Here is a 57671-nt window from a genome sequence, read left to right on the forward strand (position 1 = left end):
CCATTCGGACCGGGCACCGGGGCCGTCCCCGGCGCAGGCCGGGCAAGCTTCACGCCGACAAGGCCTACGACCATCGCCGCTGCCGTCGTGAGTGCCGTGCCCGCGGCATCACCCCGCGCATCGCAAGGCGAGGCATCGAGAGCAGCACCCACCTCGGACGACACCGCTGGGTTGTCGAGCGCACCTTCGCCTGGCTCGCCCGCTACCGCCGCCTGACCATCCGCTATGAGCGCCGCGCCGACATCCACCTGGCGTTCACGACGCTCGCCTGCGCCCTGGTCTGCCTCGGCCAAATCAAGCGGTTCTGTTAGGTGTTCTAAGACTAACTTGACCGACCTGCCGGCGGTAGCGGGAAGGCGGCTAAAGCCTCTCCCCGCCGGCGATCGCCGTGGGGAGCAAGCCCCACGGCGATCCTGCGGGCAGACCGCGTTCAGTGCCAGTCGCGGCGGTACCAGGGCTTCGGCTCCGGCGCCGTGACGCGGCCAACGAGGAAAGCCAGCAGGGCGACAAGCCCGACGGTCACCATAGGATAGCCGCGCACAACGCTCGAAGCGCCCTCGGCACCGGCGACGACCGCATCGCGCGCCTCGCGCCCGTACTCGGAGGCCTTGCGGCCAACCTGGTCCAGCAGGGGGCCCGCCTGCTCGTTCACGGCGCGGCTGGCGCGCTGGCCCAGATCCGCAACCTTTTCCGACACATCGTCAGCGGCGTCGCGAGCCGCGTCCTTCGCGCCGCCGACCGCGTTACGAACCGTCCCCGCGATCTTGTCGGCCGTGCCCTCCGCCTGGAGCTTGGTGTCGCCGGTGACGTCCCCGACCACCGACTTTACACTTCCGGTCGCCTTGTCGGCGATGCCGCCCACCCGATCCTCGTCCATGGTCCACTTCTCCTCTCATTTGCGCGAAAGTGGCGCGACGCGGTGTGCCGCTGCCCATTCGGTAACCCGTAACGAACCTCTCTAACAAAAGTTATAGATGGGCGTGCCTCTGGGATAACGCATCTGCATCAACTCTCTGAAGGAGCAGCCATTCAGGGGGTATGGGTACCCACGCTCATCAGCGCCGCGGAAGGACATGGGGCGCTGCAGGCACATGAAAGTCGTCTCGCCAGCCCAACTCCCCTACCTGCGTTCGAGGGATGCCGGCTGAGCGCTCTCTCGGGCAGCGAGCCCACTGTCACGAATGCACCAGCGTTGGCCCATCCTTTCCCTATCCCCTCAGCGGGGGGCCGTCTCACACCGCCGGACGCAAGGCAGCTTCGCCCCTCACCTTCACCACTACCCACAATTGCCGAAAGGTCAGTCTATTGACTTATCGGCGAGTGATGGACAGCCTGTCCCAGTGGGCCGGCCAGTAGTCGGACGACCGCGAACGGGGAACGCCAGAGGCAAATGACCATGTCGACCAACATCGCGCCCGACGCCCCTCTCGCCCTCCCGCAGACGTCCGTGCCCTTCCTCGCGGCCCGCTGAACATGAGCGCCGACCTGCCGCTGGATGAGCTCGCCGCGCTCGACGAGGAGGCGTTCCGGCTGCATGTGCGGGAATGGATCGAGGGAAACTATCCCCTGCCCGTCCGCCATCCCACTCGCCGGCTGCACTGGCACGAGAACAAGCCCTGGTACATGGCTCTTTCCCGCAAGGGCTGGCTGGCGCCCGGCTGGCCGCGGGACCATGGCGGCATGGGGCTGGATGCCACGCGCCAGCTCATCATGCTCGAGGAGATGGAGCGCTTCGGCGCCGCGCGCGTGAACGACATGGGGCTGGTCATGCTGGGACCCATGCTGATCCGCTACGCGAGCGAGGAGCAGAAGCGCCGCTTCCTGCCGCGGATCCTCTCGGGCGAGGACATCTGGTGCCAGGGCTACTCCGAGCCGAACGCCGGTTCGGATCTCGCAGCCCTGCGCCTGGACGCGGCGGATCATGGTGACCACTGGATCCTCAACGGGCAGAAGACCTGGATCACCCTGGCCAACGACGCCAACTGGATCTTCGTGCTCGCCCGCACGAACAAGACGGGCAAGAAGCAGGAGGGAATTTCCTTCCTGCTGCTGCCGATGGACAGCCCGGGCGTATCCGTGCGGCCCATCGTGAACCTCGACCTGCACGACGAGTTCTGCGAGGTCTTCTTCGACAATGTCCGCGTGCCCAAGGACATGGTGGTGGGCGATGTGGACAAGGGCTGGGGTTACGCCAAGGCGCTTCTCGGCTTCGAGCGCATCGCGATCGGCTCGCCGAAGCTCTCCTCGAACGGGCTCGCCCGGCTGAAGCAACTGGCGGTGTCCGTCGGCAAGGACCAAGACCCTGCCTTCCTCGACAGCTATGCCCGTTTCAGCATGGAGCTCGCGGACCTCAAGGCGCTCTACGAAGCCTACGTCGAGCGCCTGAAGCGCGGCGAGGCGATCGGCCCGGACGTCTCCATCCTCAAGATCGTGCAGACCGAGCTCTTCCAGCGCATCACGGACGCCATGCTGGAAATTGCGGGCGGCCATGCCGGGCTGCTCGAGCCGATGGAGGATGGGCTGCACCCCGCCGGCTCCTTCCTGCTGGCGCGCCCCTCCACGATCTTCGGCGGGTCTTCCGAGATCCTCCGCAACATCCTCGCGCGCAACGTGCTGGATCTGCCTGCGTGAGCGGCGCCCTGCCCCGCATCCGCGTGCTCGACATGACGCGCGTCTTCGCGGGCCCCTGGGCCGCGCAGATCCTCGCGGATTTCGGGGCGGAGGTGGTGAAGGTCGAGCATCCCCGCGGCGGCGACGACGTGCGCCGCATGGGCTTCTCGCAGAAGGATGCTGAGGGGAAGGAAACGGGCGAGACCTCCTCCTTCCTGGCCATGAACCGCGGCAAGCGCTCGATCGCGCTCGATATCGCGACACCCGAGGGGCAGGAGACGCTCCGGGCCCTCGCCGCGAAGGCCGATGTCTTCATCGAAAACTTCAAGGCCGGCGGTCTCGCGCGCTACGGGCTGGACCATGCCTCGCTCGCCGCGGTGAACCCGCGCCTCGTCTACTGCTCCATCACCGGCTACGGCCAGGCCGGACCCTATGCGGCGCTTCCGGGCTACGACCCGATCTTCCAGGCGATGAGCGGGCTGATGAGCGTCACCGGAGTGCCGGACGGGCAGCCCGGCGCCGGGCCCAACCTCGTCGGCTACAGCGTCTCCGACATCAACGCGGGCTTCTATGCCTGCATCGCGGTCCTTGCAGCCCTGCATCACCGCGACACGGTGTCTGGGCGCGGGCAGCACATCGACTTGGCGCTGCTGGATGCGCAGCTCGCCGCACATTCCCACATCGCGATGAACTATCTTGTTTCGGGGAAGATGCCGGTGCGCGCGGGCACCGCCTCCCAGATCAACACGCCCTGGCAGAGCTTCGACACGGCCGACCGGCCGCTCATGGTCGCCGTCGGGAACGACCGCCAGTTCGCGCAGTTCTGCGAGGCACTGGGCCTGCCCGATCTGCCCGCCGATCCGCGCTTCACCACCAACCGCCAGCGCATGGCGCACAAGCCGGAGCTGCTGCCGCTGCTGGGGGCGGCGCTGATGAAACGGCGCGCGGAGGAATGGGTGGAAATCCTGAATGCCGCCGGCATCTCCTCCGGCCCGCTGAACGATTTTGGCGCGGCGAAGGATGATCCGCAGCTGAACCACCGCGGCATGTGGCAGGAGATGCCACATCCCCGCGCCGGCACCATGCCCTTCGTCGCCAATCCCGTGCGCTTCTCGGAGACGCCGGTCGCCTACTCCCGCGTGCCGCCGCAACTGGGCGAGCACACGCGCGAGGTGCTGGCCGAATGGCTGGGTGCCGAAGCTCCAGCCGCCCCATGACGCGGCCCCTCCTGCCCTACCCGGCGCTGCGGCGCTTCCTTCACCCGATGAGCATCGCGGTGGTGGGTGCCAGCGAGAGGCCTGGCGCTTTCGGCGCGCGCGTGCTGGAGAACCTGGCGGATCATGCGGGCGCCGTCTGGCCGGTCAACCCGCGCTACGCGAGCCTTGCCGGGCGCCCCTGCTTCCCCTCGCTCGACGCGCTGCCGGGGGTGCCGGACTGCGTCGCCATCGCCACCCCGCGCGAGGCAGCCGCGGCGGTGCTGCAGCAGGCCGCCGGTCTTGGCGCGGGCGGTGCGGTGGTCTTCGCGGCGGGCTTCGCCGAGACGGGCCTGCACGAGCGTGCGGCCGAGCAGGCTGCGCTGGTTCGGGCGGCGGGCGCCATGCCGCTGCTTGGGCCGAACTGCCTTGGCTTCACGAACTTCACCCTGCGCGCGGGCGTCACCTTCTCCGCGGGGCCGGGGGCGCTTTCCCCGGAAGGGCCAGGGATCGGCATCGTCAGCCAGTCCGGCGCCCTCGGCTACGCCCTGGCGCAGGCGGTGGAGCGGGGCGTCGCGGTCAGTCATGTGCTCACCGCCGGCAATGCGGGAGGGTTGGATGTGGCGGACCTCGTGGCGTTCCTCTCGGAGGAACCGGACTGCGCGGCCATCGCCTGCGTAGTGGAGGGCTTGGCCGAGCCGCGCCGCCTCCTCGCCGCCGCCGCCGTCGCGGAGAGGGCAGGCAAGCCGCTGCTGCTGCACAAGATGGCCACGGGGACGCAGGGCGCCGCCGCCGCCCTCTCGCACACGGGCGCCGTGGCGGGCGGGCATGCGGTCTGGCAAGCCGCGCTGCGGGAAGCGGGCGCGATCCTCGTGGAGGATTTCGGCGCGCTCATCGAGATGGCCGCCTTCTTCGCCAAGGCTCCGCTCGCGCCGCGCGCAGCAGGGGTGGCGGTGGTTTCCACCTCCGGCGGTGCGGGGATCCTGGCGGCGGATGCTGCCGAGCGGCACGGCGTCGCCCTGCCTCAACCCGGCGAAACAGCGGCCGCGGTGCTCGCCGCGCGGATCCCGGAATACGGTTCGGCGAGGAACCCCTGCGACCTGACGGCCCAGGTGCTGAACGACGCGGAGGCGCTGGTGGCCTGCACCGGCGCGCTGGCCGCCGATCCCGCCTTCGGGGCGCTGCTCTATCCCAACACTCACTCCTACTCCTTCTCGGCCGACCGCATCCCGGTGATGGCAGGAATCGTCGCGCGCCATGGCGGCTTTCTCTGCGTGCCCTGGCTGGCCGAATGGCGGGAGAATCCGGCCGCCCGAGGCGCGCAGTCCGTGCCGGGGGCCGCCCTCTTCTCCTCGATGGACCGCTGCTTCGCGGCGCTCGTGGCCTGGCGGGAACGCGCGAACCGCGCCGCCCTGGCGCCCGATCGCCCGGTCGTGCTGGACGATGCCGTGCGCGCCAACGTCGCCGCGCTGATCGACGCGGCGCCGGGCCCGGTACTGACTGAATCGCGCGCAAAGGCGCTGCTTGCCGCGATCGGCGTGCCGGTGGTGCCGGAACGCCTCGTGCCTGACCGCCAGGGCGCGCTCCGCGCCGCTGGGGACCTGGGCTATCCCGTGGTGCTGAAGGCCGAGAGCGCGGACCTGCCGCACAAGACCGAAGCCGGCGCCGTCCGCCTGGACCTGCGCGATGCCGAGGCGCTCGGCGCCGCCTGCGACGCGATGCTCGCCCATCTAGCACGCCAATCTCCCCTGCCGCGCCTGGATGGGCTTCTCGTCCAGCCAATGCTGCCGCGCGGGGTGGAGGTGATCATCGGCGGCCAGCGGGATCCTCTTTTCGGCCCGGTGATCGCCGTCGGGATGGGTGGTGCCATGGTGGAGCTGCTGAGCGACATGGCGGTGGCCCCCGCGCCGATCGGGCTGGCCCAGGGCCTGCGCATGCTGCGCAGCCTGCGCGGCTCCCCCCTGCTGGATGGGTTCCGCGGCGCGGCGCGGGTCGATCTGACGGCGCTGGCGGCGATCCTCTGCCGTGTCTCGGCTCTGATGGCCGCAGAGCCGCGCATCGCGGAACTCGACATCAACCCACTCATCTGCAGTGCTCAGGGGATGGTCGCGGTGGATGGCCTGATCACCATGATCATGGACGGCCGCGACACCCGCGCCTAAAAGGTCATTCAACTGGCTTATTAGCCGTAATGCCCGGACTGTCCGACGGGCCAAAGGAGGGAACTCGGTGCTCACCCGTCGCCAAGGCCTTGCCCTGCTCGCCGCCGCGCCCACCATCGCGGGGCGCCCAGCCCTCGCCCAATCGGGGTTTCCCGATCAGCCCGTGCGCATGATCGTGCCCTTCGCCGCAGGCGGCCCCGCCGACATCATCGCGCGCATCATGGGCCAGGTGATGGGCCGCGAGTTGCGCCAGCCCATCGTGGTGGATAGCCGCTCCGGCGCGGGCGGCATGGTCGGGGTGGAGGCCGCGGCGCGCAGCCGTCCGGACGGGCTCACCACCGTCCTTGCTTCCACCGGCGCTCTGGTGGTGCTCCCACAGCTCATGCCCCGCATGGCCTATGACGTGGGCAGGGATCTGGCACCGATCACCCAAGTCCTCTCCGTGCCGCAGATCCTCGTCGTCAGCCCGAAGCTCGGCGTTAAGTCGGTGGCGGAGCTCGTGGCGCTGGCCAGGCGCCAGCCGGGCAAGCTCACCTATGGCTCGGCCGGCAATGGCAGCTCCCTTCACCTGGCGGGTGAGCTCTTCCGGCTGCGCACGGGCATCGACATCGTCCACGTGCCCTATCGCGGCGCGGCGCCGGCCGTGACGGACCTGCTGGGCGGCACGATCGACCTGATCCTGGCCGATGTGCCCGTGGTGATCTCCCATATCCGCGGCGGCGCCCTGCCGGCGCTGGCCGTCACCGCCGACCAGCGCCTCTCCTCCCTTCCCGACATCCCCACCATGGCGGAGGCGGGCGCGCGGGACGTGATCTCCGAGACCTGGTACGCCCTCTTCGCGCCCGCCGGCACGCCGCCCGAGCGCATCGCGGTGCTGCACCGCGCCGCCGTCACCGCGCTGGCGGATGCTGACACGCGCCGCAGCCTGGCGGACCAGGGCGGCATCATCGCCGGCGGAACGCCCGAGCAGCTCGCTGCCTTCGTGCGCTCCGAGACCGCGAAGTGGGGCGAGATCATTCGTCTCGCCGACATCAAGATCGACTGAGGCCGGCATGTCAGAGACCGCCTTCGAGGATCGCGTCCAGTCCCTCCGCATGATCCGTGACAGCGCGGCCGCGGTGATGCCCGCGGATGGCGGGCTGGGGCGGGTTCGCGCGTTGCGCTTCACCCTGCCGGGCATCGATCCCGCCGTCTGGGGGTCCATGGGCTCCATGGGCTGGATCGGGCTGCGCCTGCCGGAGGAGGCAGGCGGCATCGGCCTGGGCATGGCGGAGGCCTGCGCGCTGCAGGAGGAACTCGGCCGTGCCCTGGTTCCGGAGCCCCTGGTGCCTGGTGCGCTTTCCGCCCGGCTTCTTGCCGCTGCCGGGGATACGGCGCTGCTGCCCTCCCTGCTCGCTGGAGAAAACCTGGTGCTCACCGCCTGGCAGCAATCAGCGGATAGCCTGGAGGCGCCGGGCGATCCCGAAGCCCCCCGGCTGTTCATCCCGATGGCGGCCGCCGCGGGAACCGTCCTCCTCCCCGTGCGGGAAGGTAACGGGCTCGCCCTTTACGCCGTGGAAGGCACGCGGGCGACGATCCTGAAGACGCAGGATGGCGGCCATGTCGGCAGCCTCGCCCCGAGCCTCGCCGGTGCGCGTCGCGTCGCCGCGGATGTGTCGGCGGCGATGGATCTCGCCCTGGACGAGGCGGCGCTCGGCACGGCCGCCTACCTGCTGGGCCTGATGGAGCGCTGCTTCGAGATGACGCTCGACTACCTCCGGGCGCGCCAGCAGTTCGGCAAGGCGCTCGGCAGCTTCCAGGCCTTGCAGCACCGCGCGGCCGACTTGAAGATTCAGATTGTGCTCACTCGCGCGAGCGTGGAGGGCGCGGCGGCCGACCTGAATGCGGGCGCCGCAGGCGACGCGCGCCGGGCCCTCGTCTCACGCGCCAAGGCCCGTGCGGCGGAGGCGGCGCTCCGCGTCACGCGTGAGGCCGTGCAGTTGCACGGCGCCATCGGCTATACGGACGAGTACGATATCGGCCTTTTCCTGCGGAAGGCGATGGTGACGGCCAATGCCTTCGGCTCCGCCGCGCTGCACCGTGCGCGCTACATGCGCTGCGCGCCGGGCGGGCAGTCCGTATAGGCGGCACCCTTTGCGCAAGGGAGGGTAGCGGCGAGACCTTCTGCGTGGCCTTCTCAATTCAGGCATCGGCGCAGCGAGGATCTCGGCCGCATGGGCAGGACTGAAGCGGGACACGGAACGACGACGGAGGAGGACGGCTCCGCCCATTGGCGGCGCAACCTCATCGTCTGCGTCTTCGGATCCTTCACCACCATCGTGGCCATGACGCTGCTGCTGCCCTTCCTCCCGCTCTATGTCGAGCAGCTCGGGGTTTCCGGGCCGGCGGCCATCGCCACCTGGTCGGGCGCGGCCTTTGGCGCCACCTTCCTCTCGGCCGCGCTCGTCGCGCCGCTCTGGGGCCAGCTTGCCGACCGCTACGGGCGCAAGCTGATGCTCATCCGGGCGAGCCTCGGGATGGCCGTCGCGATGTCGCTGACCGGCATGGTGCAGGATGTCTACCAACTAGTGGGGTTGCGCCTGCTTGCTGGCTTGCTCGGAGGCTATGCCTCCGGCTCCTTCGTGCTCGTCGCGACGCAGTCGCCGAAGGCGCGCTCGGCCTGGGCGCTGGGCATGCTCAGCTCCGGCATCATGGCCGGCAACCTGGCGGGACCTCTGCTCGGCGGCGTTCTGCCGCAGCACATCGGCATCCGTGCCACCTTCCTGGCGGCCGGGGCGGTAATCTTCGTAGCCTTCCTCGCGACCACGCTTCTGATCCACGAGGAGAAGCGGCCGCGCGGTACCGCGGCGGCAAGGGAACGCGGCGGCTTCGCGGCGGTGCCGGACAAGGGGCCGCTGCTGGCCATGCTGGCCACGGGCATGCTGCTGATGTTCGCCAACATGTCGGTCGAGCCGATTATCACCCTCTATGTCGCGGAGCTGGTGCCGGACCCGGCGCAGGTGACGATCGTGGCGGGCTTCGCCATGTCGGCGGCGGCGCTGGGTAGCATCCTCTCGGCCGCGCGCCTGGGCAGGCTGGCGGACCGGGTCGGGCATTGGAACGTCATTGTCGGCTGCTTGCTCGTCTCCGCGCTGCTGCTGGTGCCGCAGGCCTTCGTCTCCACCAGCTGGCAACTCGTGGCCCTGCGCTTCCTGATGGGGCTGTCGCTGGGCGGGCTGCTGCCCTGCGTCGCCAGCGTCATCCGGCACAACGTGCCGGATCGCGTCGCCGGCACGATGCTGGGCTACTCGACCTCCTCGCAATACGCCGGGCAGGTGGCTGGGCCGCTGCTCGGCGGCTTCGTCGGCGGGCATCTCGGGATGGGCGCGGTGTTCCTCGGGACGGCGGTGCTGATGGCGGTGGGCGCGGCGTTCAACTGGATGGTCAAGCCGCGCCGCTAGCCTCGGCGGACAGGCGCGGGCGAGCAGGGTCACAGGCGCCGTTGACCCCTCCTGCGGGGCATGGCAGGCCAAGCCCATGCCCCAGATCCAGGCCGCCCAGATCCCGGTCACGCCCTTCCAGCAGAACTGCGCCCTCATCTGGGACGCGGAGAGCGGACGTGGCACGGTGATCGACCCCGGCGGGGACGTGCCGCGCGTCCTGGCGGCACTGGACAAGGCCGGATTCAAGGTCGACCGCATCCTCCTGACCCATGGTCACCTCGACCATGCCGGCGGGGCGGCCGCGCTGAAGCGGGAACTGGAGGCCCGGCAGGGCGGGACGGTGCCGATCGAGGGACCGGACCGCCGCGACAGCTTCCTCCTCGAGGGTCTTGCTGACCAGGGCGCGCGCTTCGGCATCGAAGGGCTGGAGAACGTGACCCCCGACCGCTGGCTGGAGGAGGGCGAGACGGTCAGCATCGCCGGGGAGGACTTCGCCGTGCTGCACTGCCCAGGCCATACGCCAGGCCATGTCGTCTTCATCTCCACGGCGCTGGAGGTGGCGGTCGTAGGCGACGTGATCTTCCGCGGCTCGGTCGGGCGGACCGACTTCCCCTATGGCGACCACGCCGCGCTGATCGCCTCGATCAAAGGCAAGCTGCTGCCGCTGGGCGACAGCATCCGCTTCCTCTGCGGCCACGGCCCGGGCTCGACCTTCGGGGAGGAACGCCGGTCCAACCCCTTCATCAACGGCCAGGACTGAGGCGCGGCGACTGTGGCTCGGGCATGGGCCTCCTCACCATGAGGCGTTCGCCGCGCCGAGTTCCGAGGCGGGGCGATCCCAATGGGGAGTCAGGGTGCCAATCAGAACGGGAGACCTCAGCCGCCGCGCCGGCCCCCAGGGCGTGCGCTCGATGCCGGGCGCGTAATCCGTGTCGCGCAGTTCAACAGGGGCGGCCGGCGCAGCATCGCCGCGGCCTCCCAGCAGGGCGGCGGTCCGCGCGAGCGAGAGCTTGGCGCTGACGGCGCCTCCTTTGTCCATGCGATGGGCCAGGCCGCGGATCGCGGCGGCGGCCATGAGGTAGCCTGTGGCGTGGTCGAGCGCCTGCACGGGCAGCGGCACCGGGCGGTCAGCCGCCTTCCAGCGCATTCCCGCCTCGGCGATGCCGCATGACATCTGCACGAGGCTGTCGAAGCCGCGCCGCCCGGCCCAGGGTCCGCTCCAGCCATAGGCGCAGAGCGACACGTCGATCAGCCCGGCGTTGAGCGCGCGTCGGCGCGCCGCGTCGTAGCCGAGCCGCTCCAGCGCGCCCGGCCGGTAGCCATGAACCATCATGTCGGCCCCGGCGAGCAGCGCCTCGAAGACGCGCCGGTCGCCGGGCTCGCGAAGGTCCAGCCGCGCGCAACGCTTGCCGAGGGTCACGTCCGGCACCACCGCCGGCTCGGACCAGCCGGGCGGATCGATGCGCAGCACATCCGCGCCCAGCCCGGCGAGGAAGCGCGTCGCGACAGGGCCAGCCAGCACGCGCGTCAGGTCGAGCACCTTGATACCTGTCAGCGGCCGCAAAGGCTCAGGCTGCCATTGCCGCCCAGCCCCCTTTCCGCGCCTCTCCCAAGCAATGAGCGGCTCGGCCATGATCGCCCGGCCCTGCTCATGGCCCTGCCAGTCCGCCATCGAATGCATGGCGGCCGCGCAGCCGCCGCCTTGCAGGATGGCTGCCTCCAGTTCGTCCCTGGCACGGTGCGCGACGGCACCCGCGACCGCGTCCCGGTCACCCGCGCATCCGAGGACGGAAAGCGCCACCGCCCGGTGGTGCGGCGCATTTGTATGAAGGCGGATCCAGCCATCGGCCGCGCGGTAGTCCCCGGCAATCGGGTCCCAGGGGTCGCGCAGGGTCCAGCCCACTGGCGCCAGCGAGCGGAGGAACCAGGCCGAGGCGAGATGCCGGTCCACCGTAACAGGCGGCGAGCGGCCGTCGAGCCGGAGCAGTTCCGCTGTTGCCAGGCCCGCCGCCCCGACGGACGCCACCGCCAGTTCGGTCACCGGGAAGCAGGATGGCAGGGCCTCCTCCCCGGTGACCCGCAGCCGGCCCGCGGCTTCCGGCGCGAGTTCCAGGGATTGCAGGATCTCCACGAGCATCCTGTCGAGCGCCGAGGCGACCTGGAGCGCTGTTGTCATGTCCGGTGCTCCCACGATCCCGTGGAGGCTGCTGCCCCTCGACCCGTTGATCAATCTTGATAAGATTGATCAACATGAAGGATTGGATCGGCCGCGCAGAGGCGCTCGGCTTGCTTGGGGTGAAGCCGCAGACGCTCTACGCCTATGTCAGTCGCGGGCTGATCGAGGCGCGGCGAGAGGCGAACTCCCGCAGCAGCCAGTACCGGGCGGCGGACGTGGCCGCCCTGGCAGGTCGGCGCGGCCGCAGCCGCAGTCCCTCGGCCGTCGCCGCGGGCTCGATGGCCTGGGGCGAGCCCTCGGTGGTCACGGCCATCTCCACCATCCATCGCGGGCGCCTCATCTACCGCGGGCTCGATGCCGTGGACTTCTCGCAGCACGCGACACTCGAAGCGGCCGCTCGCCTGCTGTGGAACAGCACAGGCGAGGTCGGCTTCGCCATCCCCGTGACCGGAATCGGCACCCCTTTCGAGGCGCTGGCCGCGCTTGTCCCGGAGAGCCATGCCTCAATCGGCCGCAGCACCGAGCGGCTGGCCCGCGATGCGCAGGCGGCGATCGCCCGCGTCGCTGCCTCCTGCGGCCTGAGTCCGGGCCAGGCGCCGCTCCACGCTGCGCTCGGCACCCTGTGGTCGCTCACGCCTGCGGAGGCCGATCTGGTCCGCCAGGCGCTGGTCCTGCTCGCGGATCACGAACTGAATGCCTCCGCCTTCGCGGCGCGCGTGGCCGCCTCAACCGGTGCGCCGGTCACTGCCTGCCTTCTCGCGGGCCTTAGCACCCTTTCCGGGCCGAAGCATGGCGGCGCCAGCGCCGCGCTGCTGCGTCTGCTCGACGAGGCCGCGGCGGTTGGGCCGCAGCGCGCGGTGCAGGGCTGGCTTGACCGTCACGGCTTCCTTCCGGGCTTTGGCCACCCGCTCTACCCGCAGGGCGATGTCCGCGCGGCCGCACTGGCGCCGCGGATCGCCGTCGAGCCCCTGATGCGAGATCTGCAGGACCTCGTCCTCGAGCTGACCGGCACCCTGCCGAACATCGACTTCGCCCTCGCGGCATTGGCCAAGGCGACGCGCCTGCCGCCCAGCGCGCCCTTCACGATCTTCCTGCTGGGGAGAAGCGTGGGCTGGGCTGCCCACGCTATGGAGCAGGCGCGCGACGGGGCCCTCATCCGCCCGCGCGCCCGTTACAAGGGACCCGTTCCGGCCACCCGTTCCGGAACCTGAGCCCCGACCGGCCTCTCCCCAGTAAAAAAGCCTTTTAAATCTCTCGGCAAGCCTGCGCGTCCTCAAGGTGCGGCGTGCCGGCAGCTGCACCTTTGGGCAGAGCGAGGCCAGTTGCCTGACTACGGCATGCCGTAGGCGGCAATGCAGGCCGGCGCCGTCGAGGTGGAGTTGCCGATCGAGCGACCGGCCAAGGAAATCGTCGCCATACGCCAGCCGGAAACGGCCTGAGAAGAGTCCCCTCCCCTCCTCGAACCATCGGCTTGCAACGCCATCTGCCAGCCCTTCAGCGCGCGGCCTTTCGCGCTTCAAGCACATGGTCCACCATGTCGGGCGCCAGCCCGAGATAGTTGGCCGGGTCGCATCGCTGCCGGACCGCTTCCGCACCGCCGAGCGCTTCCACCACTTCCGGTACGTCCATCAGCGCCGCGGCCAGCGTACGGCCAGACGTGATCGCAGCGCGGCAAGCGTCGTAGACCATGTCATGGGCGTGCTGCCGCCCCAGCTTAGGTGCCGCCGCCATCATCACGGCTTCCGCGACAATCAAACCGCCGGACATATCGAGGTTCGCGCGCATCCGTTCGGTATCCACCGTCAGGCCCGAGAGTGCGAAACGCGCCTGGTGCAGGCAGGAGGCGGCCAGGAGGAAGCTTTCCGGCAGTGCCATCCATTCGAGGTGCCAGGGGCCCGTTGCGCGCTCGAAGTCCTGCACCATCGCGTCCAGCACCAGTGCAACCTGCTGCCGCACTGCCTTGGCCGTGGCCAGCATGATCTCCGAAGAGATAGGATTGCGCTTCTGCGGCATGGTGGAGGAGGCGCCACGGCCCTTCACGAAGGGTTCCATCACCTCGCCGCCGAACTCGGTGGACATCATCAGCATGATGTCCGTGGCCACCTTGGCCAGAGTGCCGGTGACGAGGCCAAGGAACGCCACGGCCTCCGCCAACCCGTCCCGCGCCACATGCCAGGTGATGACCGGCTGTCCCAGCCCGAGTTCGCGGCAGAGCTCCTCCTGTACGCGGAAGCCATCCTCCCCGAGGGAGGCGAGCGTGCCGGCGGCGCCCGCGAACTGGCCGAGGAGCACGCGCGGGCGCAGCTGCGCCAGCCGCTCGGCATGCCTGTCCATGGCCGCGAGCCAGATCGCCACCTTGTAGCCGAAGGTGACCGGCAGGGCCTGCTGGAGATGGGTGCGGCCTGCCATTGGCGTGTCGCGGTGGCGCGCCGCGAGCTCGGCGAGGATCCCGCGCAGGGCGTCGATATCCGCGCCGACAAGGTCCAGCGCGGCGCGGACCTGCAGCACGCTCGCCGTGTCCATGATATCCTGCGTGGTGGCGCCCCAGTGGACGTACCGCCCCGCCTCACCGGCCGCCTCGGCAAGCTGATGGACGAGGGGCAGGATCGGGTAGCCCACATTCTCGGTTTCGCGCTTTAGCCGCTCCCAATCGGGGCGGAAGTCGGCGCCCGCAGCCGCGATGCGCTCCGCGGCCTCGGCGGGGATGACCCCGCAACGGGCCTCGGCGCGGGCGAGGGCGACCTCCACTTCAAGGTAGCGGCCGACGAGCGCCTCGTCGGAGAAGACCGCGCGCATTCCGGGCGTGCCGAACATGTCGCGGAAGAGGACGGAGTCGAGGGGCGTGCTGGGCATTGAAAAAGTCCGACTATTCGGGGCGAACGCCCGCCTGGTTCATTACGTCGCGCCAGCGCTCCATCTCTGAGACGAGGAAGGCACGGGTTCCCGCGAGGTCCGCCTCGGGCATTGGCACGTTGCCGAGTTCTGCCAGCTTCGCGACGAAGGCATCGTCGCGCATCGCGGCCCGCACTTCGCGGTGCAGGCGATCCACGATCGGCTGCGGCGTTCCAGCGGGGGCGAGGAGCATGTTCCAAGTGGACATCTGGAAGTCCGCCAGTTCCGGGATGCCGCTCTCGCGCACCGTCGGCAGGTCCGGCAGGAAGGGCACGCGGGCGGGCGAGGTGACGGCGAGCGGGCGCACCATGCCGCCGCGGATGCTGCCGAGCGCCGTGGTCGAGGTGTCGTTCACCGAAACAATGGCGCCCGAGAGAAGGTCCGTCATTGCATTGGCCACGCCGCGATAGACGATGTGGTTCATCCGCGCGCCAGTCTTAGCCAGGATCTGCACCATGGAGACATGGGCGGCCGAGCCGTTGCCGGCCGATCCGTAGTCGTAGCCGTCGGGCTTCGCACGGGCGGCGTCGATCAGCTCCTTCAGCGTGCGAAAGGGCGAGTTGGCACCGACGAGCACGACGACGGGCCCCTCCATCAGCACGCTGACGGGCACGAAGTCGGCCACCGTGTCGTATGGCATCCGCCGGTAGAGGCTCGGGTTTATCGAGTGAGGAAGATTGTTGAAGAGCAACGTATAGCCGTCCGGCGGTGCCTTGGCGACGACGTCGGCGCCGATGGTGGACCCCGCGCCGGTGCGGTTCTCCACCACCACGCGCGCGTTCATCCCCTTCGAAAGTTGTTCCGCGAAGACGCGTCCGAGCGTGTCCGTCGGCCCGCCTGCGGAGAAGGGAAGGATCAGGCGGATCGGCCGGTCGGGATAGCCGCTGAGCGCCTGCGCCTGAAGTGCCGCCGAGGCAAGCGGATTGGCAGCAGCAGCAGCAACCGACGCCATCAGGACCGTGCGACGCCTCATTGGGCAATCCTCCCGAGTTAAGGTACGATCTATTCCATTGGTACGGTCCTATTTGACGCAGTGCGCCTTGTCAACGACGTTTCAGGCTTTAGGAATTGGCCATGCCGTCCACCTCATCCGAGCCGCGCTACGCCGCCCTCGCGCGCGAGCTCGCCAAGGAGATCGCGGGCGGTCTTCACCCACTTGGTTCGCAGATGCCGCCCGAGGTCGAAATGGCCGCCGAGCGAGGCGTCAGCCGGGCGACGATGCGGGCGGCGCTCGACCGGCTCGAGGAACTTGGGCTCGTCTCGCGTCGGCGGCGCGCGGGCACGAGGGTCACGGCTCTCGGCCCGAGCGGCCGCGGCACCTACCTCCAGTCGCTCGCCGGCATGGGGGATCTGCTGCAATACGCGGCCGAGACGAGGCGTGAGATCCTCGGTGTCCATCCCATTGTGGCTGACTATGCGCTGGATCGGGAGCACGGGCTCCGGGCGGGCCATCGCTGGCTACGGATCCTGAGCCGGCGCGTGCCGTCCGACGGCGGTCCCCCGCTCTGCTGGACCGAGACCCATGCCGATGCGGAAGCGGCCCCGCCTGACCTTGAGGAACGCCTGCGTGGCCAAGACGCCGCGGAGCTGATCGCTGCGGTGTTGGCCGCCTGGTCGGGACGGCCAATTTCGGAAGTGGTGCAGGAGATCACAGCCTCCGGCATTCCGGCGGGCGAGGTGGCTCGGGCGCTGGAGACGCCGCCGGGCGGGCATGGGCTGCGCATCACCCGCCGCTACCTCGACCCCGGGGGCAAGCCGCTCGCTGTGAGCGTCAGCCTGCACCCGGGGGAACGCTTTTCCTACGTCACGCGCCTCCGGCGCCAAGCGGGGTAGGCGGGGTAGACCCCGCCCCTACCCCGCCGCGGCGGGGTCAGATCGGGCACACGCCCGAGGCGCATTGCAGGTGCGCGAGGTCGATCGCCTCGTGCAGGGCAGGGTCGCGCACCGCCTCGACCAACGCGGTGAAGCGGTCGAGGGGCAGCTCCTCCTCCGGCAGGTACTCATAGCCGAGCGCGTGGTCGGGCCGGCTGGGCAGGATCGCGCAGCAGCGGATGCGCGGCTGGTGCTCCAGCAGCATGGCGCGGAAGGCGTCGAGGTCGTGCCGGTCGGTATAGACCTTCAGCGTGTAGGAGACCTGGTTTCCGCGCTCCTCCCCGATCCAGTGGCGCTCCAGCAGCGCGAGCCAGCGGTACTGGCTTTCCGGCGACGCGTCGGGCGCCGTCACCAGGCGGTCGCCAATGCCGAGGCGCTGGATGAGCGGCAGGGTCGGGAAGCCCGCGACCGACATGCCGGGGAAGCTCCGGAGCACCCGCACCGGGTAGCCCCGCGCCTCGTATTCCGGGAGCAGCGGATCGGCATCGGCGGCCCAGGCCTCCGTGCCGTCCTTCGTACCCTTGAACTGCACCCAGCGCAGGTACTGCCGCCGCGCGGGCAGGTGCGCGCCCTCGGTCAGGCCGAAGAGCTTGCTGGTGGTGCCCGCCGGCTTGACGGTGGTGACGGTGACGGGGGCCTCGAGGCCGAGTTCCGCGGCATAGGTGAGCCCTTCGCGCTTCGCCGCGTCCGAGAGCCGACGGAGCATCGCCCAGAAGGGGGCGGAGCGGGCCTCGTCGAGCAGATCGTCGAAAGCGAAGCCCCAGCGCATCCAGGCCCATTCATGCAGGCCGGTGGGGCCGATGCCCATGCGGTTGGTGCGCCGCACCTCCTCGGCGTAGAGCGCGTCCATGGTGTTGGCGCGCATGAGGAAGCGCACGCCGAGCCGCACGCTGTCCTCCACGCGCGCGTCCCAGCTCTCCGCGAGGTCGTCGGGCACGAGGCCGGGGGTGAGGGTGGCGAGGTCCGCGGGGCAGGCGAAGAGCGGGGCGAAATCCGCGATGACGCAGTAGCCGCCCGTGACGTGCAGCGTGATCTCGCCGCAGGGATTGGTCGTGGCCGGGAAGCGCGCCCCGCGAGCCCGCTCCGACAGCGCCGCCAGCAGCGGCACGGCGAGGTCAGCCCGGTAGCGCGCCGAGCGCAGGTCGCGCCCGTCCGCGTGGACGGGCTTCTCCCAGGCATGGCCCGTACGCACGTCCTCGAGCTTGTCGCCGTTGATGAAGCCGGGCTCACCGTTGATGTAGGCGCAGCGCGTCGCCTCGTCGAAGACGGCCAGGGCGTGGCGGTGGGCGGGCGCCTCGCTGCCGGCGCGCGCGGCGCGCACGCCCTCCCAGAATTCGGCGTCCACCATGACGGAGTTGTTGGCGGTCCAGAGCCCGCCCTCGGACTTCGCGCGGATGAAGCGGAGGATGCCGGGGTCGCGCCAGGACTTGGTGGCCATGCGGGCAGCGCGGCGGGCGCCGCCAACCTGGACCTCGACGGAGAGGTGGTGGTCCACCAGCAGCGCCTGCTCCCAGGGCTGTAGGGCCTCGTCGCCCATGGCGCGGCGGCGCGCGGGCTCGATCACGTGGTGGCGCAGGTTGACGAAGGCGCGGATGAGCGAGAGCGGGCCCGAGGCGGGGCGCCCCTGCATTCCGCCGATCGGGGCACCGCGCGGGCGGATCGCGGAAAAGTCGAGCAGCAGCGCGCGCTCCGCCTCGCCCGCGAAGGCCATGCTCTCGAGCCGCTCGACCGCCTTTGCCCAGCCCTCGCGGCTGTCGGCGATCTCGTGCCGCAGGGTGCCCGCCGGCAGGGCCGCGGTGTCGTCGATGAACTCGCGGGCGATCCAGGCGCGGACCTCCGCCTCCTGCGCTTCCGAGAAGCCCTCCAGCGTCGTGTCCCAGGGCAGAAGGCCGAACTCGGTGCCGAAGCGGTGCAGCCCGGCGCGCGTGCGCGGCCAGTCGGCATGGGCAGGGTCGAGGCGGAGCAGCAGCCGGGGCGCGCGGCCCCAGTCCACCACCACCAGCTCGTCGTCATAGGCCCGGCCGACGCCGCTGCCGTTCAGCAGGAGGTAGAAGAGGCTAAAGGAGGCGTTGGCGGTCGAGCAGTTGGTGAAGACCTCCATGTTCCGGCCGGGCTGGCCCGGGTCCCCGTGCTGGAGGTGGCGGCCGGAGGTGATGAGGGCGCCGGTGGCGATGGCGTTGCGCAGGCGGGCCGCTTCCACCGGGTCTGCTGCGGTGCCGAGCAGGGCCATGTTGCCGGCGGAGACGCGGTCGGCGACGCGGCCGAAATCCTCCCCGTCCTCCGGGCGGAAGACCGTGCGGCGGGCGACGGCCAGGCCCATGCCGGGGTCGAGCGGGCGGGCCGGGAGCGGGGCCGTGCCGAAGCTAGCGCCGGGAAGCCTGGCCTGCGTCGCCGCAGCCGGGGGGAGGTAACCATCCATAAGGGAGCTGCTTTCCTTGCCGCAGTTCGATCTCAGCGAGTCGCGAACACATGATATGGGGGCACAAACCGGTCGTCACCCACCACATTTAGTTGATATCGGGGTTCTCGGTAGGGATGGGGCGCGTTGTCCCGCGCGGTGCCGGGGTCCTCGGGGCGTAGGTTCGAGGCGATGGACCCCAGGGATAGGAGCGCCAGTCATAGAGGGGCAAAGTGAAGCCGACCCCTTTCCCGCCGACCGCAGGGGCCGTTCTTCCGTTGCGCGATACCGAGCCTCTGCCGGCAGGGCACCGCCACGACCGTCATGTCTCTTCGACCAGGGCGAGGAGACGGTCTCGCCTCACCTTCTGCTGCAGGGGCGGCTGAGGGTCGTGCCGGCGACGGCCGACGGCCAGCAGATCATCCTTCGCTCCATGGGGCCGAAGGAGCCGGCGGGCGTGCTCGCCCTTCTCGGCCGGGGGCCGACCCTTCCCGCGACGATCTTCGGCCGTGCAGGGCGGCATCGGCGTGGCGGGCCCGCTTCGCTCTACCTGCACATCCCCTTCTGCAAGACGCTCCGCTGGTATTGCGGCTGCCACTCGACGAAGCGGCACGGCGCGTGTTGCTCGGAGCCCGGCTACGCGGCCATCGGCCTCAATCACTACGCCCCACCCAACGACCCGATGGCGCAGGCAGCGGCGGAGGGCACGCTCCGCCGGAACTTCCAGGGCTACGCCACGGACGGCGCCCCGGCACTGATCGGCCTCGGCGCTTCCTCGCCGAGCCAGGGCTATGCCAGCAACCCCGTGCGCGAGGAGGACGCACGATGTGTGCGGGCGCCATGCCGGCCGAGGAAATGTCAGCCGACAGCAGGGCTGAGACAGGCCCGCGCCTCCGTGAGCTTGTTGTGGATAGGCCGACGGAAGTCGTGGATGACGCGCTACGCCTCACCCAGATCGACCCTTCCGGCGCCGTCCCATGGCCCTCTTCGATAACGCCCTGCGAAGCGGGGTTCATGCACCCGCGGTCCGACACTGCCGGCAGGCCGGAAAAGCGGACTCCGGCAGGCTCTCCGGGAAGGGCGTGCCGGTTTGAGTGAGCGGGGGCTGCAACCAGCCCCGCGATACTAGTCAGAGCGGATGTTGTGCTCACGGATGATGCCGCCCCAGCGCTGCCGATCCGCTGCGATCTGCCGTAGGAAGTCCTCGCGCGTGCCGCCTAGGCGCTGCAGCCCGTTCTCCGTGAAGCGGCGCTGGACGTCGGGCGCCTGCATGGCCCGGTTCAGCTCGGCGTTCCAGCGGGCCACCATGGCGTCCGGCGTGCGGCCGGGCACGACCACCCCGAACCAGCTCGGAATGATGAAGGCGGGTAGGCCGTCACGCGAGATGACCGGAAGCTCCGGGATGAGCGGTGAGGCCTCGCTTGCACCGTAAGCCACGGCCCGCAGCCCGCCGTCGCGAATCTGGCCGAGAAACTCCGGCATGTTGCCGAACATGACGTCCACGCGGCCGGTCGAAATGTCGAGGATGGCCGGCGCCCCGCCGCGGTAGGGAACCTGCGTGATCTGCCCGCCCGTCATGGACGCGAAGAGAATGCAGGATAGCTGCTGGCTGGATCCGGCGCCTACGGTGGCGCAGGTGACCGTGCGCGAACGGTCCTTCGCCATTTCCGCCAGATCCTGCCAGCGGCGGATGGGCGAACGCGGTCCCGTGACGAGGATATTGTAGACCGAGGCGATGTTCGCCACGGGCAGCAGGTCCTTCTCCACATCATAGGGTACCGACTGCATCTGCGGGGTGATGGTCAGCACACCCATGGAGGCGAGAAGGATCGTGTGCCCGTCCGGGTTGGAGCGTGCGAGCTCCTGCGCCGCCACCACGCCACCGCCGCCGGTCCTGTTCTCGACGACGACGTTCTGGCCGATCTGCTTGCTCAATTGGTCAGCGAGGATCCGGCCGATCAGGTCGGAGGTGCCACCCGGGGCAAAGGGGTTGAGGAACCGCACCTCCCGCGTGAAGGACGGATCGGCCGCCGGTGCTGCGGCAGGTATCAGCCCGATGCCGGCTGCCAGCAGGGCGGCCGCGATGCGGCCGGACAGGCCGCGCCTCGTGTGAACCATGGAACGTCTCCTCCTCCGGTTTGCGCCGCCTCTCTGCCGGGGCGGTCGCGGGGATCATGCGCTACACGTAGCCGGGGCCCTCAATGGCGGGGTGGGCCCGCAGCCATTCCTCGTCCACCTCCACCCCGATCCCGGGTGCCTCGTTCGGGCGCACGCAGCCGTCGGCGCCGATCCGCCAGGGCTCGCTGACGAGGGCATCGCGGAACAGGTTCCCGCGCGACACATCGGCCTCGAAGTAGCCGGGGTTGTCGATGGCACAAAGGAAGTGGATGGACGCTGCCTGGTTCAAGCCGGTCATGGAGCTGTGCGGATGCACCGCGATCTTGTGCGCGGAGGCCATGGCGGCGATGCGCAGCGCCTCGGTAATGCCTCCACACTTCGATAGATCCGGCTGCCAGATGCCAATACTGTCAGCTTCCAGCAGCGGCGCGAACTCGTAGCGGGTAAAATGGTTCTCCCCAACCGCCAACGGCGTGCGCCCGTAGCTGCGCGCCTCGCGGTAGGCGCGATGGTCGTGGGGCGGGAAAGGCTCCTCCAGCCATCCCATCCCCAGTCCGTCCATGACTGGCATCACTCGGCGGACATCCGCGAGGGAATAGGCGGTGTTGGCGTCGGCGAGGATGTCCACCTCGTCGCCGAAGGCACGGCGCACCGCCTCCATGCGCGCGGCATCCTTGGCCACCGTGTCGCCGATGCGGAGCTTCAGGGCGCGGTAGCCCGCCTCCAGGTGCGGCCGGGCCTCCTCCACCAATTCATCGGGCGGCTGGTAGCCGAGGGCGACGCCGCCCGCATAGGCCGGCACCGCGCGCGCGGCGCCGCCGAGCAGTCGGTAGAGCGGCCAGCCCGCCGCCTTCCCGCGGATGTCCCAGAGCGCCATGTCGAGCCCGGACATGGCGAGCGCGCAGCCCGCGCCCATTCCGTGGCTCGCGAGCTGCCCGCGATAGATCCGGTTCCACACACCGACGACGTCAGTCGCGTCCATGCCCTTCACCAACCGCGTCAGCGTGGTTTGCAGCAGGGCGGCGACGGCGGTGTGGGCGCGGCCGTGATGGCTCTCGCCCCAGCCGACGATGCCGTCCTCCGTCGTCACCTTCACGACCACGGCGTCCCGCTTCACCGCGCGCCCGACGCCGAGCGACACGCCCGCTCCCTCCGGAACCGGAAAGGAGGTGGGGAAAGCCTCGATGGCGGCGATCTTCATGCGCGGCCCTCCTGACCGTACTCCTGCAGGAAGGCTTCACGGACGGTGATACCGAGGCCCGGCCGGTCTGGGATGCCGACGTGGCCGTCCTCCACCGGGAAGCTTTCCTCTATAAGGTCGTGCAGCATCGGGTTGTGGCCGAGCGAGTACTCGAGAATGAAGCCGGCGCTCTGCGTGGCCGCGAGGTGCATGCCGGCCGCGAAGGCCGGCGCACCGGACCAGAGATGCGGCGCGAGGCGCAGATTGTAGGCCGAAGCGAGGGCCGAGATGCGAAGCCCTTCCGTCAACCCGCCCGCAATGGCGAGGTCCGGCTGCAACACGTCGGCCGCGCGTAGCTCGCAGATCTCGCGGAAGTCGTGGCGCGTGAATTCGCTTTCCCCCGCGCTGATCGGAACGGAGGAGGAGCGCCGCACCTCGGCCATGCCGGCCTTGTCGTCCGCGCTCACCGGCTCCTCGAACCAGAAGAGGTCGCAATCCTCCACCATGCGCGCGAAGGCGCGGGCCTCGGCCACTGTCCAGGTGCCGTGGGCGTCGGCCATGAGCCGGATGTCGGGGCCGAGCCTTTCGCGCGCCGCCCGCACCCGCGCCGCCGAGCGCGCAGGCGAGCCGTCCATGACGCCGACGCGCATCTTCACGGCCCGAAAGCCCGCCTGGTCGCAGTACCCTTGCAGCTGCTCGCCGATCCTCGTGGCATCCGCCCAGCCGCCGGAGGCATAGGCGGGCATCCGGTCCACGCGCTTTCCACCCAGCAGACGCCAGACCGGCACGTTGAGCGACTTGCCGAGAATATCCCAGAGCGCGACGTCCACGCCCGCGATGGCGGAGATGGAAAGCCCGCGCCGCCCCACCTGCGGCAGCGCGTAGCCGCCGGCCACTGCGTAGCCCTCGCGCGGCGTGTTGTACATCACGTCCCAGAGGCGCGAGATGTCGCGCGGGTCCTGCCCGAGCAGGAGCGGTGCGTAATCCTCGTTGATGATGGCGGCCAGCCCGGCGCAGGCTGCGGCGCTGCCGACCCCCGCCTTGGCCTCGCCCCAGCCGGTCAGGCCGCACGCCGTCTCCGCCCGCACGATAACCGAGTCGAAGGTGGGGACACGGCCGAAGTCGCTCGTGTGCTGGCGCTCATAGGGGATGGGCACGCGGCACCAGGTGGCATGCACGCGGGAGATCCTCATGCCGCGACCTCCTCGACCGGATAGCCCAGAACGGCACGTCGTCTGCGGGAGGCCTCCCAGGCTACGGGGTTGATGAAGGACCGGGGGCGGCCGCCCGCGAGGATGCGGACCACCTCCTCGGCCGCGCCGGTGCTCATCCGCTCCACCGCCTCGGTGCTCAGCCCGGCCACATGGGGCGTGAGGATGACGTTCGGCAGCGCGCGCAGCGGATGGTCCGGCGCGAGCGGCTGTTCGTCATGGACATCCAGTGCAGCGCCGCCGATCCTTCCGGCACGCAGCGCCTCCAGCAATGCGGCGCCTTCCACCACCGGCCCTCGCGCAAGGTTGAGCAACCAGGCTGTGCCCTTCATGCGGCCGATCCGCGCGGCGGAGGCGAGGCCGCGCGTCTCCGCGGTCAGAGGGCAGGCGAGGACCACGAAGTCGCTCTCGGCGAAGAGCCGGTCCGGTTCGGCGCGCTCCACGCCCTCGGGCATGGACGCGTCACCGCGGCGGTGGGCGAGCACGTGCATGCGGAAGCCGTCCCGCGCGATCTCCGCTAGCCGGGTGCCGATCGCCCCCATGCCGATGATGCCAAGCACGCGGCCGCGCAGCTCGAAAGCCTGTGCCGAGCGTGCGCGGGCCGTGTTCCACTCCGTCGCGATCAGTTCGGCATGCATCGTCTCGGCGCGTCGCGCGATGGCGAGCATCTGCGCGATCGCGAACTCGGCAACGGAGTCCGCGTTCGCCCCCGGCACATTGGCCACGAGCACCCCGTTAGCGGTGCAGTCCTCCACCGGTATCATGTCCACCCCAACGCCCTGCCGCACGGCGGCGAGGAGGCGCGGTGCGCGGGCGGAGAGGTCGTCCGGCAGCTTGCGGCGGACGACCACCGCCTCCGCCCGTGCCAGCAGGGCGTCCAGCCCCCCCTCGCCCGGCAGCGCCACCTCATGGCCGGCCCGGCGCAGGATGGCCTCGCCGGTGGTGTCGATCGGATCGGTGAGCGCGACGAGCACGGTCAGGCCACCTTGTACTGGTCGAGGATGGCGGGATCGACCTCGATCCCCAGCCCGGGCCCGTCCGGCACGCGCACGATGCCCCCGCGCTGCACGATCGGGTCCTTCGCCAACCGGTCCCGCAGCGGGTTCGGGGTCTGCTCGAATTCCAGCATGGGCGGCATGGGCCGTAAGGCCGGCGGCGTGTCCGGTAGGGCTGCGATGAACTGCACCGTGGCGGCCAGTCCGATGGCCGATCCCCAGGCATGCGGCACGCATTCAACCCCGTGGGCCGAGGCCATGGCGGCGATCTTGCGGCACTCGCTGATGCCGCCGGCCGCGCAGACGTCGGGCTGGACGATATCCATCGCCTTGCGCGCGATCACGTCTCGAAAGCCCCAGCGGGTGAAGTCATTCTCCCCACCCGCCACCGCCATGTCGAGCGCCCGCGTGACCTCCACGTAGCCATCGTGGTCCTCGGGACTGATCGGTTCCTCGAACCAGAGGATGTCGTGTTCTTCCATTGCACGGCCTAGGCGGATGGCCTGGGGAACGGTGAAGCAGTGGTTGGCGTCAACGGCCAGTTTGATGTCCGGCCCGATCGCCTCCCGCACGGCGGCCACGCGCCGCAGGTCCAGCTTCGGGTCGCCGAGGCCAATCTTCATCTTGATCGCGCGGAAACCCTGGGCCGCGTATTCCTGCGCCTCTTCCACCGCTTCCTCGACCAGTCGATCCATGTCGATGAAGTAAAGGCCGGTGGCGTAGGCCTGCACCTCTGCCCGATGAGCGCCGCCGATCAGCTTGTGGACCGGCTTGCCCACAGCGCGGCCCATGATGTCCCATAGCGCAATGTCGATGCCGGACAGCGCGGCGATGGTCATGCCCGTGAGGCCATAGTCCTTGATGCGGTTGTAGAGGTCCTCCCACACGACCTCCACGTCGAAGGGATCGCGGCCGATGACGCGCGCGCGGTATTGCGTCTCGATGATCGTCCTGTTCACCGCCGCAGGGCCGTAGCACTCGCCCCAGCCGGTGATCCCCTCGTCCGTCCGGATTTCGACGATGCAGGAGGCGCGCGTGGTGTAGAGCCAGCCCCGCGCCGAGGTGAAGGGCTGCTCCACCTTGGACTGCAGCACGTGGCAGACGACGTCGGTGACCTTCATGTTCTTGTTGTTTCCTCCGAGTGGGCCGCCGCTTCAGTCGCCGCGTGCCCGTCTTTCCAGCAGTTCCATCCAGTAGCTCTCGACCCCCCGCAGATGGCCGGCCATGGCCAGCTCCGCCGCGTCAGGGTCGCCGGCGGCCACGGCGTCCCGCAGCGCACGATGCTGCCTTTGGGAGAGCGGCGCCCGGCTGCCGTCGGCGAAGTAGGCTTGCCGCCGGTTGCGGGACATGAGGTAGAAGGCGTTCACCACCCGCAGGAACACATGGTTCCCCGTCGCTTCCACCATCGCCAGGTGAAAGGCGGCGTCCTCGTCCGCGGGGTTGCCGGAGGCGGCGATCACGTCGTCAGTGCGGTCCAGAATTTCGTCCAGCCGCTGGATGTCGCCCGCTTGGCGGCGCTCGGCCGCGAGGCGCACGGCCTGCATCTCCAGGATGCGGCGTAGCTCGACGACCTCGCGCACCTCCGCCTCTGTCAGCGGGATGCCCAGCTCGGCCTGCAGCACGATGGCCTCGATGGAGCCCTGCCGATCCACGCGGCGCAGGTAGATGCCGGAGTTCGGCCGTCGCTCGACGATCCGCAGCGTCTCCAGCACGGCCAGCGCCTCTCGCACCGCGCCACGGCCAACGCCGAAGCGCTCCGCCAGCTCGCGTTCGGAAGGCAGGCGGTCTCCGGGCTCCAGCCGCCGATGCGCGATGAAGGGCAGCAGGCGGCCGATCAGGTTGGCGCGTTCTTCGCCGATGGCAGGGAGGCCGATCACTCTTTGACGTCCCTCCGAATTGGTCTTACCGAATTGGTATTACCAATCAGTGGGCCAGTGCAAGGCTCGTCTTTGGGAGAGGACGCCGATGATCGTCGAGGAGCGGATCTATACCCTGCAGGCGGGGCAGGCCGCGGCCTACCTGGCCGCTTACGAGGCCGAGGGGCTGGCGATCCAGAAGCCGATCCTCGGCCGAATGGTGGGCTACTACTCCACCGAGTTCGGGCCGCTGAACCAGGTGGTCCATCTCTGGGCCTATGAGGACCTCGCCGAGCGCGCGGAGCGCCGGGCGCGGCTTCTGGCCGATCCGGCGTGGAAGACCTATGCCGCGAAGGTGCGGCCGATGGTGCTGCGGCAGGAGAACAAACTTCTCCTCCCCGCCCCCTTCATGGAGGTCCTCTGGCAGGCACAGGACGCTCCGTCCTCCACACCCTAGCTTGCGGACGCGGCGTAGCGAGAGGATCGCAGCGCGCGGGCGAGCGCCCGGTCAACCTCTTCGGATGTTATGGAAGAGCGGGAAGCCGTTGAGCATGCCCGTGATGTCGGCGCGGAACGCGGTCGGCTGGGTGAAGCCTCCGGTCGGCAGGTAAGGAATGTCCTCGAAGGCTTGGCGCTGCATTTCCTCCGCCAACCGCTTCTGTTCCGCAGGATCCTGCGCCTCCATGAACCTGTCGCGCAGAGCCTCGATGCGCGGCAGGTCCGGCCAGCCATAGGTGCCCGTGCGGCCAGGGCCGCGAAGATAGGACTGGGTGGCAGGACTCGTCGCGATGATGCCGGGAATGGTGTTGCACCAGACGCTCCACCCGCCCTGGTCCAGCGGGCCACGGTTGTTCACCCGCGCGGCGATCGTGCCCCAGTCGCCGGGCTGGTAATCGAGGTTCACGCCGCTCCGGCGGAACATGTCCGCCGCGATCTCGCTCATCGTATTCAGCCGCGCGTTGTCGGTGGGCACGACGAAGACAACGCGCTCGCCGCGGTAGCCCGCCGCCTCCAGGTTGCGCTTCACGCGGGCATGGTCCGGTGCGCCGTCCATCGTCTCCAGGCCCACCTCCGTCGCCAGGGGGCAGCCCGGAAGGAAGAAGCCGCAGCGGTCCGTCCAGAGGGAACGATCCTCGCCGAGGATGGCCGTCATATAGTCCGCCTGCCGGATGCCTGGGAGGAAGGCGCGGCGGATCGCCGGGTTGTCGAAGGGCGGCTGGAGGTGGTTGAGGCGGATCATGGACATCGATCCGCTCCGGTCCTTCACCTCCACCCGCAGGTTGCGGTTTCGGCGGAGCAACGGCAGCAGGTCGGGCGTCGGCTGCTCCCACCAGTCGACCTCGCCCTGCTGCATGGCCGAGGCGGCCGTGGAGGCGTCGGGCAGCGTGTGCCACTCCACACGGTCGAGCATCGCGCGCTTGCCGCCGGCGAGGAAACTGGCGGGCTCGTCACGCGGCACATAGCCCGCGAAGCGCTCGTAGACCGCCCGCACGCCGGCCAACCGTTCATTCGCCACCCAGCGGAACGGACCGCTGCCGACGATCTCCGTCACCTGTGTCGAGGTCGGGCTGCGGGCGAAGCGCTCCTGCATCACCGGGCAGAAGGAGGAGGGCTTGGCCAGCGCGGCGGCGAGCAGGGGGAACGGCTTGCGCAGGCGGATGTCAAAGGCCCGGTCGGAGACCACCGTCATCTCGTCCGTGATCGCGCGGATGTTCTGCCCCAGCACGTCCGCCTGCGACCAGCGGGCGATGCTGGCGATCGCGTCGGCGGCGCGAATGGGCGTGCCGTCGTGGAAGGTGATCCCCTCGCGCAGCGTGATGCGCCAGCGCCGGCCGTCATCCTCGATGACATGTCCCGCCACCAGCTGCGGGCGCGGCTCGTAGGACTCGTCCAGCCCGTAGAGCTGGTCATAGACCATCATCGCGTGGTTGCGGGTGACGAGCGCGGTGTTGAACACCGGGTCCAGCAGTGCGAGGTCCGCCTGAGGCACGAAGCGCAGGACGCTCCGCGCGCCGGGCGTTCCCTGCGCCCTGACGACGGAGGGTGCCGCCAGCGCGGCGGCGGAAAAGGCCAGCACGTCACGACGCTTCATCGTTCTTCCCTCCGATCGGCCCGGGGTGGGTCGGCGACCCTTACCGGCTCATGGCAAAGTTCCTAGTCGTGTGCAGAGCGCCGTGGAGCGGTCGTTCCCACTCAGGGCTGCAGCACCTGGACAGAGCGTGCGTCGCCACGCACGGCGTCCCAAGCGTAAAGCATTGGCACCATGCGGGTCGCGGCCCATTCGGTGTGCTGGTCGGCATAATGTGGGCTGCCAGGCTGCCCCGAAACGCCGTGGAAGACGACCCATCGGCTGTTGTCCCAGTTACCGACGTCGAAGACGTAGCGGGCCAGCGCCCCGTAGCCGGCGGCGGGCCCGGCCGCGGCGAGCAAGCCATTCGCCAGCACCGTGTCATTGTCGCCGCCGATCGGCAGGGCACGCGGCTCAAGCAGCGGCGCCGCCTCAGGGAAGAGCGCGGAGAGGGGATGGACGAAGCGCGGCCGGTGCGCCTCGCCCCAGGCCTGTTGCGGCGCGGCCGCCGCCTCGTGCAGGGCCGCTCCGATGGCGTCCTCCCAGCTCCAGCCGCCGAGCAGGGAAGCGTCATCCCGCCGCAGCAGGTTCGGCAGCGCCCACCAGAGCTGGTTCATCGGCGCGACGCCCGGCGCCACCGCCAGCCAGGGATGGGCGCCGGTTTCGGCGAGACCGCTGCGCTCGGCGAGGATGCGCGTCAGCGCGCGGCGCAGGGCGACATAGCCGGTCGGTTCCGTCGCGCCCGCCTCCATCCGGCCGTCCCAGGCAAGCAGCCGCGCCCGTAGCGCTTCCGCCCCTCCCACTAAGGGTGCCATGGCCGCAAGTCGGTCGCGCAGCAGCAGCGCATTGGGGGAAAGCGTGTCGCCATGGATCGCGCCCGCGTCCTCCGCGCCGAAATCCGGCATCGCCCGCAGCCGCTCCAGGATGCGCGCGGCGCGGTAGGGGGGATGGCAGTCGGTGCAGAGATAGTCGGGATGGTCATCCGCCACCACGCGGTTGTTGGCGGTGACGATCAGTCCCTCCGCGGGGTCGATGACCCGCGGCATATCGTCATGTGAAATCCAGCCGCGCCAGCCGTGCTCACCCGTCCAGCCGGGCATGGGCAGCCACCCGCTCTCCCGCGTGCGGCGCGGCACGCGCGCACGGACGAGGTGGCCGATGCTGCCCGCCGTGTCTGCGGCAACCAGGTTGTGGTCGATCAGGCCCCAGCCACGCGTCGCCTCGAACAGCCCCTCGACGCTGACAGCCCCGGTCATGCGAGGCAAGCAATCGAAGGAGAGGTCCGTCTCGGCGAACTGAACGGAGCGCAGCGAGAGGGCGGTGCCGCGGCCCGCGTCGCCCGCGATCACCGGCCCGTTGGGCGTCTCCACTACCTCGAAGCGGCGGGTCCCCTCCCCTCGCACCGCGATTGTTTCCTCACGGCGGCGGGCGGGCGTCCATTCGCCCGCGTGCATCACGCGCGCGCCGCCTTCATCGAAGCGCTCGAGGAAGACGTCGTGGATGTCCATGAAAGCGTGCGTCACGCAATAGGCCACGCGGCCGTTCTGCGCGAAATGCGGGAAGCCCGGCACGCCCGGCACGGTCAGCCCGATCATGTCGAAGCGGTCGCAGGCCACGTGGTGCTGCGCGTACATGTTCGGCATCTCGAACACGCGGTGCGGATCGCCGGCCAGCACCGGCCGCCCGGTGCGGCTGCGTGCCGGGCCGACAGCCCAGTTGTTGCTTCCCCCGCCTGTCTCATCGCCGGGCAGGCCGAGCGACTCAAGCAAGGCGCGGATGGCGGGTGCGAGCGCCGAGAGGTCGGCCTCGTGACGGCTGGCTTCCTCCCCCGGCGGGATGCAGAGAAGGTCGGCGCCGCCATCGTCGTAGCGTAGGCTCGCGATGCCTTCCGCCCCCACCACCGGCAAGGCCGCCGCGCGCCAGAGCTTGAACCACACCGATCCCATCAGCAGCCCGAGCCGCCTCATCACGGCGATGCTGTGCCATCCTTCCCAGGGCTCCGGCCGCGCTTCCAGCAGCGCGTACTCGACCGGCAAAGGCGCACCGGAGGCGAGGAAGGCATTCACCCCGGCCGCGTAGGACTCCAGCATCGTGCGCGCCGCCTCGCCCAGCGCGGCGTAGTCTCGTCGGCAAGCGGCTTCCATCCCAAGCCGCCGAACAAGGATATCAGCCTCGGCCGCCGCGGGCCCAAGCCACTCCGCCGCGCGGCCCAGTGCCCGCCGGCGCGTGAGTTCCATCTGGAACAGGCGATCCTGCGCGTGCACCACGCCGAGCGCGAACCAGGCATCGCCGCTGCCGGCGGCGCGGAGGTGCGGAATTCCGTAGGTGTCGCGAAGCACCTCCACTGGCGCCGAAAGCCCGGGCAGCTGCAACTCCCCTTCGAGTGGCGGCAGCGCACCCCGGAGCATCCCTTCGTCCAGTGCCGGCATCCCGTCCCTCCCCAGGCTCGGGGGGAGTGTGAAACGGGGTTGCGGCCCTGTCGATATATCAAATAGCCTGATCCTCTGGACGATGGGCCGAGGAGCCGGGATGGGAGTACAGGAGGGGGCACGAGGGCAGGTGACCGTGGAGGCGTTGGCCAAACGTTTCGGGCCTGTGAAGGCGATCGACAACGTCTCTCTGCGGGTTGGCGCCGGGGAGTTCCTCGCCCTGCTCGGCCCTTCCGGCTCTGGCAAGACAACCATCCTGATGGCAATCGCGGGCTTCGAGTACCCGGATGAGGGCCGCATCCTGATCGGGGGAGAGGACGTGACCTGGGCGCCGCCAAACCGGCGGAACCTCGGCATGGTGTTTCAGCGCTACACGCTCTTCCCGCACATGTCGGTGCTGGAGAACATCGCCTTCCCGCTCAAGATGCGCCGCATCGGCCGCACGGAGCGCGAGGAGCGGGCGCGCGCGGCGCTCGAGACGGTGCGCCTCGGCGGCATGGGTGACCGCCGTCCCTCTCAGCTCTCGGGCGGGCAGCAGCAGCGCGTCGCCATCGCGCGGGCCATCGTCTACCAGCCGCGCGTGCTGCTGATGGACGAGCCGCTCTCCGCCCTCGACAAGAACCTACGGGAGGAGATGCAGCTCGAGATCAAGCACCTCCAGCAGCGGATCGGCATCACGGTCGTCTTCGTCACCCACGACCAGACGGAGGCACTGACCATGGCGGACCGCGTGGCGGTGCTGGACCACGGGCGATTGCAGCAGATCGGTGCTCCGCGCGACCTCTATGAGACTCCCGAAACCGTTTTCGTTGCCGGCTTTATCGGCGAGACGAACTTCTGCGAAGGCCGCCTCGACCATTCCGCCGCGGCGGGCGAGCCTGTCTTCGTCGGACTGGATGGCGGAGGTCAAATGAGCGCCATTGCCGCCCAGGCCCTGCCGGCGGGCGGCCGCATCAAGGTGGCGCTGCGCCCCGAGCGGCTTCGCGTGCTGCCCACGGGCGACGGCCCGGCCGCGCGGGTGACGGAGGCGATCTATGCCGGCAACGCCACCACTCTGATGCTCGAAGCAGAGGGCGGCCAGCGGTTGCGCGCCCGCATTCCCGCCGGTGGCGGCCTGCACGAAGCCCGGCCGGGCGATCATGTGCGGCTCTCCTGGCAGACTGCCGATGCGCGAGCCTTCGCTGCGTGAGCCGCCGCCCCTCCTCCTTCCTGCTCGGCGGGCGGCGCTACAGCCCGGCGGCCAGCCTGCTGCTCGCGGCGCCCTTCCTGCTGCTCGTCACGCTCGTCTTCATCCTGCCGCTGGCGGTGCTTCTGCGCGAGAGCCTCTTCGTCCCCGAACCCACGACCGCGCACTACGCCCGTGCCTTCGCCGAGCCCGTCTATCTCCGCGTCATGCTCCGCACCCTCCTGATCGCGGTGCTCGTCACGACGCTCGCCCTCATCCTCGCCTGGCCGCTGGCGCTGGTGATGTCGCGCAGCCGCGGGCTCGTGCTCGGCCTGCTGGCGGCGGCGGTACTGCTACCGCTGTGGACCTCGGTGCTGGTCCGCACCTATGCCTGGATGGTCCTCCTCCAGCGCAACGGCTTGCTGAATCAACTGCTACAGGGCGCGGGGCTGACAAGCGCGCCGGTAGGCTTCCTCTACACCCAGGGCGCGGTGGTGCTGGCCATGGCGCATGTGCTGCTGCCTTTCATGGTCCTGCCGATCCTCTCGGCGCTGAAGGGCATCCCCGAGGATCTAACGCGCGCCGCACAGATGCTCGGCGCCTCCTCCTGGTCCACCTTCCGGGAGGTGACCTGGCCTCTCGCGCTTCCCGGCGTCACCTCAGGCTGCCTGATGGTCTTCCTCCTTGCCCTGGGCTTCTTCGTCACCCCGGCGCTCATCGGTGGGCCGCAGCAGATGATGATCTCCACGCTCGTGTCGCAGCAGGTGCGGGAGATGCTTGACTGGCCGTTCGCCGGCGCCCTGGTGGGCATCCTGCTCCTCTTCGTCCTCGCGGTTGCAGTCGCCTTCAAGCGCGCCGTGCGGCTGGATCGCTTCGTGGGGTCCGCATGAGCCGCCAGCCCGCCCCGAACCGCGCGGGTCGTGCGGCGCTCAACGCGGCGGCCTATGCCGTCACCGTCTTCCTGCTGCTGCCGACCCTCATCATCATCCCCATGTCCGCGGGCCCGGAACGGCTGCTGAGCTTCCCGCCGAAAGGCTTCTCCCTCCGCTGGTACGGGGAATACTTCGGGGACGAGGACTGGATCCGCGCGACCCTCTTCAGCGCGGAAGCAGGTGTGATTGCTGCTGTCTGCGCCACGACAGTGGGCACCATGCTCGCCCTCGCCCTCGTTCGCGGCCGCTTGCCCGGGAAAGGCCTAGTCGAGCTGCTGGTCATCGGCCCCGTCATCGTCCCGCATATCGCACTGGCCGTCGCCATGTTCCTCGTCTTCGAGCAGCTGCGCCTCACCGGCTCGCTGCTCGGCCTCGCCATGGCGCACACCGTGCTTGCCCTGCCTTTCGTGGTCTTCACCGTGCTGGCCGCCCTGTACCGCTTCGACGCGGAGCTGGAGCGCGCTTCCCTCTCCTGCGGCGCGGGCCCGGGCAGCACCTTTCTCCACGTTACGCTGCCGCTGATTGCGCCGGGCCTGATTTCCGCCGCCCTCTTCGCTTTCATCATCTCGTTCGACGAAGCGGTTGTCTCCTTCTTCATCTCGGACCTCGACCGCAAGACGCTGCCGCGGAAGATGTTCGAGGATATCGACTTCAACATCTCCCCCACCCTCGCCGCTGTGGCCACCATGCTGACGGCGCTCACCATCGCAGCCCTCCTGATCGGCTACGCGCTGAGGCGCGGCATGGAGCGGCGGGCGCGCAGGACAAAACCGTGAACACAGCGAATCAGACCGCCAAGGTGCTCGACTTCGTCGCTCCCGTCGGCCGTGAGAACCTTGCGGGCCGTGTCTACGAGGAGCTGCGCACCGCGCTCTTCGAGGGGCGGATGCGCCCGGGCCAGCGCCTGAAGATCCGCGACCTCGCCGCTGCCATGGGTGTCTCCGAGACCCCGGTGCGGGAGGCGGTGGTGCAGCTAGCCCGCGAACGTGCCCTCCGCCTGGAAGCGGCCCGCTCCATCACTGTCGCTGGCCTCAGCCTCGAGCAATATCTCGAGCTGCGCACCATCCGCCTGGAGCTGGAGGGCCTGGCCGCCGAAGCCGCCTCCCTGCGCGCCGCCCCGCACGAGGTGGAGGCGCTGGAGCGCGCCCACGCGACGCTGGTGGCGGCCGAGGACGGGGCCGAACCGCTGGCGGCCAACCGCGCCAACTGGGCCTTCCACCACACGCTCTACGCTGCCGCCGCCATGCCTGAGCTGCTTTCCATCATCGAGAGCATCTGGCTCCGCAACGGCCCCATGCACGCCTTTCTCTACCCTGATGCGCGCCCCTCCTATCCCGGTCGGCATCGGCATCTCGACATCATCGAGGGGCTCCGCGCGCGCGATCCCCACGCAACACGCGAGGCCCTGCGCGCCGACCTGACGGAGGGCGGTGCCAACCTCGTCGCGCTGCTCGGGCGCATGGAGCGAGACGCCGCCTGGGCCGCGCCGGCCTGACCATCGACCAACCCCGAAGAGGAGATAGGGCATGGGCGTGAACCGAAGGGCACTTCTCGCGGCCTCCGCAGGAGCCGTGTCGCTCGCGCGACCGGCCCTGGCCCAGCAGGGCTCCGGCGAGGTGATCGTCTGCGCAACGGGCGGCCTGATGGAGCGCAGCCTGCAGGAACATTTCTACCGCCGCTTCGAGCGCGAGCAGGGAATCCGCGTCCGCTCCATCCCCATCGAGCTGCCGGACCAGTGGGCCCGTGCCCGCGCTGGCCAGCGCAGCGGCAACATCCCCTTCGACGTCGTCACGGCGACGCCCCCGGACCTGATCCAGCACGCGGATATTCTTGCGCCGATAGACTGCACCACGCCGGCCATGACGCAGCACGCCTTGCCCGGCGGTTGCTTCCCGACCGGCATCATCCGCACCGCCGGCGGCATGGCCATTACCTGGAGCAAGAAGGCTTTCCCGAACGGCGGGCCTGCTTCCTGGGCAGATTTCTTCGACGTCGCGAAGTATCCCGGTCCGCGCTCGCTACCTGACACGGGCGATCGCGAGTGGTGGCTTCCCCTCGCGGCCCTGATCGCCGACGGCGTGCCGCGCGACGCGCTGTTCCCGATGGACCTGGACCGCGCCTATCGCAAGCTGGACACGCTCAAGCCCCATGTCGCGGCCTGGTGGAAGAGCGGCGACAACTCGATGCAGATCCTCCGCGGGGGCGATGCCGTCCTCAGTGTGCTCTACTCCTCCCGCGCCGTGCCACTGGCGAAGAGCGGCGAGTTCGACTTCACCTGGAACGGCGCCATCCGTGACGTCGGCAACTGGGCGGTGCTGAAGGGCGGTCCGAACACGGCAAATGCCATGCGCTTCCTCGACTTCTTCGTGCAGAACCCGCAGGAACACCTGCCCTTCAGCGACAAGGTCTCCTTCGACTCGAACAACCGGGAAACCGCTTCCCTCGTGCCTGAATCGGAGCGCCGTTACCGCGCCTCCTGGCCCGAGAACTGGGAGAAGCTGGTGATTGCGGACTATGACTGGATCGCCGCCAACCGCAACGCGATGCGCGAACGTTGGGTCAACTGGCTCACGCGGTGATCGCCTCCCGCGGCGGGTCCGCGCGGCCCGCCCCCTCCCCTGCCACCGGAAACCGCTTGCCATGCTGGTGAATGACCCCGAGGCGGCGCACTGGCCGGTGGACCCGGCCCGCCTCGACCTTGTCGAGGAATTCCGCCGCAAGCCGCGCGGCCCGCATAGTGACGAGCTGCAGAAGCTGCTGCATCGCATGCGCTGGTCGGGCGTCGGCAACCGCCACGTGCTCATTGTGATCGAACCGAACCGGCGCTGGATGCTCGGCCGCCTACCGGGCCGTCGTGGGGTGCCCGTGGAAACCTTCCCCAACCGCATCTTCACCAGCCTCGCCGAGGCCGAATGGGCCGTCTTCGTGATGCGCTGGGAAGCGCTGACCGGCCAGCGCATCCAGGACGCCAAGAGAGAGCCCGCGTGACCGATACCAACTCCGTCCTCGGCTATGCATGGCCGCTCGTCGTCTCCCCGGGCGAGGAGGTGGTCTTCCATCTCTCCAGCGCCACGCTGGCGAGCGCGGAGGCAACCCTGCTCCGCGTGCGCTGCGCCGATCCGGACCCGGACGGCCCCGGCCTGCGCTTCCACCAGCCCGGTACGTCCATCGACGGCCCCGTTGGGCTGCGGAAACAGCCTCTCCACCCCGGCTCCTGCGCCATCGTGCCGGATGGCCCCGCGCTGAGTCGTACAGGATCGATTTCCCTCGGCCTTTTCCTCTTCCCTACCGCACCGGGCGCGGGCGAGCAGACGATCCTTTCGCGTTGGCGCGCCGACACGCAGGAGGGGTGGCGTCTGGCACTCACGGCCGACGCGAAACTCGAATTCGCCGTGGGGGCCGGCGGCCGCGTCTGGCGCGCGACTGCTCCGCGGCCGGTGATCGAACGGGAGTGGATCTTCGTCGCTGCCGGGCTGGACGCGGCGGCCGGCCGCATCAGCGTATCCCAGACAAGCCTCGACCCTCAGGCTGGCCGCGACACCGGCTGCTCCGCGACCACTGATGGCCCACGCGACGCCACCTGGCCGGAAGACACTGCCCTCGTCATCGCCGCCCATGCGCTGGAGGCCGGCCCGTCACCCCGAACCGCCGGGCACCTGGACGGCAAGATCGATCGTCCGCGCCTGCTTGCCGCCGCGCCCGATCCGGCCGCGCTGCGGGCCCTATCGGAGAACCTCTCTCCCCATCCCGCGGATCCCGCACTCCTCGCGGCCTGGGACTTTTCGCGCGATATCCCGACCGAGACGGTCCGTGACCTCTCTGCGAACCGGTTGGACGGCACGCTGCGCCAGATGCCCATGCGCGCCGCGACAGGAGCGAACTGGGATGGCCGTACCGTTCAGTGGACCGAGGCGCCGGAACTCTACGGAGCCATCCACTTCCACAGTGACGACATGCACGATGCCCGCTGGACGCCGAACCTGCGTTTCACCGTCCCGGAAACCTGGCGCAGCGGCTTCTACGCGCTCCGCCTCCGCGCCCGGCAGGAGAGCGAGGATCCCGTCGAAAGCTTCGTCGCCTTCTTCGTCCGCGCGCCGCTCGGTAGGCCCCGCGCGGAGCTCGCCTTCGTCGCCAGCACCGCCACCTTCCTTGCCTACGCCAATTCGGCGCTTCGGCTAGACCAGGTGCATGCGGAGGCGATGCTGGAAGGCCTGATCGCCCTTTCGCGCGACGACGTGTACCTGCAGGAGCACCGCGAGCTCGGGCTCTCCACCTACGATACGCATAGCGACGGCAGCGGCTGGTGCTATTCCACGGCGAAGCGCCCGATTCTGAACATGCGCCCGCGCGGCGCCACCTTCAACTACGGCAACGACACGCACATCATCGACTGGCTGGAGAATGCGGGGCACGACTACGACATCATCGTGGATGACGACATCCACCGCCACGGCGCCCAAGCCCTTTCGTCCTATCGCTCCGTCATTACCGGCTCGCATCCCGAGTACTTCAGCCGCGAGATGATCGAGGCCTTCGACTCCTATCAGCGCGGCGGCGGGCGGCACATGTATCTCGGCGGGAACGGCTTCTATTGGCGCATCGGCTGGCACCCAACCGAGCCGCACGCGATGGAGATTCGCCGCGGCATGAACGGCCTCCGCACCTGGGAGGGCGAGCCCGGAGAGAACGCACTCTCCTTTACTGGCGAGCCGTCCGGCCTCTGGCGCGCCAATGGGAGGCCGCCGCAGCGCCTCGTCGGCGTCGGCTTCGACGCGCAGGTCTTCACCCGCTCCTACCCCTATGCCTGGCGCGAGCCGGCGCGCGACCCTCGCGTGGCATGGGCGGTGGAGGGGATCGACCTCGACGCCCCGCTCGGTGATTTCGGCCTGCGGGGCGGCGGCGCGGCAGGGCTGGAGGTGGATCGCGTGGAGACAACCCTCGGCTCGCCACCGCACCTCCTCTGGCTCGCCACGGCGGACCGGTTGGACTATGGCGGCGTGCCGACGCTGGAGGAACTGCGAACCCTTCACCGCGGCACGATGGGTGACCAGAACGCCCGCGTGCGCGCCGATATCGCCTTCTTTCCCACCGCGCAGGGCGGCGCCGTCTTCTCCACCGGCTCCATCGCCTGGGCCTGCGCGCTCTCTCACAATGGCTACGACAACACCGTCAGCCGGCTTACCGGCAACGTGCTACGCCGTTTCCTCGACCCCGCGCCGTTCGAGGGCTTCGACGCCTAAGCGCCGGAACAAGGCGCATCACAGGAAACGCCCGATGCACCGAACGCCTATCCTCACCGACACGCCATGGTTCCGGCTGGAGGTGGAAGAGTCCGACTGGGCGGCGGAGGACCCCGCCGCCCTCGCCCGCTGGATGGAGCAGCTTCTCATTATCCGGCGCTTCGAGGAGAAGATTCTCGAACTCCACGGCCAGGGCCTCGTCCACGGCCCCGCGCACGCCTCGATCGGGCAGGAGGCCGGCGCGGTCGGCGCCATGTCGGTCCTCGGCACGAAGGACAAGCTGAACGGCACCCACCGCGCGCACCACCAGATCCTCGCCAAGCTGCTGAACAGCGCTCTCCCCGGGAGCTACGACCCACGGCGTGACGGTCCGCCGGAGGAGGCCGCAACCCTCGTCCGGCGTGCGATGGCCGAGATCATGGGACTGTCGGAAGGTTTCTGCGGCGGGCGGGGCGGTTCCATGCACATGCGCTGGGCGCCCGCAGGGATCGTCGGGACCAGCGCCATCATCGGCGGCAACCTGCCCCACGCCGTCGGCTACGGCCTGGCGGACAAGGTTCTCGGCCACGACCATGTCTCGGTGGCCTTCTTCGGTGACGGCACGCTGATGGCCGGACAGTCGATGGAGGCGATCAACCTCGCCGCGCTCTACAACCTGCCCATCATCTTCTTCCTTGAGAACAACTTTTATGCCGTCTCCACCCATGTACGGGAACAGACGCGGGAGACGCGGCTGACCACGCGCGGGGCCATGTTCGGCGTCCCCTCAGTCGAATGCGACGGCATGGACCTCGTCGCCGTCCGCCGCGCCATGCAATGGGCGGTGGAGACCATCCGCGGGACCGGCGGCCCGGTCTTCATCGAGGCGATCCTCTATCGCTTCCTCCACCAGAGCGGCCCGCTGCTCGGCAGCCAGCTGGGCTACCGCAGCAAGGAGGAGGAGGCCGAGTGGCGCGCGCGCGACCCGCTGGCGACCATGCCCGCGCGGCTGATGGCGATGGGCGTGCTGGACGAGGCGGGCCTCGCCGCCCTTGAGGCACGCGCGCGCCGCTTGGTCGAGGACGCTGCCGCCGCCCTGACCGAGATGCCGCGGGATTCAAATGCCTTACAGATCCGTGCCGGCGCCCTTCCGGACGTGGCGGAGGTGGAGCACGGCATCCGCGGTGATCTTTCCGAGCTGAGGGGCGAGCGCTTCCTTGAAGCCCTCTCCGTTCCTGCCAATGCGCGAACGGAGATGAAGTACATCGACGCCGTCGCCGCGGCGCTTCTGCGGAACATGGAGCGCGACTCCCGCATCGTCCTCATCGGAGAGGACGTGCACCGCTTGCGCGGCGGCGTCTCCGGCTCAACCAGGGGCGTGGTCGAGCGCTTTCCCGGCCGCGTTTTCCCCACGCCTATCTGCGAAAATGGCTTTACCGGCATGGCGCTCGGCGCCGCCGCCTGCGGGCTGCGGCCGGTGGTGGACATCATGTTCGGCGACTTCTGCATCGTCGCCGCCGATCAGATGTTCAACGGGATCGGCAAGTTCTCGCACATGTTCGGAGGCACGGAGGTGCCAGTCGTGGTGCGCGCGCGCGTCTCGCCAGCGACGGGCTACGGATCCCAGCACTCGATGGATCCCTCCGCCCTCTTCGCCCTCTACCCGGCCTGGCGGATCGTCTCCCCCTCCACGCCACATGACTATATCGGCCTGATGAACGCGGCGCTCCGCTGCAACGACCCCGTTCTCGTCATCGAGCACCAGGATCTTTTCCAGACCACCGGCCCCGTGCCTCACGGGGACCTGGACTACCTCGTGCCCCTCGGGGCCGCCCGTACGGCGCGGCCCGGTTCCGCCTGTACCATCCTCACCTACTCCACCATGGTTTCCGCCAGCATCCAGGCCGCCCAGGCCGCCGGCATCGACGCAGAAGTCATCGACCTCCGCAGCCTGGATCCCGCCGGCCTCGACTGGCCACTAATCGGGGCGAGCGTGAGGCGCACTCACCGCGTGCTCGTCGCCGAGCAGACAGCGCGTGGCACGAGCCACGGTGCCCGGATCGTGCAGGAGGTTCAGGAACGCCTCTTCGACTGGCTGGACGCCGAGATCCTCCGCGTCACCGGCACCGAAGCCGCGCCGGTGGTTTCGCGCCCGCTCAACATGGCTGCCCTGGGTGACATGGCGAAAGTGGAAGTTGCCTTGCGAAAGCTAGTCGCCTAGCGCCCGAAGCACTTCCTGCGCTCCGGCGGCATATGATATATCAAGGGGTGAAAGACGAGGATCCGTCCATGTCGCAGGCCCTTCGCCCCGAGGCACCCGCCGTTGACTCTTCCGACGCGGCCCTGCGCGCCCGGGCGCGCGCCGTCATCCCGGGTGGCCTCTGGGGGCACCTCAACGTGGCGAAGCTGCCGGAGGGCTACCCCCAGTACTTCACCTCGGCAGAAGGCTGCCGCCTCCGCGACACCGATGGCCGTGAGTACATCGACTTCATGTGCTCATGGGGCCCCATCGTGCTCGGTCATCGGCACCCCGTCGTCGAGGCCGCCGCACGGCGCCAGGCGGAGCAGGGCGACTGCATGAACGGTCCCGCCCCCGTCCTGGTCGAGCTGGCTGAGCTCCTCGTGGACACCATCCCGCACGCGGACTGGGCCCTCCTCGCGAAGAACGGCACGGACGCCACTACCGCGTGCGTCACGATCGCTCGCGCCGCCACGGGCCGCCGCAAGGTGCTCGTCGCCCGCGGCTCCTATCATGGCGCCGTCCCCTGGTGCTCCCCCTCGCTCGCAGGCGTGACGGCGGAGGACCGGGCCCACATCCTGACCTTCGACTACAACGACATTGCCAGCCTGGAGGCCGCGGCCGAGGCCGCGAAGGACGACCTTGCCGCCGTCATCATCACCGCTGTGCGGCACGACTACGCCGCGCACCAGGATCTGGCGCGCCCCGACTTCGCGCGCCACCTGCGGGAGCTCTGCGACGCGACGGGCGCCGCCCTCATCCTCGACGACGTGCGCGCCGGCTTTCGCATCGATCTCGGCGGCTCCTGGGAACCCCTCGGCGTCCGGCCCGACCTTTCCGCCTTCAGCAAGGCCATTGCTAACGGCTATGCGCTCGCCGCCGTGACCGGGCGCGACCGTTTCCGTGAGGCCGCGACGCAGGTCTACACCACCGGCTCCTTCTGGTGCGGCGCCGTGCCCATGGCCGCCGCCCTCGCCACGATCACCGAGCTGCGCCGCATCAACGGCCCGGCAAGGATGAAGGCGATGGGCGAGCGCCTACGCGCCGGCCTCGACGCGCTCTCTCGTCAGTACCGGCTGCCGGTGCGACAGACCGGCCCGGCGCAGATGCCGCTGATGATCTTCGACAATGATCCGGACTGGGCGAAGGGCGATGCGTTCTGCGTCGCCGCCTTGCGGCACGGCGCCTACTTCCACCCGCGCCACAACATGTTCCTGTCCTGCGCCCATGCGGAGGCCGATATCGACCGGGCGCTGGAGGCGGCCGAGGCGGGGTTCCGGGCGGTGGCGCGCGGCTAGCCCCGACCGTCCGGGCGGTCGTCACACCCGTTTGGGAGCGGCCCCGCCGTAGGTCTTATAGCGCTCGCGCGTGGCGTCCAGCTGCGCCGCGTCGAGCAGCTGCGGCGTGCCGGCGGAGCGTGCGAGCAGATATTGCCGCGCGAGCGTCTCAAGCCGCACCGCGGCCGCAAGGGCCGTCTTCACGTCGCGCCCCGTGACGATCATGCCGTGATTGCCGAGCAGGCAGGCGGTCCGCCCGCGCAGCGCTTCCACCGCTACTTCCGCCAACTCGGGCGTGCCGAAGGTGACGTAAGGTGCGCATCGCACGTCATCGCCCCCGAAGCCCGCAATCATGTAGTGAAAGGCCGGCAATCCCTCGCCAAGGCAGGCCAGGGCCGTGCAGGCATCCGCGTGGGTGTGCACCACGCTTCCCACCTCCGGAAAGGCGCGGAGGATCGCCGCGTGCATCGGCCACTCGCTCGACGCGGCGGCGGCATCCGTCGTGCTGCCATCCAGCGTCATCCACACTGTATCGCCCTCTGCCGTGGCGTCCACCGTAGTGCCGGAGCGGGTGATGACCATCCCCTCCGCCACGCGGCAGGAGACGTTGCCCGCGCTGCCGAAGTTGAGCCCCAGCCGCCCCAGTTCCCGATAGGTCCGCGCCACCTCGTTCCGCGCCTGCGCCAGCTCGCTCATGCGCGCATCGTCTCCAGCACCGTCGAGAACATGTCCACCGGACCCAGCTTCCCCGATTTTAGGCAGAGCGCCAGCGGCAAGGGCTCCTCCGCCGCGCAGAGGCCGATCCCCGGCGAGACATAGGGCGCCACTGAAAGCCGGGAAATTCCGAGCGACCGGATCACCGCACCTGAGCTCTCCCCGCCCGCGACGAGGATGCGCCGCACGCCCGCTTCCACCAACGCGACTGCAAGCGCGCCGAGCAGCCCTTCCGCCGCGCGCGCCGCACCGTCGCGCCCCAGCCGCGCCTGCGCGGCGGCCACCGCTTCCGCATCGCCCGCCGTGGTCACGCAGACCGGTCCGCGCGCCAGCAGCGAAACGGCCCAATCGGCGGCCTCCCGCAGCGCGGCCTCAGGCGATTCCATCCGCGCCAGGTCGATCCGCAGCACCGGATGCCGCGCGGCGAAATGCTCAACCTGCTCACGCGTGCGGTCCGAGCAGCTCCCGGCCAGCACCGCACCGCCCCCACCCGCGCGCAGCGCCGCCGCCGCGGGGGCCGGCGACAGCAATCCATGCTCCCGCCAAATTGCCAGATAGTGCGCCGCCAGGTTGGAGCCTCCGGTCGTGAGCCGCCAATCCCAGCTCGCTCGCGCGAGCGTGGCCAGGTCTTCCTCCGTACCCGCGTCCGCGATGGCGTAGGATACCCCCTCCGCCCGCAAGGCATCCACCCGCCGCACAACCGCCTCCGGGCCCCGCGCAACCGAGGGCAGCGGAATCAATCCGACCGCTCGTGCCGTCTGTGCCGACAAGACCTTCACAAGGTTTGGCTCTGTCATTGGCGTCAGCGGGTCGAATCGCTTGGGCGAGTCCGACACAAGCTGCGCGCCGACAAAGAGGTGCCCCATGAAGACCCGCCGCTCCACCTCCGGGAAGGTCGGAGCGAAGAGCGTGAATCTCGCGCCCATCCGTTCCATCAGCACGTCCGCGCAGGGGCCGATGTTCCCCGCCGACGTTGAGTCGAAGGTCGCACAGTACTTGAAGAATATCCGCCTGGCTCCGGCGCCGAGCAAGGCCTCCGCTGCCCGAGCGAAGCCGGCGCGCGCTTCCTCCACTGGCGCCACGCGGGAGGCCAAGGCGACGACAACCGCGTCCTGCCCGGTCGGCACGGGCGCATCGTCCAGCACCAATGCCACGCGCATCCCGCCGGCCGCCAGCATTCCTGCCAGCTCCACCGCGCCGGTCAGGTCGTCCGCAATCGCGCCGAGCAGCATCGCGCCGGTCAGACCTCCACCTGCCAGAACATCGGAAAGCTGGAGGGGATGAGGTTCCGCAGGCGCGCCCGATACCCCGCAGGGCGCGAGAACTGTCCCCACATGACGCTCGGCACCAATTCGTAAGCCGCGCGCTGGATCCGCTCCGCCACGCCCTTGCGCGCCTCCGCGTCCGGGGCACGCACGAACTCCTCCAGAAGCGTGGTGATCCGCGCGTCGCAGCTGCGGCCGGGATAATCGGAGCAGTTGTTTGCCACATAGAAGTGGTTCAGCGGCGACATCATGTCCACGCCATTGGCATAGACGGGAAACAGGCTCCATCCGTCCGGCCGCGCCCGGCGGGCCAGCACCGTGCCCCAGTCCATCACCTGCTCGTCGACGTTGAAGCCGGCCTTCTTCATGTTCTCGGCCAGCACATGTGCCGCCGTCTGGGAGATGGAGGCGAACACCTGCAGCATGATCACCGGCTCGCCCCTATAGCCCGTGCGCCCCAGCGCCGCCTTCGCTCCCTCCGGGTCGAAGCGCGCGGCCTCGGCTCCCGCCGCCGTCTCCAACGGCGTGTCGCACATCCAGAAGGAGGGGCAGTTCTCCACGCGGAACTCCGCGGGGATGCCGATGGCGTCCATCACACCCTTCTGGTCCACGAGCTTCCACAGCACCTGCCGCACCGCCGGGTCGGCAAACGGGCCGCTCGCGTGGTTGAGGCGGAAATTGCCCTGGAACATGTCGATACCCTTCAGGCCCATCAACCGCACGTTGCGGTTGCGCCCGAGTGGCCCAAGGAAGTCGAAGGGAAGGTACTGCATGTAGTCGATCTCGCCGGCGATCAGCGCATTCACGCCGGTGGGATCATCCGGCATCGTTCGCAACATCAACTCGTCGATCTTCACCACCTTTCCCCCCGCCAGGAAGTCAGGCGGCTCCGCGCGAGGGACGTAGCGCGCGTTCCGGCGCAGCACCATGCGGTCGCCGGTGCGCCACTGGTCCCGCTCGAAGGTGAAGGGGCCCGATCCAATGATCTCGGTGATCCGCCCCTCGCCCGGCGGCAGGATGCGCTCGGGCATGATGAAGGGCACGGGCGCGTTCGGCTTGCCCAGCACCTCCAGCATCAGCGGGAAGGGCTCCTTCAGCAGGAAGGTGAACCGGCGCGCATCCTCGGCCCGCATCTCGCGCAGCGCCGCCAGCAGCATGCGACCCAGGCTGTCGCGCGACGCCCAGCGGCGCAGTGACGCCACGCAATCCGCGGCGGTGACCGGTGCGCCGTCATGGAAGGCGAGGCCCTCACGCAGGGTGAAGGCCCAGGTCAGCCCGTCGGCCGAGACAGTATGCCCCTCCACCATCTGCGGACGGATCGCGCCCTTTGAATCCTGCGCGAAGAGCGTGTCGAAAACCTGGTAGCCGAAGCTGCGCGTGATGGCCGCGGTGGTGGCGTGGGGATCGACGATCACGACCTCGGATTCCAGCACCGCCGTCACCGATCCGGCCGCGTGCACCGCGCGAGGTGAGAGGAGCAGTGCCGGCAGGGCCAGACTGCCGCTTGCCAGAAGTCCGCGACGGGTGGGGCTCGCATTGAACAAGGACGCCTCCTCTCTTCTGACGCAGGTCGTCGGCTCTTCCGGCCTTCTTGTGCCTCATCCTATGCCATGATCGTGCCGAAGCAAGATATGATATATCACCCCTACCACAGTCGGTAGCGGCCTGGGCATGCGAACAGCCGCACCGATCCTTCCGGCGCTGCGCCGCCCATGCTGGCGCGTACCGTGCGGCGACGCCGCCTCAAAACCCTCGTACAGCCTGTCTCCGCAACCCATTCGCCGTCACACCCAAAGCGCAGGTTCAGGCTCGAAGCGGAAACGTAACAAATGCCTACCCAGGCACAGTACGGCCGGGCCACCGGGGTTTGAATTTTGTTGTTGCGTCAGCTTGGCTGCCCCTCGTCGGCCAGCCAGTGGCCTTCGACGGAAACTCCGGCTTGCGGCAATCCGCCCCCGCCGTAGCAGAGACGATATCGCCGTTGCCAGAAGCCTGGAGCCAGTCGCCAGCGCGTTACCGCGCTGGCTGCACCTGCGTGACGAATTCCGCTAGCTCGCGGTTGTAGCGCGACGCCTCCTCCCAGAACGGCGCGTGACCGCTGGCCGGGTAGAGGGAGAGCCTGGCACCCGGCACGGTGGCGGCCGTAAAGCGCGCCATGGCCGGGGTCAGGATGCGGTCCTTTTCGCCATGGCTGACCAGCACAGGTAGGCGTAGCTCCTTCAGCACCGCTGCGTAGTCGGCCGGGCGCCCGGCGAGGCCCGCGCGCACGTAGTGCGGCGCCAGCATGTTGAAGGCGAGCATCGTCTGGAAGTCCGAGGCGTCCGGCTGGGTGGCGAAGCAGGATCGAAGGAAGCGGATCGTGCCATCCACGAAGCCGTCGATCCCCGGCGCCAGCATGGCCTGTGGGCCGAGCAGCCCAGCATCGGCCCCGAGGAAAGCTGGGTCACCGAGGGAGCTGCTGGCATCGACATAGTTGATCCCGGCCAGCGCCGCCGCGCCATGGGCGGTGAGGTAGTCGCCGACGACACGCCCGGCATAGGACCAGCCGACCAGCACGGGCCGCTGCAGCCCGAGCTCCGATATGACGCTCCGCACGTCGTCGGCCCAGACCTTGCCGGGCTTGTAGTAGGCATCGCCCTCAGGCTTGGCGCTCATCCCGTGCCCGCGCAGGTCGATCGCCACCATCCGGAAGGCGCGGGAGAGTTGCGGGTCCTGCAACTGCCGGTCCCAGGAGAGCGCGGCCTGCGCGAAGCCGTGCAGGAAGAGGATCGCGGGCCCCTGCGGGTTGCCGAACTCATAGGTCGCGAGCCGCACGCCGTCGGGGGAGGTGATGAAGCGCGGCCTATAGGCCGCCCTCTCCGCCGGTGCCGCGGCTCCCTGTGCCTGGGCCGGGGCAACCGGCAACTGCGCGAGGCCGATGGCCGCGGCCCCCAACCCGATCGCATGCCGCCGGTTTGCCGAGTGCTTGCTCATCGTTTCCTCCTTCGCGATCCATCCGGGCCAGCCGGAAAGCGGCCGCTCCGCCCGGTTCAGATTGGCACCGAAGGCGCCGGCTTCACAGCGGCCATCTGCAACACGGAACTCGCTCCTTGCGCTTTGTGACCAGGCGGTAAATAGTCGCCCGGCAGCCGACACGCGCCTCGAGCAGAGGTCGCCACGCGCTGGAGTGCGTCATCTCCCTGGAGGGCAGGCATGCTTCGTCGTCAGTTGTTGGGCTCGCTTCCCCTTCTGGGCATCGGAGCGGGAGGCTTGGCCTATCCCGTGGCGTCGCGCGCGCAGGGCTCGCGCGGCAATACCCTTGTCGTGGTGACGACGCCGGAGCCGACCGTCCTGACCAACGCCATTAACTCCGCGCCCTCCGTCGCGGAGGTGGCGACCAAGATCTATGACGGCCTGCTCGAATACGACATGCAGATGCAGCCCCAGCCCTCACTCGCTGAGGCCTGGGAAACCTCGGGCGACGGCAAGTCTGTCACCTTCCGGCTGCGCCGCGGCGTCACCTGGCACGATGGCAGGCCCTTCACGAGCGCCGACGTTGCCTTCTCCCTGCTCGAGGTCGTGAAGAAGTTCCACCCGCGCGGTCCCGGAAATCTTGGCCCGCTCGAGGCGGTGGACACGCCGGACGAGCACACCGCCATCCTTCGGCTGGCCCATCCCTACCCGCCGATGATGAAGGGCCTATCGAGCCTCGAATCCCCCATCGTCGCGAAGCACCTCTACGAGGGCACGGATATCCGCAACAACGCGGCCAACAACCGCCCCGTCGGCACCGGGCCATTCAAGTTCGCCGAGTGGAACCGCGGCGCCTCCATCGTGCTCGAGAAGAACGCGAACTACTGGCGCCCCGGCCGGCCCTATCTCGACCGCCTCATCTTCCGCTTCATCAACGACCCCGCGACGCGTGCCGCGGCGCTGGAGAGCGGCGAGGTGGACGTCGCCTTCTTCGGTACGATCACGCCCGCCGAGATGCGCCGCCTGGCCGGGCTGCCGAGCATCGAGATCGCGCAGGGCGGCTACGAGGCGCTGGCGCCGATGATGCTGCTGGAGTTGAACACGAAGAAGAAGCCGCTCGACGACAAGCGCGTGCGGCAGGCCCTCGCCTATGCCATCGACCGCAAGTTCATTGCGGACAACATCTGGTACGGCTTCGGCAAGCCAGCGGTCGGACCGATTTCATCGGTCTACTCAGGCTCCGGCCTCTATACCGATCAGGTGCTCCGCTTCGACGTGCCCGACCGCGTGGCGCGCGCCAATGCCCTGCTGGACGAGGCCGGCTACAAGCGCGGCTCGGGCGGCATCCGTTTCGAGCTGACCCAGGATGTCGGCCCCTATGGCGACGACTACCGCCGCATGGGCGAGTACATGCGACAGGCCTATAACCGTATCGGCGTTCGCCTGAACCTCCGCACGGTGGACCAGGCCACCTACGTCCGCCGCGTCTACACCGACTACGACTTCGACATGACCTCCGGCTGGTATGTCGGCATGGGCGATCCCACCCTCGGCGTGCAGCGCCAGTACGTGACGAGCAACATCCGCCAGGGCATCCCCTTCAACAACGTCGCCCAGTACAGCGACCCCGAGAACGACCGGCTCTGGGCGCAGGCGGCGGTGGAGACGGACCCCGGCAAGCGCACCGAGCTGTTCCACGCCATCCAGCGAAAGCTGGTGGAGGACAGCCCGATCATCTGGATCATGGAGATGGACCTCGTCGCGCTGCAGAACAAGCGCGTGAAGAACCTCATCACCACTGGCCTCGGCGTGCGCGGCGGCCTCTACGAAACGCGGCTGGAGGGCTGAGGCGGGCATGGCCGGAACGCCCGCAGCCGGCAGCCGCTGGCGTTTCCTTGGCCGGCGGGCGCTTCAGGCACTGCCGACGATCCTGGTGATCGTCACCGTCAACTTCTTCCTTCTCCGCCTCGCCCCCGGTGACCCCGCCAGCGTCATGGCCGGGGAAGCCGGGGCCGCCACGCCCGAATACATGGCCCAGCTGCGCGCGCAGTTCGGCCTCGACCGTCCACTCGCGCTGCAATACCTCACCTATGTCCGGAACGTCCTGACGCTCGATCTCGGCTACTCCTTCCGCTACCAGGAATCGAATCTCTCGCTGATCCTGGGACGGATGTCGGCCACCCTGCTGCTTATGGGCGCCTCTGTCCTCATCTCCGTGGGGCTCGGCACGCTGCTCGGTCTGGTCGCCGCTCTCCGGCGGAACCGGATCGAGGCGGCGCTGATCCTTCTGGCGACCGTGCTCGCCTATGCCTCGCCAATTTTCTGGCTCGGCCTCATGTTCATCGTCGTCTTCGCCATCCAGCTCGGATGGGTGCCGACCAGCGGCATGACCACGGCTGGCGGGCCGGGTGGCGGCATCGCCTACGCCCTGGACGTGCTGCACCACCTCGTGCTTCCCGCGGTCACGCTCTCCCTGTTCTACATGGCGCTCTACACCCGGCTGATGCGCGCCTCCGTGCTGGAGAACCTGCGCATGAACTACGTCGTCACGGCGCGGGCGAAAGGGGTTCCGCCGAGGCGCCTCGTGCTGCGCCACGTGCTGCGCAACGCGGTGCTGCCGATCGTCACCATGGCTGGCGTGCAGATCGGCGGCGCGCTCGGCGGCTCGGTCGTCGTGGAATCCGTCTTCGGCTGGCCCGGCCTGGGTCAGCTTGCCTTCGAGGCCCTCTTCTCACGCGACCTGAACCTGCTCATGGGCATCCTCACGCTCAGCTCCGTGGTGGTCATCCTGGCGAACCTGCTGGTGGACCTCGTGCATTCCATCATCGATCCCCGCGTGGCGCTGGCCTGATGCGGATGCCCCCGGCGTTCCGCCGCTTCCTGCGCCAGCCCGCGGCCGTCGCCGGCGCGCTCTTGCTGTTCGCCGTCATCGCCCTCGCCGCCTCGGCCGACATCCTCTATCCCGAGGATCCCTTCGAAATCGTCGGCCGCCCCTATCTTCCACCCTTCAGCGGTGAGTTCCTCCTCGGCACGGACACGCTCGGCCGCGACCTTGCATCCGGCATCGTCCACGGGGCGCGCGTCTCCCTCCTGATCGGCGCGCTGGCCGCGCTCGTGGTGACGGCCATCGGCGTGCTAGTCGGTGGCGCGGCCGGGTATCTCGGCGGCAAGGTGGACGCGCTGCTCATGCGCCTCACCGAGCTGTTCCAGACCATTCCCTCCTTTCTCTTCGCCATCGTGCTCGTCGCCATCATGGAACCCTCGCTGAAGGCGCTGCTCATCGCCATCGTCGTCGTCTCCTGGGCGCCGCTCGCGCGGCTGGTGCGCGCGGAAGTGGCAGGCCTGCGCAGTCGTGACTACGTGCAATCCGCCATCGCGATCGGCATGGGTGACGCGGGCGTCCTGGCTCGTCAGATCCTGCCGAACGCCTTACCCGCGATCCTCGTCGCGGCATCCGTTATGGTAGCTACAGCCATCCTGTTCGAATCCGGCCTCTCCTTCCTCGGGCTCGGCGATCCGAATATCATGAGCTGGGGCCTGATGATCGGCGCCGGGCGCTCGGCCATCCGCACGGCCTGGTGGATGTCCGGCATCCCCGGCATCGCCATCCTTCTCACCGTCCTCTCGATCAACCTCGTCGGGGATGGCCTGAACGAGGCGCTGAACCCGCGCGCGGCAGGCGCCACATGAGCGCGTCCACCGGCGAGCCCGTGCTGCGGGTTGAAGGCCTGCGCACGGTCGTCGAGACGCCGCGGGGCACGGTCACCGCCGTCACCGACATGGACCTCTCCGTCCATGCCGGTGAGACGGTGGCGGTGGTCGGCGAGTCCGGCTCGGGCAAGAGCGCCTTCGCCTATTCCATCATCCGCCTCGTCCAGCCGCCGGGGCGGGTCGCTGCCGGGCGTATCCTACTCGGCGGGCGCGATATCCTACCGCTCGATGAGGCCGCGATGCGCGACATACGCGGCCGCGAGATGGCGATGGTTTTCCAGGAACCTTCCACAAGCCTCAACCCACTCATGCCCGTCGGTGCGCAGGTTGCTGAGGCGATCCTGCTGCACGAGAAGGACGTGACGCGCGCGCACGCCCGCGCGCGGACTCTCGATCTTCTGCGCCTGGTCGGCATCCCCGCGCCGGAGCGACGCGTGGACGAGTACCCGCACCAGCTCTCCGGCGGCATGCGGCAGCGCATCGTCATCGCCATGGCCCTCGCCTGCCGCCCCGCCCTCCTGCTGGCGGACGAGCCGACCACCGCGCTCGACGTGACCGTGCAGGCGCAGGTGCTCGACCTTATCGACCGGCTGAAGGCAGAACTGGGTATGGGCGTCGTGCTTATCACGCACGACCTCGGCCTCGTGGCGGATCACGCGCAGCGCGTCGCCGTCATCTATGCTGGGCGGAAGGTGGAGGAAGGGCCGGCGGAGGCGGTGTTGTCGGACCCCGCGCATCCCTATACCCGCGCCCTCCTCGCCTGCCGTCCGGATCCCTGGCAGGACGCCTCTCAGCCGCTGGTCGAAATCCCCGGCGTGGTGCCGCCTCCCCTCGCACGGCCGCCCGGCTGCGCCTTCGCGCCGCGCTGCGCCATGGCGGAGCCGGCCTGCCGGAGCGTGATCCCCACCCTCAATCCGATCGGCCCGGGGCGGCAGGTCGCCTGCCTTGTCGCCAGCCGCGAGAGGGCCGCGGCATGAGCGGCACGGAACAGCTCCTCACCGTGCGCGGGCTTCGCAAGTATCACCGCACCGCTGCCGGCACGGTGCACGCGGTGGACGGCGTGGACCTCGACATAGCGCCCGGCGAGGTTCTCGGCCTCGTCGGAGAATCCGGCTGCGGCAAGTCCACGCTCGGCCGCACCCTCAACGGGCTGGACGCCGCGGAGGAGGGCTCCATCCGCTTCCAGGGCGCGGAGTTGGTAGGGCTCGGCCGCCGCGCGCTCCGCCCGCACCGGCGCGAGATGCAGATGGTCTTCCAGGACCCCTTCGGCTCCCTCAATCCGCGCGACAGCATCGGCACCATCCTGCAGGACCCGCTGCGCGTGCACGCCGTCGGCCGGCGTGCCGAACGCATGAGCATGGCGGCCGCCCTGCTGGAGCGTGTCGGCCTGAGCGCCGCCGACCTCGACCGCTACCCGCACGAGTTCAGCGGCGGGCAGCGCCAGCGCATCAGCATCGCCCGCGCCATTGCGCTGCGACCGCGCCTGGTGATCTGCGACGAAGCGGTCTCCGCGCTCGACGTCTCCATCCAGGCGCAGATCGTCAACCTCCTGCGCTCGCTGCAGCGGGAGTTCGGCCTATCCTACCTCTTCATCTCCCACGACCTCGCGGTCGTCGGCTATCTCTCGGACCGGATCGCCGTGATGTATCTCGGGAAGATCGTGGAGATCGGGCCCAAGGCCTCGCTGCTGGAACGGCCCCGCCATCCCTACACGCGCGCCCTCTTCTCCGCCCTTCCCGGACGAAGCGGCGACCGGGCGGAGCGGCATGCATTACGCGGCGAGCCACCGAGCCCCCTCGACCCGCCGCAGGGCTGCCGCTTCCATCCCCGCTGCCCCATCGCCGTGGAGCGCTGCCGTGTCGAGCAGCCAGCCGCGCGCGAACTCGCCCCCGGCCACGCCGCGGCCTGCCACCTGGCCGCCTGAGAACGTCACGAGCCATCGCCATGCCCGAGCAGCCCCTCGCCCGGACCGAAACCGGGATCGGCCATTCCGTTCGCCGCCGCGAAGACCAGCGCCTCCTGCGCGGCCAGGGCCGCTTTGTCGGGGACATGACGGTGCCTGGCCAGTTGCACGCCGCCTTCCTGCGCTCGCCCCACGCCCACGCGCGGATCCTTCGATTGCGGACGGAAACAGCGCGGGCGATGTCGGGAGTTGTCGCGATCTTCACCGGGACCGATCTGCGCACCGCGGGCGTGGGCAGCCTCCCCTCGGGTTGGGTGGTCCGGGACCGCGCTGGCCGACCGAACGCGGAGCCGCCGCACTACCCCCTCGCGACAGACAAGGTGCGGCATGTCGGCGAGCCATTGGCCGTCGTGATCGCCGAGACACAAGCAGCGGCGCGCGACGCGGCGGAGGCGATCGAGGCGGATTACGAGGTGCTGGACGCGGCGGCCGATCTCGGCACTGCCCTGGCGGCGGAGGCGCCGCGCGTCTGGGACCACCTGCCAGGCAATCTCTGCTGCGACTGGGAGATTGGCGACCTCGCGGCCGTCGAGGCAGCCTTCGCCCGTGCCGCGCACCGGGTTCGCCTCACCCTCACAAACAACCGGCTCGTGCCGGCGCCGATGGAGCCGCGCGCAGCCCTCGCGACCCATGACACGGCGATGGGCACCACCACGCTCTGGACCACGAGCCAGAACCCGCACACCGTCCGCGGCACGCTCTGCGGCAGCGTGCTGAACATCCCGGAAACGGACCTTCGCGTCGTCTCGCCCGATGTCGGCGGCGGCTTCGGCACCAAGATCTTCCTCTACCCCGAGGAGACAACGCTCACCTGGGCCGCCCGCCGGCTCGGCCGCGCGATCCGCTGGGTGGGCGATCGCACGGAATCCTTCCTGACGGACGTGCAGGGCCGCGACCATCGCACGGAGGCCGAGCTCGCGCTCGATGCGGAGGGCACCTTCATCGGGCTCCGCGTCGTGACGCTCGCGAATGTCGGCGCCTATCTCACGGGCGGCGCCACCGCCATTCCCACCTATTACTACGCCCCGCTGCTCGCGGGCGTGTACCGGACGCCCGCGATCTGGTGCAACGTGAAGCTCACCTTCACCAACACCGTCAGCGTGGACGCCTATCGCGGTGCCGGCCGGCCGGAGGCAAGCTACGTGCTGGAGCGGCTGGTGGACGAGGCCGCGAAGGTCACGGGCATCGACCGCGTGGCGCTCCGCCGGCGGAACTTCATCGGGGCGGACCAGTTCCCCTACGCCACGCCGCTCGGCCTCGAATACGACTCCGGCGACCATGAATCGACGCTTCGCCTCGCACTTGAGGCGGCGGACCTGGACGGCTTCCCCGCCCGCAAGGAGGAGGCGCGTCGCCGCGGCCGCCTTCGCGGCTTCGGCATCTCCACCTACGTGGAAATCGCGGGCGGCACACCGTCCCGCGTGGTGGGACAGCTCGGCGGGCGCGGCGCGCGCTCGGAATCGGCGCAGGTCCGCGTGCATCCGAGTGGCGCCGTCACGGTCTTCAGCGGCGCACACAGTCACGGCCAGGGCCACGAGACGACCTTCGCCCAGATCGTGGCGGATCGACTTGGTGTGCCCTTCGAGCGCGTGCGGCTCGTGCAGGGCGACACGGATCAGGTCCCCTTCGGCCGGGGCACGGCCGCCTCGCGTTCGCTCGTCGTCGGCGGCTCCGCCATCGTCAAGGCGATGGACAAGATCGTCGCCAAGGGCCGGCGCATCGCGGCGCACCGGCTCGAGGCCTCGGCCGAGGACATCGTCTTCGAGCCGGGTCTCTTCCGCGTGGACGGCACGGACCGCGCGATGACCTTCGCCGAGGTTGCCCGCGCCGCCTACACGCCGCACGACTACCCCATCGACGAGATCGAGCCCGGTCTGGACGAGACCGCCTTCTACGACCCGAAGAACTGGACCTATCCCGGCGGCTGCCATGTTTGCGAATTGGAGGTCGACCCAGAGACAGGCGAGGTCGCGCTCGAGAAGGTGGTGGCGGTGGACGACCTCGGCGCCATCATCAACCCGATGATCGTGCACGGGCAGGTGCATGGCGGCTTGGCCCAGGGCGCAGGCCAAGCGCTGCTGGAGGGCTGCTGCTTCGACGAGGCCGGGCAGATGCTGACCGCCAGCTTCCAGGACTACGCCATGCCCCGCGCGCACGACCTTCCCGCCTTCACGGTGCTGACACACGGCACGCCCTGCGAGCACAACCCGCTGAAGGCGAAGGGCTGCGCGGAGGTCGGCTCGGTCGGGCTTCCGCCGGCCGTCGTGAACGCGCTCCTCGATGCACTGCGCGAGGCCGGCGTCCGCGACATCTCGATGCCCGCCACCCCGCAGCGGGTCTGGCAGGCGATCCAGAATGCATCTCACACCTCGACGGCGAGGCTATAACGCCCCTCCGCTTCTAGAGGGACGCCGATGCCAGGGCCCAGAGCCGCCACGCCCCAGGCCGAGCCGCGCCGGCCCCGCATCGCCGCGGCCGAACGCGAGCGCATGATCGTCGATGCGGCCATCGGCTTCTTCGCGGAGGAAGGCTTCTCCGGGCAGACGCGCCAGCTCGCCCAGTCGCTGGGGATATCGCACTCGGTGCTCTACCGGCATTTCCCGGGAAAGCAGGAGCTGATCGCGACCGTCTGCACCGAGCTGTTCGAGCGCCGCTGGCGCGAGGAATGGATAGAGATCCTGCGTGACCCCGCCGTCTCGCTGGAGGAACGCCTCCTGCGCTTCTACCAGGAAGCTGGAACGCTCCTGCTCGCGCCGGAATGGATGCGGATCGCTGTGATGACCGGCCTTTCGGGCGCGGCCACACCGTCCGGGCTGAGCAGCCTCCTGCAGGACAGAATTATCCATCCGCTCGCCGACGCCATCCAGGCCGAAGGGTCCGATCGCCCCCTGCCGCGCAACATCGCCGAGGAACGTGCTTGGGCACTGCACGGCCGTGTCTTCTATCTTGGCGCACGCGGCGCGATCTGGCGCGGCGCCACGCCCCGCAGCCAGGACGAAGCCTTGGCTGTCGCGATCGCCGGCTTCTGCCGCGGTGCCCGCGCGCTGGCGCAGGCCGAGACTTGAGCAGCAACCGCGTGCCACCGCGGGCGCAGCGCCTAGCGCCCGAGGAACGTGAGCGAAGGATCGTTGCCGGTGCCATCGCGTATTTCGCCGAGCATGGCCTCGATGCGCAGCTCCGCGACCTCGCGCATCATCTCGGCGTCACGCACCCGCTTCTCTACCGCTACTTCGCGACGAAGGAGGCACTGATCGAGCGCGTCTACGAGGAGTTCTACGCCACCCGCTGGCAGGGTGCCTGGGACACGCTGCTCCGGGATGCCGGCCTGCCGCTGGAGGAACGGCTGACGCGCTTCTACGCCGCCTATCTCGACGCCCTCGAGGACGGCCCCTGGTTGCGGATCTTCGCCTTCTCCGGCCTGGGCAACCAGAAGGCCAGCCAGCACTACATGGCCTCCATCCGTGCACGCGTCATCCAGCCGGTCGCGGCGGCGCTGGAAGGGCGGCCACCCGGCGGCGCGCTCCGCCCCGGGCCAGTCGCGGTCGAGCTCGCCTGGGCCCTTCACGGCGAGCTCTGCTTCGGCCCCATCCGCCATCGCCTGCTGGGGCTGCCACAGGAGCGGCTGAGCGAGGAGGATATCCGCCGGCGCGTCATCGCTTGGCTCGGCGGGTGGTTGCCCGCGCCTCAATGACCCGAGCGCAGTGCCTTCGACAAACCCTCCACTGAATAGGGCTTGTTCAGCAGGTGGAAGTCGCGCGCGCCGCCCTTCGCGAGCACGTGGCTGTAGCCGCTGGTCAGCACGATGCGCAGTTTGGGCCAGCGGCGCCGTATCTCATGGCCGAGCTCGACCCCGTTCATGCCCGGCATGACCACGTCGGAGAAAACCGTGTCGAAGCGGCCAGCCTCGCGCTCCAGTATGCCGAGCGCGACCTGCGCGTTCGGCGCCCAGGTGGCCGCATAGCCGAGGTCTTCCAGCAGCTGCCTCGCGAACTCCCCGACCTGCGTATTGTCCTCTACCAGCAGCACGTTCCGGCGCCCGGCCTCCGGCCCACCAGCCTCGGCGGCCTGGTTCCTCACTTCGCCCTTCGGCCTCGCTGCCACCCGTGGCAGGTAGACCGTGAAGGTCGTGCCCCGGCCCACCTGGCTCTCGACCAGCAACTCGCCGCCAGACTGCTTCGCGAAGCCATAGACCTGCGAAAGCCCGAGCCCGGTTCCCTTCCCCACCTCCTTCGTTGTGAAGAACGGCTCGAAGATCCGCCCGAGCAGCTCCGGCTCGATGCCGCTGCCCTCGTCAGACACAGAAGCCGCCACGAACTCGCCCCGCGTTCCCGCATGTCCCCGCGTCGGGGGCAGCTCGGAGGCGAGCCAGGTGCGGAGCGCGATGCGCCCGCCACCCTCCATCGCGTCGCGCGCGTTCACCGCAAGGTTCACCAGGGCCGTTTCGAACTGGTTCGGGTCGGCCTCTACGGCGCAGCCCTCGCACTCGATGCTCGTTTCGATGGTTATACGTGCGCCCACCAGCGGGCGGATGAGGTCGGTCACCGCCTGCACCCGCTCCCCCACGAGGAACACCTCTGGCTTGAGGGGTTGGCGGCGCGCGAAGGCGAGGAGCTGGCCGGTCAGCTTGGCCGCGCGGTTGGCCGTGTCCGAGATCGCCTCGACATAGCGTTGCTGCCGCTGCGCGGACAGATTGGGGCGTCGAAGAAGATCCGCCGAGGAACGGATGATCGTCAGCAGGTTGTTGAAGTCGTGCGCGACACCGCCGGTCAGCTGCCCCACGGCCTCGAGCTTCTGCGACTGGCGAAGCGCCTCCTCGTGCTGGCGCAGCTGCTCCGTCCGGCGGGCCACCGCGGCCTCCAGGTGTTCGTTGATCTGCCGCAGCTCCCGCTCCGAGCGCCGCCGCTCCGTGACGTCGAGCATGGCCCCGATTATCCGCAGCGGCTCGCCGCCCGGCCCGCGAACCATGAAGCCGCGGTCGAGCACGTCCGCATAGGTGCCGTCGGCCCGCAGGAAGCGGTACTCATCGGACCATCGGCTCGCCCCACCTTCGATTACGTCGTGGATCGAGCGATGAATCCGCTCCCGGTCGTCCGCGTGGATGTGCTGCAGCCACCAGTCTCCGCTCGAGACGCTGTCCGGCAACCGATGGCCAAACGCATCCGCCAACGCCTCATTCCATTCGACCCGGTTGCCCGGAAGATCCCAATCCCAGATAGCATCGTTGGTGGCGCGAACCGCCAGGCGGTGCCGCTCGTCGCTCGCGCGGCGCGCGTCCTCCGCTCGGTGCTGCTCCGTGATGTCAATGTTCATGCCGACCCATTCGCGGAGGCTTCCGTCCGGGTTCCGGATCGGAACCGCCCGGACGGTGGTCAGGCGCCACTCCCCGGAGACATGACGCAGTCGCAGCTCCGTCTCCAGCGGCGAACCCGTCGCCACGGCGTCCGCCCAGGCCTTCGCCACGCCTGCACGGTCGTCCGGGTGCAGGGCGTCCAACCAGCCCCTACCCAGCATCGCCTCCCTCGATTGCCCGGTGAGGGCGCGCCAGCTCGGCGAATCCTCTCGCGCCATGCCCTGAGCGTCGGTGGTCCAGACCGCCGCAGCGGAGGCGTCCACCAGGGCCCGGAAGCGTGCCTCACTCTCCCGCACCGCCTG

47 protein-coding genes (1 of these 47 running past the window's edge) are annotated in these 57671 nt (G+C 69.6%); 29 read left to right on the forward strand and 18 right to left on the reverse strand.

Translation table 11 applies throughout. From position 1 onward, the window contains the following. The coding region (locus BO39_RS22155) for a transposase (RefSeq protein WP_043837619.1) at positions 1–311 on the forward strand (311 nt) is incomplete at its 5' end. Between the two features lie 119 nt (positions 312–430). Here the strand turns inward: BO39_RS22155 and BO39_RS35165 are convergent. After that, positions 431–877, reverse strand: coding sequence for a CsbD family protein (locus BO39_RS35165; RefSeq protein ID WP_084698369.1), 447 nt, complete (start codon positions 875–877; stop codon positions 431–433). A gap of 596 nt (positions 878–1473) precedes the next feature. On the opposite strand from BO39_RS35165, the gene BO39_RS22165 reads away from it, so the two are divergent. The 7 genes from BO39_RS22165 to BO39_RS22195 all read left to right on the forward strand — a co-directional run bounded on the left by BO39_RS22165 (position 1474) and on the right by BO39_RS22195 (position 10147). Beyond that, positions 1474–2631: an acyl-CoA dehydrogenase family protein gene (locus tag BO39_RS22165; protein ID WP_084698370.1), complete on the forward strand. Its 1158-nt coding sequence runs from the start codon at positions 1474–1476 to the stop codon at positions 2629–2631. After that, a complete protein-coding gene (locus tag BO39_RS22170; protein ID WP_043837621.1) occupies positions 2628–3827 on the forward strand; it encodes a CaiB/BaiF CoA transferase family protein in 1200 nt (399 codons plus the stop codon). Before BO39_RS22165 ends, BO39_RS22170 begins: the two co-directional genes overlap by 4 nt. Next, complete coding sequence (locus BO39_RS22175; protein WP_052402451.1) at positions 3824–5965, forward strand: acetate--CoA ligase family protein; 2142 nt, start codon at positions 3824–3826, stop codon at positions 5963–5965. Before BO39_RS22170 ends, BO39_RS22175 begins: the two co-directional genes overlap by 4 nt. 67 nt (positions 5966–6032) lie before the next feature. After that, positions 6033–7010 carry a Bug family tripartite tricarboxylate transporter substrate binding protein gene (locus BO39_RS22180; RefSeq protein WP_043837625.1) on the forward strand — a complete coding sequence of 326 codons (978 nt, stop codon included), beginning with the start codon at positions 6033–6035 and terminating at the stop codon, positions 7008–7010. A gap of 7 nt (positions 7011–7017) precedes the next feature. Beyond that, positions 7018–8088: an acyl-CoA dehydrogenase family protein gene (locus BO39_RS22185; protein ID WP_043837627.1), complete on the forward strand. Its 1071-nt coding sequence runs from the start codon at positions 7018–7020 to the stop codon at positions 8086–8088. A gap of 90 nt (positions 8089–8178) precedes the next feature. Then, positions 8179–9405, forward strand: a complete 1227-nt coding sequence (locus tag BO39_RS22190) for an MFS transporter (RefSeq protein WP_043837629.1) — start codon at positions 8179–8181, stop codon at positions 9403–9405. A gap of 76 nt (positions 9406–9481) precedes the next feature. Further along, entirely contained in the window at positions 9482–10147 is a 666-nt protein-coding gene (locus BO39_RS22195) for an MBL fold metallo-hydrolase (protein ID WP_043837632.1), read from the forward strand. A 33-nt stretch (positions 10148–10180) separates the two neighbouring features. Here the strand turns inward: BO39_RS22195 and BO39_RS22200 are convergent, their stop codons facing one another. Beyond that, positions 10181–11563 carry a CoA transferase gene (locus BO39_RS22200; protein ID WP_043837635.1) on the reverse strand — a complete coding sequence of 461 codons (1383 nt, stop codon included), beginning with the start codon at positions 11561–11563 and terminating at the stop codon, positions 10181–10183. Positions 11564–11637: 74 nt separating this feature from the next. Between BO39_RS22200 and BO39_RS22205 the strand changes: the two genes are divergently transcribed. Further along, positions 11638–12774 (forward strand): citrate synthase, encoded by a 1137-nt coding sequence (locus tag BO39_RS22205; RefSeq protein WP_156963825.1) that lies wholly within the window; start codon positions 11638–11640, stop codon positions 12772–12774. Between the two features lie 283 nt (positions 12775–13057). On the opposite strand, the gene pcaB is transcribed toward BO39_RS22205, so the two are convergent. Both pcaB and BO39_RS22215 read right to left on the reverse strand, forming a co-directional pair. After that, a complete protein-coding gene (gene pcaB / locus BO39_RS22210; protein WP_043837639.1) occupies positions 13058–14416 on the reverse strand; it encodes a 3-carboxy-cis,cis-muconate cycloisomerase in 1359 nt (452 codons plus the stop codon). A gap of 13 nt (positions 14417–14429) precedes the next feature. Next, complete coding sequence (locus BO39_RS22215) at positions 14430–15428, reverse strand: Bug family tripartite tricarboxylate transporter substrate binding protein (RefSeq protein WP_043837641.1); 999 nt, start codon at positions 15426–15428, stop codon at positions 14430–14432. A 101-nt stretch (positions 15429–15529) separates the two neighbouring features. On the opposite strand from BO39_RS22215, the gene BO39_RS22220 reads away from it, so the two are divergent. Beyond that, positions 15530–16288 (forward strand): GntR family transcriptional regulator, encoded by a 759-nt coding sequence (locus tag BO39_RS22220; RefSeq protein ID WP_043837644.1) that lies wholly within the window; start codon positions 15530–15532, stop codon positions 16286–16288. A 37-nt stretch (positions 16289–16325) separates the two neighbouring features. On the opposite strand, the gene BO39_RS22225 is transcribed toward BO39_RS22220, so the two are convergent. After that, positions 16326–18746: a recombinase gene (locus BO39_RS22225; RefSeq protein WP_043837646.1), complete on the reverse strand. Its 2421-nt coding sequence runs from the start codon at positions 18744–18746 to the stop codon at positions 16326–16328. A gap of 370 nt (positions 18747–19116) precedes the next feature. Here BO39_RS22225 and BO39_RS35290 point away from each other — a divergent pair, with 370 nt between their 5' ends. Next, positions 19117–19719, forward strand: coding sequence for a hypothetical protein (locus BO39_RS35290; RefSeq protein ID WP_084698371.1), 603 nt, complete (start codon positions 19117–19119; stop codon positions 19717–19719). 131 nt (positions 19720–19850) lie between these two features. On the opposite strand, the gene BO39_RS22230 is transcribed toward BO39_RS35290, so the two are convergent. The 6 genes from BO39_RS22230 to BO39_RS22255 form a co-directional block, all read right to left on the reverse strand. Then, the gene (locus BO39_RS22230) at positions 19851–20843 is read right to left on the reverse strand and encodes a Bug family tripartite tricarboxylate transporter substrate binding protein (RefSeq protein ID WP_052402452.1); all 993 of its coding nucleotides are present in this window, start codon (positions 20841–20843) and stop codon (positions 19851–19853) included. A gap of 61 nt (positions 20844–20904) precedes the next feature. Beyond that, positions 20905–22044, reverse strand: a complete 1140-nt coding sequence (locus BO39_RS22235; RefSeq protein ID WP_043837648.1) for a mandelate racemase/muconate lactonizing enzyme family protein — start codon at positions 22042–22044, stop codon at positions 20905–20907. Continuing rightward, positions 22041–23216 carry a mandelate racemase/muconate lactonizing enzyme family protein gene (locus BO39_RS22240; protein WP_043837650.1) on the reverse strand — a complete coding sequence of 392 codons (1176 nt, stop codon included), beginning with the start codon at positions 23214–23216 and terminating at the stop codon, positions 22041–22043. The genes BO39_RS22235 and BO39_RS22240 overlap by 4 nt, the downstream gene beginning before the upstream one ends. Further along, complete coding sequence (locus BO39_RS22245) at positions 23213–24208, reverse strand: hydroxyacid dehydrogenase (RefSeq protein WP_052402453.1); 996 nt, start codon at positions 24206–24208, stop codon at positions 23213–23215. The genes BO39_RS22240 and BO39_RS22245 overlap by 4 nt, the downstream gene beginning before the upstream one ends. Positions 24209–24210: 2 nt before the next feature. Next, positions 24211–25350, reverse strand: a complete 1140-nt coding sequence (locus tag BO39_RS22250; RefSeq protein ID WP_043837652.1) for a mandelate racemase/muconate lactonizing enzyme family protein — start codon at positions 25348–25350, stop codon at positions 24211–24213. 33 nt (positions 25351–25383) lie between these two features. Next, positions 25384–26106, reverse strand: coding sequence for a FadR/GntR family transcriptional regulator (locus BO39_RS22255; protein WP_211257520.1), 723 nt, complete (start codon positions 26104–26106; stop codon positions 25384–25386). A gap of 88 nt (positions 26107–26194) precedes the next feature. Between BO39_RS22255 and BO39_RS22260 the strand changes: the two genes are divergently transcribed. Next, the gene (locus tag BO39_RS22260; RefSeq protein WP_043837654.1) at positions 26195–26542 is read left to right on the forward strand and encodes an NIPSNAP family protein; all 348 of its coding nucleotides are present in this window, start codon (positions 26195–26197) and stop codon (positions 26540–26542) included. A 51-nt stretch (positions 26543–26593) separates the two neighbouring features. On the opposite strand, the gene BO39_RS22265 is transcribed toward BO39_RS22260, so the two are convergent. Next, the gene (locus tag BO39_RS22265) at positions 26594–28177 is read right to left on the reverse strand and encodes an ABC transporter substrate-binding protein (protein ID WP_043837656.1); all 1584 of its coding nucleotides are present in this window, start codon (positions 28175–28177) and stop codon (positions 26594–26596) included. 101 nt (positions 28178–28278) lie between these two features. After that, positions 28279–30582 carry a penicillin acylase family protein gene (locus tag BO39_RS22270; protein WP_052402454.1) on the reverse strand — a complete coding sequence of 768 codons (2304 nt, stop codon included), beginning with the start codon at positions 30580–30582 and terminating at the stop codon, positions 28279–28281. 100 nt (positions 30583–30682) lie between these two features. On the opposite strand from BO39_RS22270, the gene BO39_RS22275 reads away from it, so the two are divergent. From BO39_RS22275 to BO39_RS22315, 9 genes are all read left to right on the forward strand, one after another. Next, positions 30683–31771 (forward strand): ABC transporter ATP-binding protein, encoded by a 1089-nt coding sequence (locus BO39_RS22275; protein WP_043837658.1) that lies wholly within the window; start codon positions 30683–30685, stop codon positions 31769–31771. Next, the gene (locus tag BO39_RS22280) at positions 31768–32637 is read left to right on the forward strand and encodes an ABC transporter permease (protein WP_043837660.1); all 870 of its coding nucleotides are present in this window, start codon (positions 31768–31770) and stop codon (positions 32635–32637) included. Before BO39_RS22275 ends, BO39_RS22280 begins: the two co-directional genes overlap by 4 nt. Then, on the forward strand, positions 32634–33455 hold the full coding sequence (locus BO39_RS22285; protein ID WP_043837662.1) for an ABC transporter permease: 822 nt from the start codon (positions 32634–32636) through the stop codon (positions 33453–33455). The genes BO39_RS22280 and BO39_RS22285 overlap by 4 nt, the downstream gene beginning before the upstream one ends. After that, on the forward strand, positions 33452–34174 hold the full coding sequence (locus BO39_RS22290; protein ID WP_043837664.1) for a GntR family transcriptional regulator: 723 nt from the start codon (positions 33452–33454) through the stop codon (positions 34172–34174). The genes BO39_RS22285 and BO39_RS22290 overlap by 4 nt, the downstream gene beginning before the upstream one ends. Before the next feature lie 31 nt (positions 34175–34205). Then, positions 34206–35258, forward strand: coding sequence for an extracellular solute-binding protein (locus BO39_RS22295; RefSeq protein WP_052402455.1), 1053 nt, complete (start codon positions 34206–34208; stop codon positions 35256–35258). Between the two features lie 61 nt (positions 35259–35319). After that, positions 35320–35667: a N,N-dimethylformamidase alpha subunit family protein gene (locus tag BO39_RS22300; RefSeq protein ID WP_043837667.1), complete on the forward strand. Its 348-nt coding sequence runs from the start codon at positions 35320–35322 to the stop codon at positions 35665–35667. Next, complete coding sequence (locus tag BO39_RS22305; RefSeq protein ID WP_043837670.1) at positions 35664–37919, forward strand: N,N-dimethylformamidase beta subunit family domain-containing protein; 2256 nt, start codon at positions 35664–35666, stop codon at positions 37917–37919. Before BO39_RS22300 ends, BO39_RS22305 begins: the two co-directional genes overlap by 4 nt. Positions 37920–37953: 34 nt before the next feature. After that, complete coding sequence (locus BO39_RS22310; protein WP_043837672.1) at positions 37954–40119, forward strand: alpha-ketoacid dehydrogenase subunit alpha/beta; 2166 nt, start codon at positions 37954–37956, stop codon at positions 40117–40119. A 68-nt stretch (positions 40120–40187) separates the two neighbouring features. Next, positions 40188–41435 (forward strand): aminotransferase class III-fold pyridoxal phosphate-dependent enzyme, encoded by a 1248-nt coding sequence (locus BO39_RS22315; RefSeq protein WP_052402456.1) that lies wholly within the window; start codon positions 40188–40190, stop codon positions 41433–41435. A gap of 21 nt (positions 41436–41456) precedes the next feature. Here the strand turns inward: BO39_RS22315 and BO39_RS22320 are convergent, their stop codons facing one another. From BO39_RS22320 to BO39_RS22335, 4 genes are all read right to left on the reverse strand, one after another. Next, positions 41457–42110, reverse strand: coding sequence for a class II aldolase/adducin family protein (locus BO39_RS22320; protein WP_043837674.1), 654 nt, complete (start codon positions 42108–42110; stop codon positions 41457–41459). Then, on the reverse strand, positions 42107–43360 hold the full coding sequence (gene otnK / locus BO39_RS22325; protein WP_043837676.1) for a 3-oxo-tetronate kinase: 1254 nt from the start codon (positions 43358–43360) through the stop codon (positions 42107–42109). Before otnK ends, BO39_RS22320 begins: the two co-directional genes overlap by 4 nt. Before the next feature lie 8 nt (positions 43361–43368). Next, on the reverse strand, positions 43369–44937 hold the full coding sequence (locus BO39_RS22330; protein ID WP_052402457.1) for an ABC transporter substrate-binding protein: 1569 nt from the start codon (positions 44935–44937) through the stop codon (positions 43369–43371). A gap of 469 nt (positions 44938–45406) precedes the next feature. After that, positions 45407–46366 (reverse strand): alpha/beta fold hydrolase, encoded by a 960-nt coding sequence (locus tag BO39_RS22335; RefSeq protein WP_052402458.1) that lies wholly within the window; start codon positions 46364–46366, stop codon positions 45407–45409. Between the two features lie 219 nt (positions 46367–46585). Here BO39_RS22335 and BO39_RS22340 point away from each other — a divergent pair, with 219 nt between their 5' ends. From BO39_RS22340 to BO39_RS22375, 8 genes are read left to right on the forward strand one after another with little or no spacing between them, the layout of a single operon-like run. Next, positions 46586–48193 (forward strand): ABC transporter substrate-binding protein, encoded by a 1608-nt coding sequence (locus BO39_RS22340; protein WP_084698373.1) that lies wholly within the window; start codon positions 46586–46588, stop codon positions 48191–48193. 7 nt (positions 48194–48200) lie between these two features. After that, a complete protein-coding gene (locus BO39_RS22345; protein ID WP_043837679.1) occupies positions 48201–49196 on the forward strand; it encodes an ABC transporter permease in 996 nt (331 codons plus the stop codon). Then, complete coding sequence (locus BO39_RS22350; protein ID WP_342666335.1) at positions 49196–50035, forward strand: ABC transporter permease; 840 nt, start codon at positions 49196–49198, stop codon at positions 50033–50035. Before BO39_RS22345 ends, BO39_RS22350 begins: the two co-directional genes overlap by 1 nt. Next, positions 50032–51033, forward strand: a complete 1002-nt coding sequence (locus tag BO39_RS22355; RefSeq protein WP_043837681.1) for an ABC transporter ATP-binding protein — start codon at positions 50032–50034, stop codon at positions 51031–51033. Before BO39_RS22350 ends, BO39_RS22355 begins: the two co-directional genes overlap by 4 nt. Beyond that, positions 51030–51980, forward strand: a complete 951-nt coding sequence (locus tag BO39_RS22360; protein WP_043837684.1) for an ABC transporter ATP-binding protein — start codon at positions 51030–51032, stop codon at positions 51978–51980. The genes BO39_RS22355 and BO39_RS22360 overlap by 4 nt, the downstream gene beginning before the upstream one ends. Positions 51981–52000: 20 nt before the next feature. Further along, the gene (locus BO39_RS22365) at positions 52001–54406 is read left to right on the forward strand and encodes a xanthine dehydrogenase family protein molybdopterin-binding subunit (protein WP_043837686.1); all 2406 of its coding nucleotides are present in this window, start codon (positions 52001–52003) and stop codon (positions 54404–54406) included. A gap of 27 nt (positions 54407–54433) precedes the next feature. Continuing rightward, complete coding sequence (locus BO39_RS22370; RefSeq protein ID WP_052402460.1) at positions 54434–55084, forward strand: TetR/AcrR family transcriptional regulator; 651 nt, start codon at positions 54434–54436, stop codon at positions 55082–55084. Continuing rightward, positions 55081–55710, forward strand: a complete 630-nt coding sequence (locus tag BO39_RS22375) for a TetR/AcrR family transcriptional regulator (protein WP_052402461.1) — start codon at positions 55081–55083, stop codon at positions 55708–55710. The genes BO39_RS22370 and BO39_RS22375 overlap by 4 nt, the downstream gene beginning before the upstream one ends. Here the strand turns inward: BO39_RS22375 and BO39_RS22380 are convergent. Beyond that, positions 55704–57671, reverse strand: the 3' portion of a protein-coding gene (locus tag BO39_RS22380) for a PAS domain S-box protein (RefSeq protein ID WP_052402462.1). It continues 927 nt past the right edge of the window; the window shows 1968 of its 2895 coding nt (coding positions 928–2895); its start codon lies off the right edge, out of view; its stop codon occupies positions 55704–55706. The genes BO39_RS22375 and BO39_RS22380 overlap by 7 nt on opposite strands.

Source organism: Roseomonas aerilata DSM 19363, from assembly GCF_000711725.1.
GTDB lineage: Bacteria > Pseudomonadota > Alphaproteobacteria > Acetobacterales > Acetobacteraceae > Roseomonas > Roseomonas aerilata.

What these genes read in the sequence shown, in the direction of transcription:
- BO39_RS22195 (WP_043837632.1), top strand. Translation starts at nt 9,482, where the DNA reads ATGCCCCAGATCCAGGCCGCCCAGATCCCGGTCACGCCCTTCCAGCAG.
- BO39_RS22340 (WP_084698373.1), top strand. Translation starts at nt 46,586, where the DNA reads ATGCTTCGTCGTCAGTTGTTGGGCTCGCTTCCCCTTCTGGGCATCGGA.
- BO39_RS22175 (WP_052402451.1), top strand. Translation starts at nt 3,824, where the DNA reads ATGACGCGGCCCCTCCTGCCCTACCCGGCGCTGCGGCGCTTCCTTCAC.
- BO39_RS22335 (WP_052402458.1), bottom strand. Translation starts at nt 46,366, where the DNA reads ATGAGCAAGCACTCGGCAAACCGGCGGCATGCGATCGGGTTGGGGGCC.
- otnK (WP_043837676.1), bottom strand. Translation starts at nt 43,360, where the DNA reads ATGCTGCTCGGCGCGATTGCGGACGACCTGACCGGCGCGGTGGAGCTG.
- BO39_RS22295 (WP_052402455.1), top strand. Translation starts at nt 34,206, where the DNA reads ATGGGCGTGAACCGAAGGGCACTTCTCGCGGCCTCCGCAGGAGCCGTG.
- BO39_RS22300 (WP_043837667.1), top strand. Translation starts at nt 35,320, where the DNA reads ATGCTGGTGAATGACCCCGAGGCGGCGCACTGGCCGGTGGACCCGGCC.
- BO39_RS22265 (WP_043837656.1), bottom strand. Translation starts at nt 28,177, where the DNA reads ATGAAGCGTCGTGACGTGCTGGCCTTTTCCGCCGCCGCGCTGGCGGCA.
- BO39_RS22240 (WP_043837650.1), bottom strand. Translation starts at nt 23,216, where the DNA reads ATGAGGATCTCCCGCGTGCATGCCACCTGGTGCCGCGTGCCCATCCCC.
- BO39_RS22285 (WP_043837662.1), top strand. Translation starts at nt 32,634, where the DNA reads ATGAGCCGCCAGCCCGCCCCGAACCGCGCGGGTCGTGCGGCGCTCAAC.
- BO39_RS22355 (WP_043837681.1), top strand. Translation starts at nt 50,032, where the DNA reads ATGAGCGCGTCCACCGGCGAGCCCGTGCTGCGGGTTGAAGGCCTGCGC.
- BO39_RS22320 (WP_043837674.1), bottom strand. Translation starts at nt 42,110, where the DNA reads ATGAGCGAGCTGGCGCAGGCGCGGAACGAGGTGGCGCGGACCTATCGG.
- BO39_RS22345 (WP_043837679.1), top strand. Translation starts at nt 48,201, where the DNA reads ATGGCCGGAACGCCCGCAGCCGGCAGCCGCTGGCGTTTCCTTGGCCGG.
- pcaB (WP_043837639.1), bottom strand. Translation starts at nt 14,416, where the DNA reads ATGCCCAGCACGCCCCTCGACTCCGTCCTCTTCCGCGACATGTTCGGC.
- BO39_RS22215 (WP_043837641.1), bottom strand. Translation starts at nt 15,428, where the DNA reads ATGAGGCGTCGCACGGTCCTGATGGCGTCGGTTGCTGCTGCTGCTGCC.
- BO39_RS22260 (WP_043837654.1), top strand. Translation starts at nt 26,195, where the DNA reads ATGATCGTCGAGGAGCGGATCTATACCCTGCAGGCGGGGCAGGCCGCG.
- BO39_RS22225 (WP_043837646.1), bottom strand. Translation starts at nt 18,746, where the DNA reads ATGGATGGTTACCTCCCCCCGGCTGCGGCGACGCAGGCCAGGCTTCCC.
- BO39_RS22370 (WP_052402460.1), top strand. Translation starts at nt 54,434, where the DNA reads ATGCCAGGGCCCAGAGCCGCCACGCCCCAGGCCGAGCCGCGCCGGCCC.
- BO39_RS22220 (WP_043837644.1), top strand. Translation starts at nt 15,530, where the DNA reads ATGCCGTCCACCTCATCCGAGCCGCGCTACGCCGCCCTCGCGCGCGAG.
- BO39_RS22310 (WP_043837672.1), top strand. Translation starts at nt 37,954, where the DNA reads ATGCACCGAACGCCTATCCTCACCGACACGCCATGGTTCCGGCTGGAG.
- BO39_RS22250 (WP_043837652.1), bottom strand. Translation starts at nt 25,350, where the DNA reads ATGAAGGTCACCGACGTCGTCTGCCACGTGCTGCAGTCCAAGGTGGAG.
- BO39_RS22190 (WP_043837629.1), top strand. Translation starts at nt 8,179, where the DNA reads ATGGGCAGGACTGAAGCGGGACACGGAACGACGACGGAGGAGGACGGC.
- BO39_RS22275 (WP_043837658.1), top strand. Translation starts at nt 30,683, where the DNA reads ATGGGAGTACAGGAGGGGGCACGAGGGCAGGTGACCGTGGAGGCGTTG.
- BO39_RS22365 (WP_043837686.1), top strand. Translation starts at nt 52,001, where the DNA reads ATGCCCGAGCAGCCCCTCGCCCGGACCGAAACCGGGATCGGCCATTCC.
- BO39_RS35165 (WP_084698369.1), bottom strand. Translation starts at nt 877, where the DNA reads ATGGACGAGGATCGGGTGGGCGGCATCGCCGACAAGGCGACCGGAAGT.
- BO39_RS22165 (WP_084698370.1), top strand. Translation starts at nt 1,474, where the DNA reads ATGAGCGCCGACCTGCCGCTGGATGAGCTCGCCGCGCTCGACGAGGAG.
- BO39_RS22270 (WP_052402454.1), bottom strand. Translation starts at nt 30,582, where the DNA reads ATGCCGGCACTGGACGAAGGGATGCTCCGGGGTGCGCTGCCGCCACTC.
- BO39_RS22235 (WP_043837648.1), bottom strand. Translation starts at nt 22,044, where the DNA reads ATGAAGATCGCCGCCATCGAGGCTTTCCCCACCTCCTTTCCGGTTCCG.
- BO39_RS22230 (WP_052402452.1), bottom strand. Translation starts at nt 20,843, where the DNA reads ATGGTTCACACGAGGCGCGGCCTGTCCGGCCGCATCGCGGCCGCCCTG.
- BO39_RS22360 (WP_043837684.1), top strand. Translation starts at nt 51,030, where the DNA reads ATGAGCGGCACGGAACAGCTCCTCACCGTGCGCGGGCTTCGCAAGTAT.
- BO39_RS22315 (WP_052402456.1), top strand. Translation starts at nt 40,188, where the DNA reads ATGTCGCAGGCCCTTCGCCCCGAGGCACCCGCCGTTGACTCTTCCGAC.
- BO39_RS22200 (WP_043837635.1), bottom strand. Translation starts at nt 11,563, where the DNA reads ATGACAACAGCGCTCCAGGTCGCCTCGGCGCTCGACAGGATGCTCGTG.
- BO39_RS22350 (WP_342666335.1), top strand. Translation starts at nt 49,196, where the DNA reads ATGCGGATGCCCCCGGCGTTCCGCCGCTTCCTGCGCCAGCCCGCGGCC.
- BO39_RS22185 (WP_043837627.1), top strand. Translation starts at nt 7,018, where the DNA reads ATGTCAGAGACCGCCTTCGAGGATCGCGTCCAGTCCCTCCGCATGATC.
- BO39_RS22205 (WP_156963825.1), top strand. Translation starts at nt 11,638, where the DNA reads ATGAAGGATTGGATCGGCCGCGCAGAGGCGCTCGGCTTGCTTGGGGTG.